Raw genomic sequence first — 57,671 nt, forward strand, 5'->3', positions numbered from 1 at the left:
ATTAGATTTGCAGGAAATAATTTAATGGTGGATAAGTTATATCAGAACATCAATATTTCAGTAAATTCAGAATTATTTCTGAAGGATCCTGAATCCAGTGAGCTGGGGAAAAAGATCGTAGGTCAGGGAATTTTGCTTATCGACCAGATTGGTTTCGAGAAGTTTACCTTCAAGAAACTTGGAGCGAAGATTAAATCGAATGAAAGTTCTATTTATCGATATTTTGAAAATAAACACAAGTTCCTGGTTTATATCACAAACTGGTTCTGGGGCTGGAAAGAGTTTCAGCTTACGCTGTCCACTTATGGGATCTCAGATCGCAACATGAAATTACTGAAAGCTATCGAGGTCGTTACACATCCCGTGGTTCAGGACTTCAGGTTTCAGCACATCAATGAGGTTGCCCTAAACCATATTATTATCAATGAGTCTTCCAAATCCTATCTTACCAAGGAGGTAGAAACAGACAATAAGGAAGGCTATTTTTCTATTTACAAAAGACTGGTTACCAGGATAGCTGAAATGATTTCTGAAGTTTCTTCAGATTATCAATATTCCCTTAGCCTCTCCAGCATGATCCTGGATGGAGCCCTGCACCAGCATTTTTTAAAGGATCATATTCAGTCAATAACCGACTGCTCCGAAAAGAAAAGTGTTTCCAATTATTTTAAAGACCTCGTGATCAATACCCTAAAAATTGAACTCAATGGCTGAAGAAAAAATGACCGCCTGGCAGCGCTTCGTTGGCCTGCTTAAGCTCGATAAAAAAGATTTCCTGCAAATTCTGTATTATGCAATTTTTGCCGGACTGGTGAATCTTTCGGTACCACTTGGAATACAGGCAATCGTAAACCTTATACAGGGTGCCCGAATCACTACTTCGTGGATCATCCTGGTCATCCTGGTAACTATGGGAGTTGCTTTTGTGGGAGTGCTTCAGCTTATGCAGATAAGGATTCTGGAAAATATTCAGCAGAAAATATTTACAAGGGCGTCTTTTGAATTCACCTATAGATTTCCGAAGATAAAAATGTCTGAGCTCGAAAACTTTTACCCTCCTGAACTTGCAAACAGGTTTTTTGATGTAATCACGATCCAGAAAGGGATCGCCAAACTGGTGTTAGACTTTCCAGCGGCTATTTTGCAGATCGTCTTTGGATTGATCCTGCTTTCACTGTATCACCCTTTCTTTATTTTCTACGGAATCTTACTCGTATTGCTTATTTACCTGGTGTTCAGATTCACCGCGAAACGTGGACTTCATACCAGTATCAAAGAGTCCAAAATGAAGTATAAGATTGCACACTGGATTCAGGAAGTAGCCAGGACTTTGATCAGTTTTAAAGTTTCTGGAAAAACCAGGCACGCCATACAAAAGAATGATGCGCTGGTGACCAAATATCTCCATGAACGGGAGAGTCATTTCCAGGTACTAAAACTTCAGTTCATTCAAATGGTTGGTTTTAAGACGCTGGTTACAGCTGGTTTGTTGCTAATAGGAGGTTTCCTGGTGCTTAACCAGCAAATGAACATTGGCCAGTTCGTAGCAGCAGAGATCATCATATTATTGATCATAAGTTCGGTGGAGAAAATGATCATGGGACTTGAAAACTTTTACGATCTGCTTACTTCACTTGAAAAACTCGGCGAAGTGGTAGATAAAAAATTAGAAAGATCTGGAGGCGATACCTCGTTTTCTGAACATACCAATCTGGAAATCGAACTTAAAAATATTGGATTTAAAACACCAGAAGGTCAGGAAGTCCTGAAGGATATCAATTTAACGATCAAGCCGGGGGAAAAGATTTTGCTGAAAGGGCCTAACGGTTCAGGTAAATCGCTGTTGCTTAGAATCATTGCCGGACTTGTGGAGCCTACCCAAGGGAAAATCTATGTAAATGGTATTTCCCTTAAGAATATCGACTTAAACTATTATCACGGTCTTATGGGGCAATCACTCACAGAAGAATCTTTGTTTGAGGGCACCCTTTTCGAGAATCTTACCTTCGGCGATGATACGGTCACAAATTCAGAAATATTTGCAGTACTGGATAAAACCGGATTAAAAGAATTTGTGCGACAGCAACCCGATGGTTTGGAAACTCTTATCTATCCAGAAGGACTTAAATTACCTCATACCATCGCCAAGAAGATCATCCTGGCCAGGACGTTATTGCGAAATCCAAGGTTGTTGATTTTGAACGAGCCATTGCACCAGGTAGATTATGAAGAGGAAAAACGAATCGTTGATCATCTCATGTCTGAAGATCAGCAATGGTCCATCATTGTAGCCAGTGGTGAGGAGGTCTGGCAGAATCGTTGTAACCGTCATATCATTTTAAGAGATGGTAAACTTGAATCTAATCTTTAAGGACTATGCTTAACATCACTAGAAATTCATTGAACGAGCAGGTTGATCTACGGCAGTTTAAGGCTGGAAAGAAGGTTCTGCATACAAGACATTTTAAATACTTCAACAGATTCCTGAAATACTCGGCAATATTTGGAGTAATCGTACTATTTCTTCCCTGGACGCAGACGATATCAGGAAATGGTTCTGTAACCACTTTAAGTCCTGAACAGCGACCGCAGACCATACAATCGGTCATTCCAGGTAAGATCGAAAAATGGTTTGTAAACGAAGGAGATTATGTAGAGAAAGGAGATACGATCCTGCACATAACAGAGGTTAAGAATGAATATTTTGATCCATCGCTGGTAGAAAGAACAGGTGACCAGGTAGCTTCAAAGGCCGGTTCCCTGAAATCCTACGATCAAAAAATCTCTGCTTTAGGTACACAGTTACAGGCGCTGGCTCAGGAAAGGGAGCTTAAGTTGGAACAGGCGAGAAACAAGCTGGAACAGGCCAAACTGAAAGCAAAAAGTGACAGTATCGATTTTGAAGCGGCAAAAACCAATCTGAGTATTGCCGAAACTCAGTTTGATCGTACAAAGACCCTCCAGGAGGAAGGATTGAAAGCGATGACAGATGTGGAGGAAAAACGACTGAAACTTCAGGAAACTCAGGCAAAACTCATTTCGCAGGAAAACAAGCTTATGGCCAGTAGAAATGAGATCATCAATGCCCGCATTGAAATTAACCGAACAGCAGCGGAGTACAGTGATAAAATTTCCAAGATCCAGAGTGATCGCTCTTCTGCGGAATCTCAGAAATTCGATGCCCAGGCTGAAGTAAGTAAACTGCAGAATGCCTATACCAATTACGAAATGCGTCAGGATCTTTATTATGTACGAGCTCCTCAGAACGGTTATATCAACAAGGCTATAAAAGCCGGGATTGGTGAAACTTTTAAAGAAGGAGAGCAGTTGGTGAATATTATGCCTTCAGATTATGACCTGGCTGTTGAAACTTTTGTAAAGCCTCTGGACCTACCGCTTTTACACAAAGGAGAAGAGGTTAGGGTACAGTTTGACGGTTGGCCGGCAATCGTTTTTAGTGGTTGGCCAAATGTATCTTATGGTACTTACGGAGCAAAGGTTGTGGCTATAGAGAATTTTATTAGTCCGAATGGAAAATACAGAGTACTGCTGGCACCAGACGAGAACGATCACGAATGGCCCGATGCCTTGAGAGTTGGATCTGGTGCGAACACGCTGGCATTGCTGGAGGACGTGCCTATCTGGTATGAATTATGGCGACATTTAAATGGCTTCCCGCCAAATTATTATACACCGGAAAATCAAACTGAAACTGAGAAAAAGAAATGAGTTTAAAAAAGTTACTTTTTTCAGCTTTCCTTTTACTGCCGCTGCTTCAATTTGGGCAAACTCAGGACAGTGTGGTACTTAATTTTGAGGATTACCTGCAAATGGTAAAAACCTACCATCCGGTGGTACGACAGGCCAGGCTAATAACAGATCTCGGTGACGCCGAATTACTGAAAGCCAGAAATGGGTTTGATCCAAAGATTGAAGCAAATTATGACAGGAAGGATTACAAGGATACCCGGTATTTTGACCTTTTCAATGCTGCCTTCAAGATTCCAACCTGGTATGGTGTAGAGCTGAAGGCAAAATTTGAACAAAACGAAGGATTTTATTTGAATCCCCAAAATACGGTGCCAGACGACGGACTGTTTGCGGCTGGAATTTCTGTACCCATAGGCCAGGGTTTGTTTATCAATGAACGTATGGCTGCCTTAAAACAAGCCAAAGCATACCAGCAGCAGTCGGTCGCAGACCAGCAACTCGCGGTGAATGAGATCCTGTATGATGCTTCCATAGCCTATTTTGACTGGATTAGTGCCTATCGCGAACTTAAGTTATACAACAATTTTATTGAGAATGCGCAGTTTCGTTACGATGGTATTCTTGCCAGCTATGAAGTAGGGGACAAGCCGGCTATTGATACCCTGGAAGCCGATATACAGATACAGGACCGGAAGTTAAGCCTGGAACAGGCGCGACTTATGTTTTTCAAAGCCTCTCAAAAACTGGCTACTTTCCTGTGGGCTGAAAATAATACTCCGCTGGTGATTCGTGAACGGGTGTATCCCGAAGCTGCCTTATTCGAAAACAGCGCAATTCCAGCCGAGTTCTTGAGTGATACTGAAATTGAGAACCATCCAAAGATTCGATCATTAGCATACAAGGTGGAAATTCTGGAGTTCGACAGAAGGCTGAAAGCAAACAAACTGCTTCCAAAACTTGACCTGGAATACAATTACCTAAGCGGCGATCCGGATATTTTAAGAAGTTTCGTGAATGAGAATTATAAAATAGGCGTAAACTTCAGTATTCCCTTATTTCTTCGGAAGGAACGCGGAGATCTGCAAAAATCAAGGATCAAACTTCAGGATGCTGAATTAGAGTTGTATAGCGAACAGCTCAATCTTCAGAATAAGATCAGGGCGCTGAAAGAACAGTTTTTATCTTACCAGCAACAGGTATTAATGATCAACCAACTGGTAGAAAATTATGAAATCATGCTGAATGCTGAAGAACGTAAATTACAACTTGGAGAAAGTTCAGTATTTCTGGTCAATACCCGGGAAAAGAGTTTAATAAGTGCACGATTAAAACAAATTAGTGTACAGGAAAAACTCTGGAATACACGTGCTGAATTAAGCCAGGTTCTTGCCATCCTGGAATAATTTAACCTTTTGCAATGTCTTTTTCCCCGGATTTAAATACGGTGTAGGTAAGTGTCTATTGTATCTTTGCAGGCGGAAAAATGACCATGCAAAAATCTTTCTGTCTATTCCTGCTAACCTTATTCAGCTGGAGCATGCTTGCCCCGGTATTTCCAGTTTTTGAATATTTTATCAATTACGATTATATCGTTGAAGTGCTTTGTATCAATAAGAATGAGCCAGAACTGGAATGTGACGGTAAGTGTTATTTAAAGGATCAGCTTTCAGCGAATTCTATCATTAAAAATGATACTTCAGAAAATCAACTGGTCGATTACCGATTCAAACCTGTACCACTTTTTTTCCAGGACACAGGCAAAATCCATCTGAGCTCAAGTTTCAACCAGCAATCAAAATTGCTTGTTTTCTATACTTCAGTTTCTACGGAATATTTAGCAGAAATCCCGTCTCGACCTCCACGATTTTCACTGCTTTTCGTGTAAATAGTAAGTGAATTTTTAAAATCAAAAAATGAATAAATTTTTAATCCCTTTTTTAGGGTCAATATTGCTGTGCTCCAATATGATGGTAGCGCAAGATAAATGGAGTAGTAACCGGGCAGATGGGCATGCTCCAATAAGTATCATGGGTGATCATACTCATCACAAAGGTGAATTCATGGTGTCATACCGGTACATGCCTATGTGGATGGATGGATTGATTGAAGGTAATGATGCAATCGAGAATAGGAAGGCGTTTGATAATTATATGGCAGTTCCTCAGGACATGCGCATGGATATGCATATGCTAGGTGCGATGTATGCTGTTTGCAACCGGGTGATCCTTGCAGGAATACTTAATTATATTGATAATGATATGGATCTACGCTCCAGAATGGGTATGAATTTCACAACAGAATCATCTGGGTTTGGAGATATTGCTGTTAATGCTCTCATCAACTTTTATGATAAGGACAGGCAGAAAATACATGCCAATCTAGGAGTAAGCATACCTACCGGAGATTTGGAACAGTCTGGGGATACCCCGACGATGCAAAACGCGAGACTTGCCTATCCCATGCAGTTAGGTAGCGGTACACTGGATCCATCTATAGGCGTTACTTATCTGGGTTAAACAGATCGTTTTTCGTGGGGTGTACAGCCAAAGTATAAATTCAGAATAGGTGAAAATTCTCAGGATTATACATTAGGAAATCGATTTGATGTAGTTGGCTGGACCGCCTATAGTCTGTCACAAAAATGGAGCGTTTCAGGGAGCGTGAGTTATTTCGATCAGCAGGAAATCGATGGTGTGGATGGTAAGATGAACCCTATGATGATGCCGTTGTTCGATACAGCAAATTCAGGGAGAAGTCAGTTGGATCTCGGGATTGGTAGTAACTTCTACGTGCCTGCTGGCAGACTGAAGAATCTAAGACTGGGAGTTGAAGTTAAACTGCCTTTATACCAGGATGTAAATGGTATTCAAATGCAGAATCAGTTGGCAGGAACAATCGGGCTCCAGTATTTAATCAGTTCTTATAAAAAGTAATTCCATCATATATACTGAAATAAAAAAAAGCCGCTCTGCAGAGCGGCTTTTTTATTATAAAAATTTCCTGGTACTCTTTTTATATGCTGAATACTCCGGATATTTCAGTAGTAATAACCGCTCTTCATAATTTGATTTGAAATAGAGTACTATGAATAGCAAAATAGTAATGATCAATCTGAATTCAGATTCAGAAAAAATTCCGAAGCTGAAGGCCAGCAGAATGATAGAGGTATAAATTGGATGCCTGGAAAATGAGAATGCACCACCGGTTATCAATTTCCCCTTATTTACGGGTGTTGGGAACACAGACAATGTATGTTTAAGTTGATATAATGTAACTACCGCCAAAACAATTCCGAAGATACCGGGAACTAATGCTAACATTCTAATCCAGCCCGGCAGCTCTATTTCCATAAAATCCACTGGTATCCAATACGTAATGAATAACACTAGCTGCAGGCCTACGAATAAATAATCTCTTACCGGCAGATTTTCCGGTCGTTTCATATCAAAAAGTATAACTCAAGATGGTATCCCATAGATGCCTGTGCAAGTCACTGCCCGATCGCGGCAGCATGATAAAATGATAGCCAGAGGTGATATTCAGGCCCTTTGCAATCACAATTTGCGGGCCTACAAATACCCAGTTCTGGTCCACAGTATCGGGCAAAATTCCTGAATCAAAATTCAGAAATAGTTCATCGTAAGCGACCAGTGAGATACCAGGGTTTTTTAAGACGGGCAGGCTGGCTGTTAATCGATATCTCAGTCGCGTACGGTAATTACGACCGTCTATGAGTTGCTTGTTCTCCCGTTCCACGATGGCATCAATAAATCGTTCCTCAACTCTCATTCGATGATTAAAGTTCATAGAACCAATACGGTGACTGAGCGCTACCTGTTGCCAGATATTGTGTTCATAAAAATCGGGTTTCGCGATATTGATATTTTGATCATTGTGCAGGTAACTATAACCGGCGGCAAAACTTACGATACTATCGAGGCGAAAATCTACCGAAGGCCGAATCACCGTTTGTTCATGGTATTTAAGAAAGGATGTGGTACGATGATGGTATTCCAGGCGTACATGCCAGTTTTCATTGAGGTTTTTGGTTACAAAAGCCGCATTCCAGCTACCATGTTCCTGTCTATCCTGTGCGTTTGCAGAGTAGGATAAGCTTATCAAAGCGAATACAATGAGGGCGTAGTTGATACTTCTCATGAGTTTTATTTAAAGATCATAATTTGAAATTCCTGCTTTTAACTCGTAGATCTTAGTGAATCCATTACGAGATAACAATCTCGCGGCTTTCATGCTCCTAATTCCCGACTGGCAGTATAAAAAGACATGTTCAGATTTTGACCAGGGCAGGACTGCCTTCAGAAAAGAATTTCTATGGATCAGGTTCTGGTTTATCGCACCAGGAATTGAACCGGTGTCGAATTCTTTTTTCGTGCGCACGTCCAGTAACCTTCCTGAATTCTTTGAAATGGCTTTTTTAAATTCATCGGGATTCAACCTGATGATATTTGTGTTTGCATGTTGCTGACTTCGGAAAAGCCTCCGGAAAAAATTCATATTTTTTGATAAAAGTAAGTTAGATAAACAAGCTGCCATGTAACATGAGTTGCTTCTTTATCTTTGTTCCGAAAATAAGCTTCCAATGCAAGAATCACAAATATTAAAGCACATACAACACATGGATATCTACCTGCTCGACCAGATCATGAAGCAGCGTTATCATAAAAATGACAGGATTCTGGATGCAGGTTGTGGTGAAGGCAGAAATTTAAGATGGTTCTACAATTTTGATTATGACATTTGGGGAGTGGACATGGACACAGAAAGGTTAAAACAGGCAAGGCAGAATTATCCAGACATCAAACAAGGTTTGATACAGGCAGAACTTTCAGATTTACCATTTCCAGCTGCTCATTTTGAGCATATTGTTTGCAGTGCAGTACTTCACTTTGCTGAAGGTGAACAACATTTCTATACCATGTTTTCAGAATTAATAAGAGTTCTGAAGCCTGGTGGCACAATCCTGATAAGAACAGCATCCAACATTGGCCTGCCAGAAAGAAATCCAGACCTGACCGATGCAGTAAGCAACAGGAAAGCTAGCTATTACCTGAGCAGGCAGATAATTGACAGGCATAAGCTTCGCCTGCTGGAACCTGTGAAAACTACCAATGTTCAGGATATGAGATGCATGACCACCCTGGTTCTCCAAAAATAAAGGCGATCGAAATGATCGCCAATTATATGATTTTTGCCAGCTATAGCGTGGAAGGACAAACGTAATTGGTAGTAGGAATACCTGCTTCCCTGATGGCCTTAAAACCACCCTGAACATCTACAAGATTATGAATTCCCCTGCTTTTAAGAATGGAAGCAGCGATCATACTGCGATAGCCACCGGCGCAATGAATGTAAAATGTTTGCTCTGCCGGATAATCCGAAAGATGTTTGTTTATTTCTGAAAGTGAAGTGTGCACCGCCTGCGGCAAATGTTCAGACTGGTATTCACCCGGTTTTCGAACATCAAAAATTGCTACTTCTTCTGCGATGGGCTTCAGCTCATTTGCCGTGATTGTTGCCACCGTATCGGTTTCTTTGGAAGCCTTCACCCAGGAACTGAAACCGCCTTCCAGATAACCTATACCATTGTCGAACCCAACTCGTGAAAGCCTGGTAATCGCTTCTTCAATTCTGTGCTCATCACCTACCAGCAAAATGGGCTGCGAGATATCCTTGATCAATTCGCCTACCCATGGAGCAAAACTGCCGTCAAGGCCTATAAATACAGAACCCGGGATATGTGATTTCGCAAACTCTGCCGGTTTTCTTATATCCAGTATTAAAGCCCCGGTTTCATTAGCGGCAGCCTCAAAAGCATCAGGATCGAGAGCCTGTAATCCCTTAGCCATTACCTTATCGATACTTTCATAACCTTCCATGTTCAGTTTTACATTCATTGGAAAGTAGGCGGGTGGAGGTAACAAACCATCTGTAACTTCTTCAATAAATTCAGCTTTGGTCATATCTGCTCTTAAAGCATAATTCATTTTCTTTTGATTCCCCAGGGTATCTACCGTTTCTTTCATCATATTCTTTCCACAGGCAGAACCAGCACCATGAGCCGGATAGACAATCACTTCATCTGGCAGGGGCATGATCTTTTCTCGAAGACTGTCAAATAGAGTTCCTGCCAGTTCTTCCTGGGTCATGCTCGCCGATTTCTGAGCCAGGTCTGGACGGCCAACGTCTCCCAGGAAAAGAGTATCGCCAGTAAAGATCGCGTGATCCCTGCCGTGCTCATCCCTGAGTAAATAGGTCGTGCTTTCCATGGTATGACCGGGAGTGTGCAGCACCTGGATCGTTAATTTTCCGAGTTTAAACTCCTGAAGATCTTTTGCGATGATCGCTTCAAATTCGGGATTGGCGTTGGGACCAAATATAATGGGTGCGTTCGTCTTTTCTGAAAGACTTATATGTCCAGAAACAAAATCGGCATGAAAATGTGTTTCAAATATATACCTGAGCCTTGCGACGGCTTCGCTGATTCTATCCAGGTATGGCTGCACTTCCCGAAGCGGATCGATAATAGCGACTTCTCCTTGACTTTCAATATAGTAGGCACCCTGAGCCAGGCATCCTGTATAAATTTGTTCGATTTTCATGATTTCTAGGATTTGATACCGCAAAGATAGAATTGCAAATGGAAAGCGAAAGTAACATTGATCACCAATTACATACAACTTCTTAAAGCAAGCAATTAACACAGAGATAATCCAGAGACCGGTTTGTTAAAATAGCTGAAACACCCATGCCAGATTGAGAAGTTATATTCCCATAAATAAATCTATGAAAACACAGCAACTTTTCGATACCCTGTTAAGCTGGTTTAGACCAGGGCAAAAAACTCATGTTTTTTATGTTGAAAAGCGATTGAAGTTCGGGAAATATCATGTACTACACCGGGATCATTGTGAGGTTTTACCAGATGTGAACGGCAGGCTGGAAGTTGGAAGAGGCAGCGATATGGAATTGATGCTAACGCAGGCGAATAAGCACTACCAGCATGTACAGCTTTGCCAGCAATGCTGTAAAATCGAGAAACCAGAATCTATTGCATAAAAAAAGCAGCCCTGAAGAGGCTGCTTTTTTGTAAATCTCAATAAAATTAGAAGATATAACGTAAACCTACCTGAGCCTGCCATCTTGAGTCAAGACTAAAGTCATTGGCAAAGGTTCTGGTCTGTCCACCGAATGTATAAACAGGTGTGTTGGTATCATCTACGAATACTCCAAGAGGTTGATCATTGATAGGTCTTTCAATCACACCCCAGTCTGAGCTAATCAGGTTTCCGAAGTTAAGGATATCGATACTAAACTGGATTGTATTGGTTTTTTCACCAACCTTGAAGTTATAATCCTGAAGTAACTTAACATCCCAGCGTCCTCTCCAAGGGCTCAAAATATCGTACTTTCCAGCATAGTCACCTCGATTATCATTCAGGTAATCATCCTGCTGAATAAACCTTTCAAATGCTTCTCTTTGTGCCGCCTGCTCTTCTACATTTCCAGTAAACTGGTATTGCTGAAGTTCAGACTGAGTAGGAATATATATAAGGTCGTTTAAAACAGATCCATCATTGTTGATGTCTCCTGAATACGTGTACGAGAATCTTCCTCCCTGGGCATATTCGTAAAAAGCACCAATAGAGGTTCTCCATCTGTCATCTTTTCCGTAGAAGAACTGCTTGTTCAACTGTCCAACGATACGATGTTTATCACCATATCTTGAAGGTGTGCTTACCGCTCTGTTCACATTTCCAATCGCTGGATTCCTGTCATAGGCATCACTGGAGATCTCGGCATCCAGGGAACTTGCATCCTCAGATTTCAGATAGTTATAGGCAATACTCGCAAAGAAATCTTTTTCAAAGTTCTTGCTTAATTTCACAGACCAGTTAAAGGAATATCCAACATCTGTATTGGTAAATACATACGCATTGGTCACACCACCAAACTCGTTCACGGCACGATCACTGGTCTGGTAAACCGGACGGTTGTCTACACCATTCAAAGTTCCTGTTGGAACTGAAAGACCGTAGTTTCTTACCATTTGAGCATTCAGATCTTTGGTATAAATTAGGTCTGTGGTAGCCACAAGTCCGTTTTCAAACTTGTAATCTGCTCCCAGACTGTTTCTCCATACCTGCGGGAACTGGAAGTCTGGTGCAGTTGTCTGATAGAAATAAAACGCAGGGTTTGCTACCTGATTTCCAATCCATACGAATGGCAGTCTACCGGTGAAGATCCCGGATCCACCTCGAAGCTGTAACTGGTTATTACCCATTACATCCCAGTTAAAACCAACTCTTGGAGACCATAGCAGTTTATCTGAAGGTAGGTCAAGACTATTCAGGTTAAGCGCATTTCCATCCTCGTTATAGTAAGTGATTCCCGGTTGATAATCTCCATTTGGAAAAGTTCCACCGGCAAGACGATCGATATTCTCCTGGATCTTTTCTTCAGTATCAAAGTAAAGAGGTTTGTCCACTCTTAATCCATAAGTAAACGTAAAGTCATCAGTGATTTTCCACTTGTCCTGGGCGTATAGTGCGAACTGGCCAACATTAGTTTCAGCAAGCGCCCAGTTATCTGCAGCATTTCTACTATCGAAAGTATTCTGAGCATTTTGAAGTGCAGCCCCAATAGTACCATTGTTAACAGCTTCTTCAAAAGAAGTTCCCGGGTTGTTCGGGTCTATTCGCACGCTGGTAAATGCATCGAAGAAAGTGCTTACAGGTCCTGTTCCTAAAGTCGCGTCCCCGTTATAATCGTAGGCACCAAGGTTAAATGAGTTGTCAAATTCAAATTTTTCAAAACTTGCACCAAAAGTGAAGGTATGATTACCTTTTACTATATTCAGGTTGTTGGTAATCTGGTAAACATTTTGATCCAGCCTGTTGTTAATCGAAAAAGGTTCATGTCCCGCTACGATATATCGTACACCATCCTGCTGAATATTGATAGGAGGTGCGGGAGCAGAAAATGGATCACGACTATCATCAAAGTTTGTATAGCCAGCCTGGAATTTGTTGGAAATATTGTTACCGAAGTTGGAGTTCAATTCGATCAACCAGGAATCGATCTTATTATTGATCCTGTATCCAGAGTTTCTGAACTGCAGGGTTGTAAGATCTGGACCTCTTCGGCCAATTGCTTCAGGGTTGGCAGGCAGGTCTCTGGATGCATCCAGAAAGTTATAGATAACCGCCATTCGGTGGTTCTGGCTTATGTTCCAGTCTAATTTCAGCAATCCTTTGGTAGATTCAGTATCAAAAGTATAACCCTCGTAAGGACCGGTCTCATAACCAAGGCTGGATAACTGGTTGGAAACGAAATCAAGATCTTCCGCAGAAACCCTGGAAACATTAGATCCGGTTAAACCTGGTCTTCCGGCTACGAAATTAGATCCCAGATCCTGACGTTCGTCTCTTTCAAAATTGGCGAAAACGAACAATTTATCTTTGATAATTGGAGCTCCAATACTTACTCCGTACTGTGCCTGTTTAAGGTCTGGTACGATGATATCATCACCACCAACCTTATCGCCAGTCATATCCTCATTACGGTAAAAACCGTAAACAGTACCTTCGATCTCGTTTGTACCACTCTTAGTCACAGCATTCACCGAAGCTCCGGTAAATCCAGCCTGGGTCACATCGTAAGGAGCAGTGGATACCTGGATCTGGTCTATAGCATCCAGTGAAACTGGCTGTGCATTCGTTTGACCTCCAGGGGTTGCAGCATCCAGACCAAATGGATTATTAAAGATAGATCCATCAAGACTGAAGTTGTTGAACTGGTCATTACGACCACCAAAAGAACCGTTGCTCGAGGCAGTAGGCTCCAATCTGTAGAAATCTGATGCTGAGCGTGAGATCGTAGGAAGCGTTTTTAGTTCTTTCCTGCCAATGTTAGTTTCAGCTCCGGTACGATCACTGTTAATAATCTGGTTTCTACTTGCGGTAATAATCACGGCATCAAGCTGAGTAGCATCGGCTACCATGTTCACATCTACATTGAAAGTCTGACCAAGATTAAGGTTGACATCCTCCAGGATTGAAGTTTTAAATCCTACAAAACTGGCAGAAATAGTATAGGGACCACCAACTCTAAGGTTTAACAGGATAAAGTCTCCATCAAAGTTTGTTACGGCACCATACTGGGTACCTGTTGGGGTATGAACCGCAGTGATGTTCGCGCCGGGAAGCGGAGTTCCCTGATCATCGACTACGTTTCCACTAATTTCTGCAGTGGTCACCTGTGCGTTCATTCCAGGAATTGACAATAAGGCTACTGTTAGCAGCAGTAATAATCTTCTCATGTGTTAGTTTGTGTTGTGTTAAAAATTTCTAAATTTTTTGCAAAAATAGTCCAAAATCCAAGTTCTACAAGTGTTTTTAGATTTTTAGAATGATGTTTTTCAATGATATGTGATGCCAGGAGAAGATCTTATTTTAGCAGAGGGGTAGTTGGGGTGTCATCCAGGAAAGCGCTCAGATTTAATTTTTCACTTCGCTGAAAAATTCCTGTAACTTTTGAGGATCCAGCTTTGCTGATGTTCTAACACCACTGCAAAGATCAATTCCATAAGGGGTAACTGCCTTGATAGCCTTCTGAACATTCCCAGCCTTAAGACCACCGGCCAGATAAACCGGAATGTTTAATTTTTCAACGATCTGCCGACTTATTTCCCAGTTATGAGTTCGCCCGGTTCCTCCCAGCTCTTTTATTGCAAGACCAGGATTACCGCTATCCAGTAATATAGCATCTACAAAGCTAGAGACACTATCTGCTTCCTGAATAGATTCCTGACCGGTCACATGAATCACCTGAACTATTTTGACCTGAGGTAAACGCTCTCTGATTTTTTGATATTCTGAAATTTCTATTTGATCTACCAGCTGTATGACTGAAGTCTGGACTTTCTGATGATGAGCTATAATTCCCTGAGCAGATGTATCGCTGGTAAGCAGAAATGTTTGGATAGAAGAAGGCAACTGTTTAACTATTTCAGCAATAAGCTGATCGTCAATGATGCCGGGACCACTAGGCATGGGGCCAACGAATCCAAGCGCATCTGCCCCTGCATCTATCGCCAGTTTTGCTTCTTCAATACTGCCAATGCAGCATATTTTGACTTTGGGAAGATCGCTCAAAGTTTAATTTTTAGTTTGCTACTAAAATAAAAATATATCGCAGAAGTTCAGATTGGGAAAGTGTTTAAACAAAAAAAAGCAGCCATTTCTGGCTGCTTTAGATTCTCCAATGCTACTTGCGAATTAAGCGTTCCACTTGAAAGGTTCAAAACCTTTATCGATTGGAGTTTCAGCGATATGATTGGTGTAGTTGCTAATCACTTTTTGAGAAAGTCCAAGTACGATATCCAGTAACTGTCTTTGAGAATACCCGGCATCATAAAATTCCTGGATCTCAGATTTCGATATATTTCCACGATTTTTAGTGAGCGCCAGGGTAGTATTTCTAAGAACTTCCAGCTTTTCTGAAGGTAGTTCAGTCTTATCACGTAGAGCATTGCTTATGGAATCATCCACTTTCATCGCTTTGGCAATCGCTGTATGCGCCGGTACACAATAGTGGCATTCATGTTCCACGTTGATGGTTTGCCATACAACGGTTAGTTCATCCTTATCAAAAGATGAGTTGGAAAATAATTCGTGTAATTGCTGGTAAGCGTCCAGTAATTGTGGTGAACCAGCAAGCACTGCGTGAAGGTTAGGTATATAACCATAGGCCTTTTCAGATTTTTCAAGCAAAGCTTTTCCTCCTTCAGGAGCAGATTCTTTGGTGTGTACAGTTAAAATGTCTGTGTTCTTTTCAGTATTCATAATTTTCAATTTTTAATTATTAGTTGACCGTAGCTAAACGACCGTTTAGTTTTAATTTAAATTTTTTTAGATATTTCTGAAGATATGTTCTATATAATGTTTCAGTTGATCTTCAGTAAATATTCTGGTAGCAGAGGAGAGGCCAAACATGGAGATCAACAGGTAGTCAGCCTGCTCTTCGATTTTCTGAGAATCGTGCACCCCTTCAAGTTGTAGCTTCTCTGCAAACACCTGCTTGATCTCTTCAGTAAAACCTTTGAGCGTCTGCGGAATCTGTTCCTCACTGTCCATTCCAATTTCGTTAGCCGTATTGGTCACCAGACAACCCTTGCCATTCTTAGTATCTCTTGTGAATTCCACGAAATCATAAAAATACTGCTTGATTGCTGGCATACCTTCACGCGCATTGACCAGTTTATTGATGAGTACGAACAACCTGGACTTATAACAGTCCAGGCTTTTCAAGAACAATCCGTCCTTGTTACCAAAACTAGAGTAAATGGAGAATTTATTGATACCCATTTCTTTCTCGAGCATCTGCATGGAAGTGTTAGCATAACCATTCTTCCAGAATAGATTCATCGCCTTTTCTACCACCTCTTGCTCGTTATATTTTTTGGTTCTTGCCATATTTCTGGTACAAAACTAACCAACCGTTTAGTTTATACCAAATCCTTTAAGAAAAGCTTATTATTTGCTCTTTAAGTTCATATTTAACATGGCGAGGTAACTACTCAAGTTGATGCCGAATAGAATGAATTTTAAAATTTATTTTGAAGGGTAGATCTTTTCGAAATACTCGCAAATGATGATCATATCTTCCTGAAAAACGGCTCCCGACTCTTCCATTTCCCTTCTGTAATAGGCTTCATGAACTTCTTTCCAGTATTTCAGCGATTTGTCTCCTTCACCCTCGGTTCGGGCAAATTCGGGAGTTACTTTAGCAAAGGGTACCTTTTCTATTCTGGTTGTTTTAATAATGGCCTGGGGATATCCTTCCCAATTGGTAACGATGGATATATCACCAGCTTTTGGCAGTTCTTCACCATGATGCCGGAACCACCAAAGCGAAGTAGCAGTTGCTTTTTTGATGTCTTGTAAGACCAGTTCTGCACATTCATTCGCGTCCTTTTCGTTATCGCAAAAGTAGTAGTAGGGTGGGACATCTGCACGGGAATATTCTGGGTTTTCACACAGGAACTGTTTCCAGAATTTTTCAATGGCAGTTTTCATTTATGAACCAATTATTAAATAATTTACTCAGCCAGGCACACTTCTGAAATATTGAACTCCGTCGCGAATCTTATTCAGGCCTGCGCAATTCCCAGGTTCTTAAACTTATTGGTGTGTTACGAAGACAATCTTCAAATTGTTCGTTTCCAGAAAATGAAGCTTTTTCCAGCATTTTATATTCGCAACTTAACTGGAAGGATTCTTCTTCAAAAATCCAGGGATCAATAAAAATCTCTTCATGCTCGTTCCTGTAGATCGTATATTTTTTATTCTGAATGCTCGTATTTATTTCAAGTTCGCGACCTTTTGCCGGTACTCCATTCTGGCATAGTATGAGGGAACAGCGGTCTGCAAATACCATAATCTGGTAAAGGGCGTGAACTTCCTGGTCACTAAGTTTATAGACTTTCATGAGCTCTTTCATTTCCAGGCCCATTTCCTGCATAAAGCGATCTATCATTTTGCTTTCTGCAGAAAGATCCTTATACAGAAATTCCAGGTGCTTCATCACCAGGATGGTCACCCAGCTGGACTTTAACCTTGACTGCTCCAGTAATCTTCGGCTTCTTTTTATGATCTCATGAATATTTCTGTCCTCATCAAGAAAATCCTGCGGTGTTCCAATATTCGTGAGGTAATCCTTTTCCCTGAAGTTCAACTGCCGATCATCATGTTCTATGATCGCGGTGAGCGTAGCCACCCAGTTTCTCCCTTTGATTTCGGGTTTTAGATGATCTGCGATCTTTCCTGCAAGCAAGCCATGAGCAGAGTGTGAAAAGATTTCCCAGCCTTCAGCATTAGAGTTTACGATCATACTTTATTTTTTTTCTCTTACTGCGGTTGGTGTCATCCCATATTTTTCTTTGAATATCTTTGAAAAATGACTTCGGCTGTTCAAACCAATTTCATAAACTATCTCTTTAATAGTCTTATCGGTTTTCAGCAATAAAAGCATGGCGGTTTCCATCCTTTTGCGCTGTATATATTCATGTACTGAACAATTGAACAATACCTGGAAGCCTTCCTGAAGTTTGCTTTCAGTAATATCTACAGATTTTGCCAGCGAACTAATATTTCCAATTTCAGCAATATTCTGGTCTATCTGGAGAATGACCAGTTTCACTTTGTCGAGATCTTTTTGACGAATCACACTCTGGCTATCTTCCGGCTGGGCATCATCACGGTAAAGCATTAAAATGAATGTAAGCAGTTCCAGCGCCTTGGCACCATAATAACTTACCCGTTCCAGACCTGGTGTTGTAAAGTCCCTTAATTCCTGGATCAAATATGACATCTTAAGACTGTACTGGGTATGATGATAAAGAGTACGCATGGCATTGGTATCTGCAAAGATCCCGTGATAAATATCATCCATCTCTTCCAACGGGAAAGTTAGCTGGTCTACAAATTTCTGCCGGTCTACATCAAGCATGACCACAGAAATAGGTATATCCCCCGGAAACATGATCTTATTACCACTTCCACTATTAGCACCAATAATTACAGATTGATTTTTTTCGATATGGTGCACGATATCTTCATCCCTGAAACTGTGGTCCAGGCGGCCTTCAGTGACATAAACAAACTTGAAAGGATGAATTAGGTCTCCATGAAAATCCAGGCAGGTATCTTCATTTAATCTTGTTTCAAACCTAAAGATGCCTACACCGTTAGGAAAATTGATACCAGATATTTTCCCTTCACCGTATTCATTAGAAAACTCTATATAAGCTTCACCATATTCTTCGGTATACCTGGTTTCAAAAGCTGAAGCCAATTCCTTTAATATCGATTTGGCTGAAGTTTCAGCGATCTTTACTGTCTGCATTTCTTGATGTTTGATTTTCGGAATACTAAAATATTAACAACTGTTTGTTCCTTAAGGATTCTGAAGTTAAACCTTTCCTAATAAGAAGAATATCGTCAAGGTCAAATGTAAAACCGCACACTTTCAAAAGCTACTTCCCTCAAATTCGTAAAAAACAGTAGGGATTTTGAAATTATCTATAAACTTTTTTGTGCTCGGCCTTATTCTTATTTCAGGGATGCTGGTATCTTATGTTGTGGCGGGTTTTGAAATATCAGCGATCATTTTTCTTGGATTGCTGAGCCTGTTGATGATCGTTGAATCTATCGTACGAATAGGATTTTGCAGGCGGCAGAATAATCTGGGATCAAAAACCTCTCAACTTCAAAATTCTCCCAAAGTATCTATTCATATCGCCATCTGTAACGAACCTTCAGAACTGGTGATCAAAACCATTCGTGCGGCACTTCAGCTTCAATATAAGAATTACGAAATCATTGTACTGGATAACAATACTTCAGATAAAAAGTTATGGAAGCCTGTTCAGCAATTTTGCAACAGATATCCTGAGATAGTAACCTTTAAGCATTTCGATAAACTTGAGGGTTACAAGGCTGGGGCACTCAACCAGTGTTTAAAACTGATGCATCCTGATACCTCTTATATTTTTACGGTGGATGCAGATTATATCCTAAGGCCAGACAGTCTTAATAAAGCAGTCCAGGCGATAGATGGTACAGATGCAGCAGTCGTGCAATTTCCACAACATTATTCACTGAAGCATGAGCGCCATGGAATATTCAATGAGCTTGAACATTTTTTTAGTGGATATGCGGTGGCAGGAAACCGTAGTCATTCCACTTTGCCTACCGGAACCCTTAGTATGGTAAGAGTGGCATCGCTACTTTCTGTTTCAGGCTGGCCTACAGATTCGCTGACAGAGGACGCACATCTGGGAATTAAATTTCTCACTGAAAAGTTTACCACCTATTTTTCGAACGAAATTTTAGGTCAGGGAGTGATGCCTGGAAGTTTGGCAGATCTTCGCAAACAAAGACATCGTTGGGTTTATGGAAACACGCAGTGTTTTTTAAAGTTTTGCCGCGTACGTGTGAAGGATCAATGCAGGCTTTCGGTTCTTATGCAATTGTCTGCCTGGGTCAATGTACTGTCTTTTCCAATTGTCTTCAGCATCCTGTATATACTGGCCGAGCTGTTAACGAATAGGCAGATCTCAGACCTGATACCCATGTTGATACTGAGTCAGTTCAGCATCTATATATTTGGAAAATTGTTATTGTTTTTGTCGAATTCCAAAAATACTTTTCATTATAACCTAAAGGCTTTTCTGGTTCATATTGCACTTAGCTTTGAAATGGCATTCTCACCAATCATGGCACTACTTGGAATGCCTGCAAGTTTTGTGACCACCAGCAAATTTGCTTCGGTTTCCAGTCTTAAACATATTCCATTAAGAATTCCGATCCTGTTGATCACTTTGACTCTCCTGTTATTTGCGGTTGGAAAGACCGGGATCGCTATGTACAGTCTTCAGGTTAGTCTGCTCTTTCTTTTATCAGGAATTTATCTCTATTCTGAATTTGCACCTAAAACCATTAACCAACTTAAAATAATACCAGATGAAAATAGCCATTCTCGCGCATAATAAGTTTCCAATTGCCGAACCATATGCCGGAGGATTGGAGATGATCACTCACCAGCTGGTTCAATCGCTCATGGAGCGAGGTCATGAAGTGCATTTATATGCATTATCTGGCTCAGACCCTCAGTTTGATGTGACTTCTCTGGACATAGTTCAGGTAGCCAACAATGAGCTAACCGAGTTTAAAATGGATGAACTCATGTACAGGAACGTCCTGGAAGTCATCGAATCCATAGATTATGATGTGGTACACAACCATAGTATGCATGAATTGCCGATCATTTGGGGTGCTACTAGCAGGCATAAATTTCTAACTTCCTTTCATACACCTGTTTTTGACAGTATTCACGCAGGTCTTACGAATATCTTCGGAAGGGATCATCAGGAAAGATTTAGCGTGGTAAGTGGAAAGTTAGGTAAAACCTATCAACATTTGCTTCCGCAGCAAGAGGTTGTATATAATGGAATCGATACTGCTGCATGGAACTTTTCAGGATTTGCAGAAAAAGATAAAGTCTGCTGGATAGGCAGAATTTGTAAGGAGAAAGCCCCACATCTGGCAATAGATTACGCGTTAAAGGCGAATAAAAAAATAGTCCTCGCCGGCCCATTGAGCAATACAGAGTATTTCCAGGAATATGTAGCACCCAGATTGCAACAGGACGGAGTGGAATACCTGGGACATTTAAAACATAAAGCTTTAAACAGACTTATTGGTTCTTCTGAAGCTACCTTATTTACCAGTGTGTGGGATGAACCATACGGTCTTGTAATTGCTGAATCCCTCGCCTGTGGAACTCCGGTGATTTCTTTCAATGTTGGTGCAGCACCGGAAATTCTGACGGAAGAAACAGGTTTTCTCGTAGAGCTGCAAGATGAAAAATCGTTCGTGAGTGCTATAAAATACTGTACAAAACTTAACAGGAAGGATTGCCGCGAGCGAGCGATAAAATTTTGTGATAAAACACAAATGGTAGATGCCTATGAAGCTATTTACAAGGAAATGATTGCAGATAAACTTAAAAAAATTGCGGTATGATAGGATATTATGCACACCAGCATGGAAACGGTCATCTCAATTTTGCGCGTCTTTTTGCAGAAATCTTTCAGGATAAGATGTGCACATTTAGCAGCCTTGAACGGCCCGCGACTTTGAAAGGTGGTTTTGTGCAACTCGCAGATGAAAATCCGGATGGTACTGCAAATCCAGAAAATCAGGTAGCGGTACCCGATTATCTGCATTACAGTCCAGTGGGACAGCAATCGATCCAGTATAGAAGCGTACAGATACTCAAAGAAGTGCTGGAGCGAAGTCTCAAGCTTATGATCGTGGATGTAAGCGTGGAGATAGCTGCCTTAATGCGCGCATCTTCCATTCCTTATGCCTACGTCAAACTTCCCGGTCACAGAGATGACCCTGCTCATGTGCAGGCTTTCCAGGGGGCGGTCTTTGTTCTTGCGTATTATCCTGAACAATTTGAAAGTAAGAGAACGCCGGAATGGCTTCGAAAAAAGACCATTTACCTTGGCTTTATGACAGATCGAAAAATTGAAGTTCAATCGAAAGCTTCAGAAGTTGTGAAAAATATCCTGGTTATAAGTGGAGGAGGAGGCAATGATCGACTTTTAAAGGCGCTGCCGGTGCTTCCGAAGCGTTTTCCTTCCGCAGAGATCAAGATGATCGGGATGCCAGAAGCAAGTTTCAAGCACACCAGACTTAAGAATTGCGGTTACATTCAGGATTTCCGGCAATTGCTGGAACAGGCAGATCTGGTCGTTGCCAATTGCGGACTCAACTCCGTAACCGAAATCCTTCAGGCTAGAAAAGCCTTTGTAGCAATACCTGAGGAACGACCTTACGAAGAACAGGAGACCACCGCAGCCCGCTTGTACGAACATAGATTAGCAGTAGATCTTCACTCTCTATTTAATCTGGATGATTCAGAAATAATGGAGCAGAATCAATGGGTCGTTGATGATGAATTGCGAGCTCTTAAAAAACTGAAATCAAATCTAATTGGTAATTATCATCGACTACCGGTGATTCCAGAATTATTTTTCAATCAACAACTTGAACAACATGCAGAATAAGGCTAAATTTTCAGTGATCACCATTGTGAAAGGCAGGGAGGCGCATTTGCACAATCTCCTGAATGGTGTGGTAAATAGTAGTCTGCAGCCAGATGAGATCATCATTGTTGCCATAGACGATATACCAGATCTTTCAGCTTTTGGCGAGTTACCTATTAATATTGTCCAGATAAGTTCACAGGGTGCAAATCTGCCAATTGCAGAGGCCAGAAACCGGGGAGCGCTTGAAGCCAGATTTGATCATCTTATATTCCTGGATGTGGATTGCATTCCTCATCCCGAATTTTTTAGTGAAATGATTGGCCAGGGCCAGAAGCATACAACTTTGATCATGGGTAATCCATATTACCTGGAACGTACGCTTCCGAAGAAATTTAAATTACAGACACTGGAAGAGTTGAGCGCTGCTCATCCTGCAAGACCCGTAGTTTCAGAATTAACAGAAGCAGACGATTACATGCTATTTTGGAGCCTGGCATTCTATATGCCGAAGCGGTTATTCCATATCCTGGAAGGTTTCGATGCTCAGTTTACCGGTTATGGCGCTGAAGATACCGATATGGCGATGAAGATGATCAAACTCAAGGATACATTTCCTTTAATGCTATCGCCTGCCCGGGTCTACCACCAGCAGCATGCGGTACACTCGCCGCCGGTACACCAGGTGGAAGCGATTGTGATCAATGCCCGCATTTTCTATGAGAAATGGGAACGATGGGTCATGGAAAACTGGCTGGAGCAATTCCGGGAGCTTGGTCTTATTGAATGGCAGGAAGATGGAAATAGCATCGAAATTTTAAAGCAACCACAACAGGATTTGATAGCGCAGTGCTATCAGCCTGAAGCTGCTTATATGTAGAACTAAAAATTGATGATGATGAGAACGAAAGAGAAATTTGAACACTGGATCCTGGAAGAGGATCATCCATGTATCATGGCGCAAACAGTTTTTAGCCAGGAACATGTAAAGACGAAGCAATACGGCAAACTGGGAGATCCTCTGCAAACCAAAAAGTTGCTTAATGATCTTGAGAAATACATAGCCGAATATGATTTCGATACAAACGATTTTAGATCTTTTATCGCTGTCTTTCCTGAATCTACGATAGCTACGGAAGATGAATTTGAAAAATTGTTATGGAAGCAACTGTCTGAAATAGAGCAGATGGATAAGGAAGATTGGGATCCTTCGGTTAGTAAAGACCCTGAGGATGATAACTTTAGCTTCAGCATTGCCGGAAGATCTTTCTATATTGTAGGTATGCATCCAAATAGTTCAAGACAGGCCCGGCGCAGTCCGTTTCCAGCCATAGCCTTCAATTTGCACGCTCAGTTTGAGAAATTGCGGGAAATGGGAGTTTATGAAAAAGTTCGGGATAAAATACGAGACAGGGATAGAAACTTACAGGGGAGTATGAACCCGATGCTGGAGGACTTTGGTTCTTCAAGTGAAGCAAAACAATATAGCGGAAAGGCGACCGGGAAAGACTGGGTTTGTCCATTTCACAATTAAACTGGAATTATGAGAAATTTTTTTAGCGAAAACAGGAAAGCGATTTATGGCGGAATTGTAGCTACCATTTTTACAGGGTTAGGCATATTTCTACTAGGTCAACTCTCTGGTTATGAAGCTAAAGAACTTATAGAATCTTCCCATAGTGGTTTGAACATGCTTTGCAATACAATTACATTAGCTTCAGCTACGATACTCACCCTGTTACTTACCTTGCTGGGGATTAGCACGGGAACAGAATCAAAACTGAAAAGTGAGCATTACTACCAGGTTCTTGACATTGCAAAGCTGGATACTGTTCTAATCGTGAGCGCTATCGTGATGTTTCAGTTATTCAACATTCAGATCACTGAGGCCGATAATGTTCCTTTAAACTGGTATTCCTCCATTTACTGGGTAAGTTTGATCTTCACATCGATCCTGAGTGGTATGATGATCACGGTGGTGCTGATGCTTTATACAACCATTACTGCCATCATCCACATTGTAGGGCTAAAGAACGATCATCGATTATTAACCAGGGATGAGGAAGAAGAGCAAAAGCAAGAGATGAAAAACGAAAAAGAAAAGATGTCGAACGAAAACTGATGTTATGAACGCAACTGCCAAACACCTAAACACAATAAACTCAATCCTGTCCAAGAAAAATCTAAGCAGGAAAGAATTCGAATTTTTAAATAGTATTGATACTGAGCATGTAAAAAGTATTTCAGTTACCACAGATGGAGGTTTTGATCCTGAATCTGGAGATTTTCATAAAGAAGATCGGCCTTTGAATTACAAAATCCGTCTCAAATATACCGAGGCGGGGAATCTTCGGTTTAAATGTTTACATGCGGAAAAAGCATAAAAAAAAAGCAGATCAACAGGATCTGCTTTTTTTTTGCTTTATACTAAAGTCTGATTCTATAAATACTGAATTCCATATTTGAAATATCTCCGGAAACCTCATTGATCCTGGAATTTGTATAATACAAGTAGCCATCATGAATACTAAAAGTATCAGCCCAGCGAATTTTATCACCCTGTGCCAGCACTTCACTGGTTCCCTTCTTTAGATCATATCTCATAATAGCGTTATTCTCAAGATCTGCCATATAGAGCATGCTATCTTTTAGGATCATCCCATCTGGTGCGGTAGTTTTACGAATCACCTTTACAGAATTTTCGATCTCTATCTTACTGCCTTCCCGAAGGATTTTTGTTGGTACAGCATACAGCGTGTAACCGGTAAGGGTGTGATAATATAACATTCCCTCGGTCTCATCCAGGGCGATACCATCTGAGTGAATGGTGTTGGTGTACTTCTCGCCATTGATGGTTAATTCATTGGTTTCAGACATGGTGGAAGCATGATCGGTCAGGGCTCGTTTACTCTTTCCAGTCGTCATGTCGATGATGACCAGGCCGGCATGATTAGAGTCGGTAAGGTAAATATGATCATTAAGGCGATCGATTCTCAGGTCATTGATGTACGAATCCCTGTAAAAACTCTCTTTTCCTAACTCGTATATATGTTTCAGCTGGTTAGAATTCATATCAAAAACAAATATCCGGGGATTATTGATGACTCCTTGAAATTGAGGGTTTCTGGTATCCAGAACAAATAGCTCATCTTCAGAAGCAATCACAGATTGCACCGCAACAAAAACAGAATCCATATCTTTCATACCAGGCTTCCAGGAATTCCATTTTTTGTCCGGGTACGCTAAAGCATTGCTGTCTTTTCCAATTTCCACCACCGCGTGTTTTACATTCTCGCGCCATCTTGGGAAATTCGCGAAAATTCTGCCAGATTCACTAAGACTGATCCCGGTAACCTGCTGTCCCTTAAAGGCTGTTACTTTTTCTATGGCAGACTGTGCTACCAGAGGTGCCTGGCTACTAACATTCTGAAAAAGAATGATGAATGCTAAGAGTATTAATTTCTTCATGATGTAGAACTTAAATTAAAAAAGAACTGATCGACGATCAGTTCTTTTTCTGTTAAAAGGTTATTTAGGCTTTTACTGCATTTAGAATTTCGGTATCACCAGAAAGAATTTCAAAGGTTTGGTTCTTTCTTACATCATCTTCCAGTACGGCAACCAGAGTGCGGGCAACGTCTGCCCTGGAAATTTCGCCCATTTCTGAAAGTTTTTCTTTCAGTTTGATTTTTCCTGATGCATCATTGTTGGTTAGTGAACCTGGGCGTACAATGGTATAGTCGATACCGCTGCTTCTTAAATATTCATCAGCGTTTTGTTTTGCCTTTAAATACTCATGCAGATCTTCACTAATAGAAGGATCATCTGCGCCCATGGAACTCAACATTACAAATTTCGATGCTCCGGAACTCTTAGCTGCATCTGTGAGTTTTTTAGCTCCTTCCTGATCTACTCCAATCACGTTCTTCCCACCAGATCCAGCTGCAAATATCACTTTATGGGCATTCTGAGTGGTATGACCCAGATCCTTCTCCAGGTCACCCAGGATCGTTTTTACGTTCTGTGATTTAAATTCCTTTTGCTGTTCCTCTTTGCGAACCATGGCGATAGGCTCATATTCTGAAGAGTTTTTCAAAAGATCCACAATAATTTTTCCTGTAGTTCCGGTTGCTCCGGCAACTAATACATTTTTTTCTTTACTCATAACAATAATTTTAATTTTTGGTTCTCAGTGTTCTGTTTAATTATTTTCGAAAGTTTCAGCCAGGCTTACGATTACTTTTCCCTGGGCTCTGCCTGTAGCCAGATATTCGAAGGCATCCACAGCTTTATTGAAGGAATAAACCAGGTCAATAACTGGTCTAATGGTTCGGTCTTCTACCATCGTTTTGATTTCCTGAAGTTGAGCGGCGTTTGGCTGCATCCAGGTTAAAGTGTACTGAGCAGATTTTTCCTGAATAAGTTTGCTGAGCTTTTCTGGCATCTCATAGTTGGTCATACCCATTTGCTTAGCCGTTTTTTCATCTGGTGGTCCAACGATACTCGTAACTTTTCCACCATCTTTAATGATTTCGAAAGCATCAAATGTATATTGATCACCCAGTGTGTCGAAGACGATATCAAGGTTGTTCGCAACTTCCTTATAATCTTCGTTCTTGTAGTCTATCACTCTATCTGCACCTAATGCTTTTACCCATTCCACATTGGTGTCACTTGTGGTAGTATTAACAATGGCACCAATGGATTTGGCGTACTGGATGGCGAAACTTCCCACACCACCAGAACCTGCATGGATAAGAATGCGATCGTCTTTCTTGATGTCTGCTTTTTGCAGCGCCTGCATGGCGGTAAGTCCGGCAAGCGGTAGAGAGGAAGCTTTCTCGAAAGTCACGTTTTCAGGCTTATGTGCGATCACATTAGCATCTACGGCTACAAACTCAGCTACTGTTCCCATATAATCCTGGGGTACACGACCGTAGACCTCATCACCAACTTTAAAATTTTTCACCTTTTTCCCAATTTCGACAATTTCACCACTCATGTCATAGCCAATTCCGGTGGGAAGATCCAGCTTCAACATGTCTTTTAGATGACCCTGAACAAGCTTATAATCGATTGGGTTTAAGGCGGCAGCTTTTACCGCTACAAGAACATCATTGTCAGAAATTTCAGGTTTGCTGGTTTCAGCAAATTCAAGACCTTCCTTAATTTCTCCGTATTTCTTTATTTGTAATGCTTTCATAATTTTATTTTTTTGAATTTATGTTCATTTCCTTTTCATTATTCAAAATCTCTATCCAGGAGTCGAGTGTTTTCTTCAGCAATAGAACATCTGTAACCTCCACATCCTCATGAAGAAGCTTTCCCAGTAAATCTTCTGGGATGCTTTTGGCTTCCTCTTTAAATGAAAGGCCTTTGCTGGTCAAACTAACCATAACCGTTCTCTCATCTTCTGAAGAACGGGTACGTACCACCAGGTCATTCTTCTGCATACGCTGAATGAGAGGGGACAACGTATTGGTATTTAGTAACAATTTCTTACCAATCTCGTTTACAGTTTGAGCATCCTTCTCCCATAGTACAAGCAAGACGAGATATTGAGGATAGGTGAGACCCATCGTATCCAGGTATGGCTTATAGGCTCTGGTAATTAATCGCGATACTGAATACAGTGGAAAACAGATTTGATTTTCCAGTTTGAGATCTTCGTATTTTTCCATTACGCTTCTTTTTTAGAATTTCTCCAGGCGGTCCATGCGCCGGTAGACCATAATACCCATATAATAAGGACTGGCTGAAAAAACAATCTTATCAATCTTGCTCTATCTGAATCCAGAACACCAAAAGCATCTGTACCATTTACATACTGCGCAATATTTCCAGGGAAGATCAAAACAAAGAAAATAGCCAGGAACCATCCTATTTTTACACGCTGACTTTTCCAGAATAGTAAGGCAAGTCCCAGTATCATTTCAACGATCCCGGAGAGTATGACCACGAGATCTTTACTCATGGGGATCCAATCTGGAACCTGCGCCTGGAAGTCCACCCGGTTAAATGTTAAGTGACTGAATCCTGCATAGATCATAAAGACCGATAGTAATATTCGGAAGATATTCTGCAGTGTGGTAGTTTCTATATAATTCTTCATTGCATTTAATTTAGCACGATTATATCGTGCGCGATGCAAATTTAAGCTGAACGAAACGTTGTCGAGGTAGACTTACGAAAAGTTTAACTTCTCGCGAAAATATAGATGCCTGTTAGCAAATGTTAATGAACTCCGATCAGCTTCTTTTTACATCGTCCAGCAGCCAGTTGTTCACAGACCTGTTATCTTGTGAATGGATTACCACAATATTCCCGGTTGTTTCAAAAACCACTGCTTTTACATCTTCCAGTTCTATGATGTTTGATTCTCTTAATTTCGAGCGTAGATCGGTGACCGTAACCCTGGCTTTTTTAAGATTATCATGAAGGATATTATTTCCATCCATTAATAGCAGCGGAGAATTATCTATAGCTTCTCTGAAAAAATCCCATCTGCGCAAATAGGCTGCGACCAACTGAAATAGGTAAATAAAGAAGAGACCTATCATGCCTTCAGGAAGCGTTACAGAATCTGAAAGTACCGTGGTGGCCAGCATCGAACCTACCGCAACGGTCATTGCAAAGTCAAAACTGGACATTTTTGAAAAGCTTCTTTTTCCGAAGATCCTGGTATATATGATGATTGAAATATAAATTCCCAGACAGGAAATGACAATTGCTAAAGCAGAATTCAGAGTTAAATCAAACCATTTTTCCATAGAAAAGAATTTTAATAATCTTGAGTTCGTAACATGATTAAATAAAAAAGCCGCTGATAAGAATCAGCGGCTTGATCTTGGATGCCTTATACAGGTATGGACATTGCTTCTTTCTGCCTGCTCCAGTTTCTGTGAGCAGCAATTTGTTCAATAAATTTTTCAGGAGTTTTACCAACCAATACAGCGGCATCGTCCTTAAACTTTTTCAGGTAGGTGTTTTCAATTTTATCCATTACCTCCTTATCCAGCGCAATAGCCTTGCAATGCTTCAATGTTTCATTAATGAACTTAGCAGTTTTAGGAGCTTTGTTTAAAGCTTCCAGACTTTTCGCGCCTCCTGGAACATAGATAGCGTCAAACAGAACACTTTCTGTAGTTAATAAAGCTGCGTCTACCTTATGACTTTTGCCCTGATCACACTTTACCGTACCTCCGTGCGGAGCAAGTAACTGAACCATGGCACCCTTATCTTCCAGGGCTTTCTTCATCTTTCCAGCGGCTTCACCGTTAAATCCATCGCCTACAAGGAAACCGATCTGGCGGGTGGCGATACTATCAGATTTCAAATGCGTTAAACTCAGTGCTTCAGATTTATCGAGGTAATTCTTTTTCTTTGGTGGCTGGTGCTTTTCAACATCAGCATCTGCTCCAATTGCCTGGTTTACCGGACCATCAACTTTACCCGGGATTTCCATACCCAATCCTTCAGCAACTCTTGTCGCAAGATCCTCATCGATCTGGTTGATGATGTATAGCATACGCTCCTTGATATGATCATAAGTACATTTACCAATTTCGAAAGTATAAGCATCTGCAACATGATCCTTCTCCCAGTCGGTTAAACTTCTATAGAACATTGCCGGTTGTGAGTAATGATCATTAAAGCTTTCGCTTCTGGCTCTTACCTTTCTGGCATCGATACGTTCCTCGTAAGATGTAAACCCACCTTCAGCCATTTTTGCCAGGTGCGGGCAACCTCCTCCAATAGAATTAGGGAAATAAGCGGTTTTTCCTTTATTGATGGTCATTCTCATGTGCGCGTCACGCTGATTGTTATGCGTTTCGTTCACCGGGCGGTTGATTGGTAGCTCATGAAAGTTAGGACTGCCCAGTCTTGATAACTGTGTATCTGTATAAGAGAATAACCTGCCTTGTAGAAGTGGATCGTTAGAAAAGTCTATTCCGGGAACGATATGACCTGGGTGAAAAGCAACCTGTTCAGTTTCCGCAAAGAAGTTATCTGGGTTACGATTTAGGGTCATCTTACCAATACGTTGTACCGGCACCATTTCTTCAGGGATCAGTTTTGTTGGATCAAGGATGTCAAATTCGAACTTATGTTCATCTTCTTCAGGAATGATCTGGAGTCCAAGTTCCCATTCAGGAAAGTGTCCCGCATCGATCGCATCCCATAGATCTCTTCTATGGAAGTCGGTATCTGCTCCATGAATTTTAACCGCTTCGTCCCAGGTTACAGAATGTGTACCTAAAAGTGGCTTCCAGTGAAATTTGACGAAATGTGATTTTCCTTCAGCGTTAACCAATCTGAAGGTGTGAATACCGAACCCTTCCATCATTCGTAAACTTCTTGGAATGGCACGATCACTCATTACCCAGATATGGTTGTGCAGGGTTTCCGTAGTATGGGAGACGAAGTCGTAGAATGTATCGTGGGCAGATGCAGCCTGTGGAATCTCACGGTCCGGCTCAGGTTTTACGGCATGTATGAGATCAGGAAACTTCATGGAGTCCTGGATAAAAAATACCGGCATATTATTCCCTACCAGATCAAAAATTCCTTCTTCAGTATAAAATTTCACCGCGAATCCACGAACATCTCTTGCCAGGTCTGCCGAACCTTTAGAACCTGCAACGGTAGAGAATCTTACGAAAACAGGGGTTTTTCTGTTGGTATCAGTAAAAATTGGAGCTTTGGTATATGTTTCCATGCTCTCATAAAGCTCAAAATACCCATGAGCACCGCTACCTCTTGCATGTACGATCCTTTCCGGAATTCTTTCGTGGTCAAAATGGGTAATCTTCTCTCTTAATATAAAATCCTCCAGTAAGGTGGCACCTCTTTCTCCGGCCTTCAGGGAATTATTGGTATCGTTCACTTTGACTCCCTGGTTGGTGGTCATAGTTTTACCCTCAGCATTTTTAGTGTTTTTACTGAGGTCCTGGGACTTTTTATCCTTCTCTTTCTCGCTCATCTTTATTAATTTATTAATATGGTTGAATTAAAATTAACAACAAAAAAAGAGACGAGTGTGCGATATTGACATCGCTACATGCGTTTATGGAGTTTTTCACATAGTTATAACAACGTGAAGGTAATTTTTGGAAATGCTTAACAGAGTATGGCGTTCAACGTGACATCATGATAAAAATGCTCTTTCTAAAACCAGTGCAGGTCTAAACTGAAATACTTAATTGGGTTTTGACAGAGAGAAATTAAAGGTGGTTCCCTGATTAAGAACACTTTTTACTGAAATTTCACCGTTCATGGTATCTACAAGTTTCTGGACAGTGCTAAGGCCAATCCCATGGCCGCGCTCTCCCGGAGTTCCATCTACTTCTATAACCGTAAAAAGGTCAAAGATCTGGTCTAGTTTTTCTTCAGGAATGCCAATGCCATTATCTGTCACAGAAAAATAGTAGAAGTTATTTTCTTCGCTGCAATCTATCTCGATCACAATCTCTTCAGCGGTGTTGTATTTAAGGCTATTGCTTATAAGATTCATCATGATTTGGCCTAATCCGGCTCTGTTCCCACGAATTTTTAAGTTTTCCTCCGGAAGCCTAATGTCGCAATTAGCATCTATATGCAGCAGGTCAATGGTATCTTCCAATAGATCATTCAGAAAAAATTCTTTGACTTCTGAAGCTTTTGTGCCAACTTCAGAATAGTATTCCAGCAACCCGGTGATATACTCACTCAGCTTAAGTCCTGAATTTTTAATATAATCCAGATATTCTTTCCCTTTTTCATCCAGAACACTGGCATATTTCGCCTTAACAATATCTGAGGTGATAATCATGTTGGCCAGGGGCATTTTAAGATCATGGCTTACATTCCCTGCAAATTCCCGCAGAATTTTATTATTCTCGAGCTGTCGGCTCTGAACTTTCTTAAGCCTGCTATTCTGCAGGTGGTAATCATATAAAATCTCTACCTGCTTACCCAGGGCGATCAGGGATCTCTTTTGATGTATATTAAGTTTTTTCGGGGTTTTATTGATAACACAAAGTGTTCCCAGCGGCAAACCTTTGTTGTCTAGAATAGGAACCCCGGCATAGGATCTAAAATGCGTTTCTTCATTCAGCACAAGCGGATTGTCTGCAAAGCGGCTATCTTCCAAGGCGTTGTCCACCTCAAAAACCTTGTTGGGTTCCAGGATGGCATGTCCGCAAAAGGATACATCGCGGCCGGTTTGATCTGCACCAAGACCTTTTTTGGATTTGAACCACTGTATCTCCTTATCCAGAATGGTAAGCAGTGCTACCGAAGTACCACAGATTTCACTGGCCAGTGTCGTAATGTTATCATATGATTCCTGCGGAAGGGAGTCAAGAAGTCCTAGTTGTCTAACACTTCGTAATCTCAGATCTTCGTTTTCTGGTATTTCAGGCTCTTTCATATAATGTAAATATATCGTTGATGGCGGTAATTGCTGGTTTTAAGGTTTTCAAAAGTACATTTCCTAAATGCTTCGCGCAAATATGACTATTTCTTTGGTTTGCCAATTAAGCAATTTAATAATCTCTAGATGAACAGATTCCCTTTTTATTTTAATCTGAAAGCTATAAGCATACAGATTGGTTGATGAGCTTTGAGATTCTCTATATCTTTAATTTTTCAAAAATATAGACAGCTCTATGCAGATCACCAATGCTTACCAGAATAACCTTAAGAACCTTAGCCTTGAGATCCCTGAAAATAAATTGATAGTTCTTACGGGACTTTCAGGTTCTGGCAAGTCATCCCTGGCCATGGGGGTTATTGGAAACGAAGGTTACCGGTATTTCCTGGAAAGTTTACCTGCATATAATCAGCAGAACGCAAATCTCATTCCCACTGCGGAAGTCGATGATATCAAAGATCTTCCTCCGGTAATAAAAGTAGAGCAGTCTAAACGGTTTCAGTCCATTAATACCACTTTTGGAACTCTTTCTGAAATTACCTCCATTTTTAGAATACTTTTCGCCCGTTACTCTGCGAATAAACCCATGAGTAAATCGCTGTTCTCATTCAATCATCCTAAAGGAGCCTGCCAGACCTGCCGCGGAATTGGGGAAGCGGAATACATCGACATCGAAAAACTGGTAGGTGATGAAAATAAGACTTTAAGAGAGGGAGCGATTACCACAACTTTGCCCGGTGGTTATATAGTGTATTCACAGATCACTGTCGAAGAACTGGATAAGGTATGCCATGCTCATGGTTTCAGCGTTGATATACCCTGGAAAGAACTTAGCGATGAGCAGAAGGATGTCGTACTGAATGGGAGCGATCGACTAAAGGTTTTCTACGGAAAACACACGCTGGAATCGAGGTTACGCTGGGAAGGTTTTAAGGCAAAACCAAGAGAAGAAGGCTATTATAAGGGAATGTTACCCATTATGCAGGATATTTTAAAAAGAGACCGGAACAAGAATATTCTGAGGTTCGCCAGTTCCAGTCTTTGTCCCGCCTGTCATGGCGCCAGGATCAAACCAGATCATCTCAAATTTAAATGGCAGGACAGGAATTTTGCCGAATGGATGGATCTGCCGCTGGCTGAATTAAATAAAATTTTACAAGACCTGAATCTAAAGGCTGGCGAACAGGATCTTGTCCATAAGATCAAGGTGCAACTTGGAGATCTGGTACAGCTGGGAATGGGTAATTACTGTCTAAGCACCCCAAGTTCCAAGATATCCTCTGGAGATGCCCAACGTGTAAAACTTATCAAGCAGGTAAACAGCAACCTGCAGGGCATACTTTATATTTTTGATGAACCATCCATTGGACTGGCAGAAAATTTTCAGAAACACCTACGTCATATATTGCAAAGATTGATCGCCAGGGGAAATACGGTCATGGTCGTGGAGCATGATCTTGCATTTATTCGTTCTGCCGATTGGATCATAGAATTGGGGCCTGGCGCTGGTATTCATGGTGGTGAAATTCTCTTTAACGGTCCAATGGAAGAATTTCTGAATTCTGAATCCCTTTCCACTCCCACGCTGGAGGAAATAAAAGCTTCAGAAAAGGATGCTATAGAAATAGTAAAAAAGCCTACCGCTGCATTAAATATAAACGCAGGCGAACTAACGGTCATCTCCCGTATGAATGAGACGATCGAAAAACAGCTTCAGGAAATTTCCGAAGAAAAGGATTTGAAATTGATCACTGTGAGTGACCAGCCTATTGGCAAAACTCCGCGTTCGAATCCAGCTACCTATACCGGCCTGGCCGATAAGATTCGGGATCTGCTGGCAAAATCCCAGGACGCAAAAACCCGGAAGCTGGCGAAAGGATCCTTTTCATTTAATAATAAAGCTGGCAGATGTGAGGAATGTGAGGGAGCCGGGGTGATCACACTTTCCATGAACGTGATGGGAACGATAAACCAGGTTTGTCCGGTTTGTAAGGGTAAGCGCTTTAAGAAACAAGTGCTGGAGGTTAGATGGAATGGGAAGAATATCGCAGATATTTACGATCTCAGCATTCGGGAGGCCATCGAATTTTTCGAAGCAGAAAGCAAAATACTCACTATTTTAAGGCTGATGCAGGACCTCGGACTGGATTATTTGAAATTAGGACAACCTTCGAATACTTTATCTGGAGGTGAAGCCCAGCGCATCAAACTGACCAAGCATTTTGCCAAACCTTCTAAAGACAATATTTTAATACTTGAAGAGCCCAGTATTGGACTGCACCAGCGTAATGTGGGACAATTAATCACTGCTTTGCATAAGCTAAAAGAGCAAACGGCAGGTATCGTTTGTATTGAAAATCATGAGCTTTTTAAACAACATGCAGACGCATTTTTCAATAATTCAGAAGATATTCTTGAAACATCTATTCCGGCTCCAGAATTCCAGCGAACAGACGAGATAAGGATTCTTGGAGCTCGTACACACTACTTAAAGAATCTTGACCTTGTTTTGCAGAAGAGTGCATTGATCACGGTAACAGGAATCTCGGGATCTGGAAAATCTTCATTGCTTATAGACACTCTGCATGCGTATGGAATGCAGGAAATGACAAGGCAATTTTCAGCCTATCAACAGTCCAGGGTTGGAGTGAATTTTCAAATGGAAGTCGAACAAATCGATGGATTAACGCCTAGTATTTGTGTGACCCGAAAAGTTCCTAACTTCACGAACAGGTCTGATCTTGCCAAGCAAACAGGAATTGATAAGCTGTTACGATTTGCATTTTCCCGTAAGGCAGAATTTGAGGGAGAAGAACTTTCTGCCAGTCATTTTTCCAATAATCATGAACTGGGAAAATGCCAGATTTGTGAGGGCCTGGGCGAGGAACTGCTTCCAGACATTACGAAACTGGCGCCCGATACCAGCTTGAGTGTTTCAGAAGGAGTTTTCGAGCATAACAAAGCGCTGTCTTACTATGGGCAGAGAGACAGCCAGTATATGGCCATTCTGGAAGAAGTAGGTAAGGAATATGGCTTTGACCTCAGTACTGCGTTCGAAGAATTTTCCGAAGAACAGAAGATGATCATCTTTGAAGGAACCGGAGAGAAGGTGTGGGCAGCCCACTGGAAGTTCAAAACCAAAACCAGGGAAGGAATCCAGCAGATCAGGATGAAATGGGAGGGACTGAATAATTACCTGAAACAGGAATATTACAAGACCAGGAAAAATAAATTTATCGAGAATCTAACCGCGCTTTTCTCAACAGAAATTTGTAGTAATTGCCTTGGAAGCGGATTGAAACCAGAGCGATTGAATTTCAGTATCGGTGGTCTCTCTATTCAGGAGATAAAAAATCTGGATTTCTGCGGAATCGATGACTGGATGCAAAAAGCAGATAATTATGAGCAAATTGATCGGGATTTAATTGAAAAAATCGGCCCATTCTTAGTAAATACGATCCACCGGGCCAGGCAGTTGCATATAGATCACCTTCAATTAAACCGAAGATCTCAAAGTTTATCTGGTGGAGAAAACCAGCGAGTAGCTTTGATCACACAGTTAAACAGTCCGTTGAAGGGCATCACCTACCTACTGGACGAGCCTTCCGCAGGTCTTTCAGAACATAACATTCCAGATCTTATTGCGATTCTAAAGGAACTGGTCGCCAAAGGAAATACTGTTATTGTCATCGAACATCATAAAAAGATCATCAAAGCGGCGACTGAGCTTATTGAGATTGGTCCATTGGCTGGTAAAAATGGCGGACAAATAACTTTCCAGGGAACTCCTGCAGATTTTTTAAAGCAGGAAAGCACCCATGCATACTTCAAAAAACAGGAGGAGGCTTTTGAATTTACTTCTGAAGAAAAGGATTACATCAAGATTAGGCATTTATCTCGTTATACTTTACAACGTGATGTTCTGGAAATCCCGGTAGGAGGGATCACGGCCTTAAGCGGAAAGAGTGGAATAGGCAAAACCACTCTGGTGAAGGATATCATTATACCCTCGATCCGACATCGAAAACCATTTTTTTGTAAGGATATTTCATTCCCTGAGAATTATACGAATGCCCATTATTTCGAGGCGAAAAAGTTAAGAGCACATGCCGCCACTTTGCTCGTTTCTTACCTGGATACGCTGAAGGAGCTTGGGAAAATCTTCGCAGAGGATTCAAAACTGAAACCAAAGGATTTTTCTTATAAAACGAAAACGAGTCAGTGTTCTGATTGTAATGGAAAAGGTTATCAGGAAACGAGTCTTGATGTTACCGCCAATGCCGTGGAAACCTGTGTCACCTGCAAGGGACAGCGCTACACGCAGGAAATCCTGCATCATACAAAGCATCAAATGAATATCGCCGAGGTGCTTGCCTTAGATTTGCATGGCTTTAAAACATGGCTCGAGGACCATAAGAAACTTGAAAAATTATGGCTGGTTCTAGAAAGACTTCAGAAAATAGGGCTGGGACATTTAAGACTGGATCAACCCATACAAAGTTTGTCTTCTGGTGAAAAGCAGCGGTTATTGTTGCTGAACTGGCTGTTACAGGGAAGCGAGGATATGTTGTTTATTCTTGATGAACCCAGTACCGGCTTGCATTATGCAGATATCGACCTGTTATTCGGGATTCTGAAAGATCTTAGTATCAAAAATGATATTTTAGTCATAGACCATAATCAATATCTTCTGGAGAAGATAGGAGTTGGAGTAGAGCTGAAGTAAGGTCACTAGAAAATAAAAACCCGGTATGTAATCCTGATACATACCGGGTCTGTTTATAATTGAGTTGATGGTTTTATTTGATATCTTCAACAAATAGGGAAAAGACTTTTTTATGCATTTCAAGGTCAAGTTTGGGTGAAACCGAGACCCGCGCGATATAATCCTTGTCATCTTCCTTGGTAGTTCCCTGGGTTGAGGTTGCCGGAATGGTCCAGTAACAACCTTTTAACTGACCGTAACTTACACAATATTTACTTTCTTCAGGAATGCTGGTGATCATCATATTGATAAGTTTTTGGTTCAGGTCCCTTTTGTAGGACTCGCGATCTGCAGCGGTCTCTCCTTTTGTAGGAAGATCAAGAGAAAAAACAGAAGGTGTAAAACCTGCCTTGGCTAACTCTTCTGAAACAAAATTGATCTTTGCTTCGGGAAGTTCAGCTTTAATAAAATTCACGAATTCACGGGTATTTTTATAGGCGTCTGCAATTCTTTGATTCATGGACGGTAATTGTTCTGCCAGGATTTCTACCTGCAGGGAAGTTGCTTCGTTATCGCAGATTTTTAGATGCCTGTTGATCTTTTCCATTAATGCAGCCGCTTTTTGATTGGCAACGGCATAACCGGCAGTACATTTTCCACCACTCGGAAATTTGGATCCGCTTACATAAGATATGACTCTGATTCCAGATAAAATACCATCCTCCCCACAAAACTGTACATTCGGGCAGAAAGTCTGGTCCAGAATGAACACCGGATCAACCGCAGCATTTCCATTGGCATTGGTACGACTTTTAGCCAGTACTTCCTGTAATTTTTCAAGGTCAGGAACTTCCACGCGGGGGTTTGTTGGAATTTCAGCAATGATAAGTGGTACGGCATTTTCATGCGCGGCCTGATCCAGTACCTTGTCGGTACTCTGCACCATGTCATTATCGCCATCTACGGGAAGGTCCATGATCTCAACATTATCCAGGCAGGCGGCGACACGGCGAGCCTGATCGTTCGTGCCCCCATAGCAATTTGGCGGAACGATGATTCGAATATCTTTTCCAGGATGTCTGGTCATTGCATCATCAATAAGCCCCATCATAATCGCGTACTGCATGGAAAGACCGCAAGAGCCTACCAGGACCTTTGAACCGGTCGCGGTGATCTTTTGAACTTCATCAACTACTTTCTTAAGATTGTCATCCTTAAAATTTTTATTCTCTTCGGAAGAAGGCTTCACCAGCTGTTGCAATAGCGTATGGGTATCTGCCGGCGTCATCGATATGGTTTCCCTTCTTCGTACATGCTGAATTTCAGAAATATAAGAAGCGTTCTTCTCACCATTTACGACTATTACACTTCCCAAATCCTGCTGAAGGCTCAGTAAAAAGTCAATGTTCTTTTCTATTTTTAAATTCTTCAGATTAGCACTGGAAGTAATATAAATGCTACTTCCTTCGAAATCAGGGATACTATCACCCTCCTCGACCTTCAGCAATTCAAATTCAAAATTATAAACGCTTCGGAAGAGATCAAAATCGAATGCTTCCGGAAGGTTTTCAGAAAATATGATTCGAGTTTTACTTTTTTCGAATAGGTTTTTCCGTAGTACAGCCAGCAGGGGAGTGGTTCTGGAAGAAAAGGCAATAATATGATCAGCTCTTAGATCATTTAATTTGCCCACATACCATTCCAGAATGGAAGATAGTGGATGTCCCAGTCTTATATAATCATAAGCAGTAGGTAGTTCTGCTAATTTTTCGGCGCTATGGTCATTCTTTGCAACCAGCGTCTCGAATTTATCAAGGAATTCTGTTTTCGCCTGCTCTTCGTTATAAATATCCAGCCGGTGTGTGGTTAATTTTACCCAGTCCTGCGGAATATTTGGGAGCATGTTTTCTATATATTCGGTCACTTTAGACTTATCCATTTTCTGTAATTTTTGAAAGTCGGAATATAGTTTAATTGACCTGTTTTAAGAAAAAATACGATCGTAATTCTCTATTTGCTTATCGATATACGCTAATTGATTCAACATATAAGTTGATCCAATCTTTAAGAAGCTTTAAGTAAAAAAGGAGGATGCTTGTAGACTTGGGAAGTGAAAATTTAGATAAGCGGCAACTGTAATAAAATTATAATTTATGACCCTACTCATAAAATATAATTAGATGTTAGATCTCGTATAGCAGCTACCGCCATCTAATTTTTGGTAAACTTATAACTTAAGATTAGTAAAGAATCATTGAATTAGTAAACGTAGCTGTTTTTTGAGTGAACGTTACAAATCCAGTTTCAGGCTTACTTCTGTACCCAGGCCAGGTTCAGATTTTACGCTCAATGCTTCTTCAATATCATAGCCTAAAAGCGCCAGTCTTTCTTTTACCAGACTTAAGCCTTTGGAATTATGCAGTGAATTATTTCCAGTGGCTGAAAATCCCGAACCATTATCAATGATCCTGCAACATAAAGATTGTTCAGTCAGTTTTGTAAAAGTTATTTGCAGGGTTGGATTGATGCTTTCCACGGTGAAGGCGTGAACGAAGACATTTTCTACGAATGTTTGCAGGATCATGGTAGGAACTTCTGTGTCATAGGTGTCGATAGCCGGATCCACTTTAAAATTTACGCTAACCGCATGGTTCATTCTGGTATTTTCCACCCGAATGTAGGATTCCAGATATTCGATCTCCTCTACCAGCAGAATCGTTGGTTTGGTACAATGATCCAGGTTAAGCCTTATGAGTTTCGCAAAATCTCCCAGGAAAATTGTGGCATTGTCAATATCACTATCCATAATATAATTTTGAATGGAGTTCATGGCGTTGAAGATAAAATGCGGATTCATTTGAGCGAGTAAGGCTTCCATTTTAGTTTCTTCAACTCTTCGCTGAATTGCCCGTTTTTGTTTTTCAAAACGTTTGTTCTTAGCGAGTTCATACGTATAGATGGCATAAACAATCACCAGTAACGCCAGGAAAATACTGGTAAGAAACCACCAGGTTTTCCAGAATGGCGGCTTAATCCTGAAGTTGAGAAGGTCTTGCGTATAAGTATGCCCCGTGCTGGAATCAAGTACACGAACCTGCACCTGGTAGTGTTTTGCAGGCAGGTATGGCAAAAGAATTTCAGAATTTGAGCTGGCCGTACTCCATTCTTCGTTCTCATTCAGCCTGTATTGATATTTTAATTTTTTAGGGTATGGATGAGCGTTCGTAGAGAAATTGATGAGTACGGTATTTTCATCAAAATCGAGATCAAGTTCCTTTATGTTCGCTTCTGAAAGGTCGATGTGCATGTTGTTAATGAGCAGCTGTTCCAGATTGATCTTAGAGACCCTATTGGAAGAAGCCAGGATATCATCCATGTTCAGTTTGAAAATCCCATCTTCACTACCAATCTGTAGTTCATTTTTTTCGATACTACTCGCGAAAAACGGCTGCTTTAAACCTTGTTCTTCATCCAGAAATATAAAGCGATCATCATTGACCAGGGTAAGCCCACGTTCTGTACCAATGATCAAAGTATTGCCGTAAGTATTGAGGAAAGAGATGGTATTTCCCTGGATGCTGGCCCGGGGAATTTTTCTTAAAACCTCGAAAGAACCAGGCTCATCCCTAACGATAAAAACATCGCCGAATTCACTGGAAATCGCCAGGTCATCCCGGTATGCAACGATATGCCGGAGATTTTCTTCTTCCCAGATACCGGCCATAAGAAAGGACTGGAAATCTCCCTTTTCATACAGATACAGACCAGAGAAAACTGAAGTAAAATAGGTTTTATCGCGTATTCGAAGACTACTCACTACCATGGTTGGAGTATTCTGCCGGCGTTGTGGAAAGTGTTTGTAGGATAAACTATCCAGGTTATCGTACACTCTTACGCCACCATAAGGGTTGGTTTCAATTAATTTTCCATTAGCAGTAAAATTGATCTCTTCTGTGTGCAAAGGCGAGTAGCTATGAAATTTTCCTTCAGCAGTAATGACGAATAAGCCAATATTGGAATTGATCCAGTAGTGATCATTCATTAATTTAATGTCATAGAACCTGATGCTGCTTGCCGTTGTGTTATGGTCCAGTTCATAAAAATCATCTTTATGTTCTGGTAGCGGCCTTGTATTGGTCTTGAGAAAATTTTGCTGCCAATGCTTGAAATCTGATAATTGAATAAAAAACTGGTTGTTTGCAGTTTTGATTTGAACGCCCTGATCAAGTAGATATGCTGTTTTTCCAGCTATCTCCGCAAAACCCTTGATATTTCGGTCAGGCTGTTCTTCAAATTTCACCAGTGGTTTAAGCTGAATTTCGTAGACCCCTGAAGTCAAGCTACCTATATACAACCTTTCAAAGGCATCGTCGTAGACTAGAGAATACATATCATTTCCCTGTATTCCGAAGGAATTTGTAAGGTCCGAAAAATTATCGCTTAGTTCGAAAATCCCACCATTACTGTCATATATTCCCCAACCAGCTGCGTAGATGATCGAATCATTTGTTTTTACATAGTCCCATAGAATCGAACTGCCATGTTGTTCCAAAGCCTTATTGCCTGGTTTTGTATATTCTGAAATTTCAGTTTTTGTAAAATAATTTTTATTGCTGCTGTAAACGGTATCACCATCAACAAAAGCAGCGTAGATGAACTGTCGGTCGTCTACCAGTTCCAGTTTTAGCGATTCTTCCGAAGAAACTTTAAAGAGTCCGTTTCTGTATGTGGGAACATAGAGTTCATTATCAAATTCAAAAAATCCGGAAACTCTTAGCAAACTGTCAGCTCCCTGATCTTTCCAGGACTGTATCTCAAATGTATCCAAGTGGATCCTGGAGACCCCATCACTTGTTCCCACGTAAACAAAATTTTCATATGGAAAAAGATGCACGATCTCATCATGTACGAGTCCATCCAGAGTGGAAATAACCTGGAAATGATCTCCATCAAATATGGTAATCCCACCTCCATAGCTTCCCAGCCAGATCCTGTGATACTTATCTTCGGTGATCGCCCAACAGCTGTTGAGCGCTAAACCATCTTCTTCAAAATAGCTTTGAAAGTTATTGTTCTGTTTGCTTACGACTCCATTCTCGGTTCCTATCCAGAGTTTATTACTACTATCCAGAAATAGTGCCCGGACAGCATTGTTAGGCAATTCATTGGCTGCTGAAAAGTTTCGGGAGGGAAAGTTTTGTGCGCAGAGCAATTGCACACAAAAGAACAGGCATAAAAAGATTCTACTGGTTTTGTAAAATAGCATTGATGAATTCCTCTTCTTTTCGGTGAGAAACGGGCAGCTTCTCTCCGTTCGTTAACTCAACCTCTTTATTTGCTTTGTGATATCGCACTACAAAATTAAGGTTGATCACATAACTTTTATGTATTCTCAGAAATGCTGAAGGGAGGATTTCTTCTACAAACTTAAGGGTTTTTGTGGCAGTTTTTACACTTCCATCAATACCTTTAATACTGCAATAATTACTTTCTGCCTTGCAGTAAAGGATCTGGTTGGAATGAATAAGCTCAAATCCTTCCTGGGTTGGAAAAGCGAGTTTCGCGACATTCTGGTCGTTTACATTCAGATTTTCGAGCAGCAACGTGAGCTTATCTTTCGTGGATAATCTCCTTTTGCGTTCCTCAAAACGTTTGATGGCGTCGCCAAGATCTATATGATTAATTGGTTTCAAGATATAATCCAGGGCGCTTTGCCTTATGGCCTGGACTGCAAACCGGTTATGTGCGGTAGTGAAAATGACCTCAAAATTGATACGGTCAAACTGCTTGAATAGTTCAAAACCACTTTTTTCAGGCATTTGTATATCCAGAAACACCAGTTCAGGTTCGTAGTTGTTGATCGCGATCACTCCGGAGTCTACAGAATGACATTTTGCGACAATATTGAATTTGCTGGGAAAATATCTTAAGAGGGTTTTCTCAAGTACATTCTGAGCACTAAGCTCATCGTCGATAATGACTACTTTGATCATGCCATAAACTTACATATTTGCAGAGATATGACCATATTCTAAAAGCTGATAAATATTTAAATTCTTATACAGCTCATAAATAGCAAAGGCCACTAAGTATGATAGTGACCTTTTGCGTTAAAAAACAAAATTATTTACAAAGGCTGGTTCCATTAGAAAGCTCCAATAAAATGGCTCCCCTGGGTATTCACCAGTTCAGCACCTTTGGTAACTTCTCCAGTCTCGGTATCTACAATATAGATGTTTCCATTTTCTCCAACAGGCGCCTGAGTAAGATAAATTTCAGTACCATCTACTGCAAATCCCTGGTATTGGAAGAGGTAGAAGTTAGGGTCGTATGGAATTGCATCGATCTTCTGCGCTGTTCTTGAATTCAGGTCTATTAATGCAAAGTATCCCTGAGCTCCGGCAACACCTTCAGCTGAACCGGCATGTCGATATGCCAGCACGGCTTTACCATTGGAGGCTGGTCTCCAGGCCAGGATATATGCATCTTCTACGCCCAGAGCTTCATCAAGATTAAATATATAAGAGTCATCATACTCGTTATCTGAATCAATTTTTAAGATATGCGAACCTTGAGGATCATTCTGGTTTGCCTGGTAGACACTTCCGTTATACTCAAAAGCGTTAATACTACGATAGCCATTGGTATTTCCCAGTCCTACGCCAGAGATGATAACTTCCGGGTTCAACAGTGAAGGATAATCAAGAACAATAGATCTGGAGGCTAGAATTTCACCGTTGTTATCATTCTCTCCAGTTTCTGGATCTACCTTACTAAGTCTCGCACCAATATAAATTTTATCACCCGCTGCATTCAAAGCAGGCATATCGATTCTTGAGATATAATATCCTGCGGCTTCTTCTTCCACAGAAAGTGGAACACTGTGTTCCTGAAATTCCTTAATTGCTGAATTTTGCAAATCAAGGGTTACAATTCCCATTGTTGCTTCAGTACGAACATAAAAGTCATCTGATGAATCTTCTGGAGTACCATTATCACTAAATTCATTTTCGGTATTTACATAAACTGCAGCACCAGTCTGGTCTCCATCGAAAAGTTTGATCCATCTGGGCGCAGATCCTACGTAAGGTGCTATACTGATCTCAGAACCTGTTTGTTCAAAATTCTGACCACCTAGCACATTATACTTAGTATAATTTCCTCCAGTATCACCGGCATAGCTAATATTGAAAATAGTACTTCCGTCTTCTGAAGCCTGCAAACGAGCAGTTCGGTTGGAAGGCACGATGAATCCATTCTCAAAGGGTTCTATTGAGAATTCCGGATTCCTCGCATCTTCGCTGGAAACAGAATAGATCAGAGTTCCTCCATTTCCATCACCAGGCTCTTCGCCCATTTTTGCTGCAGCAACTGTGATCCAGCGGCTTTCTGTACCTGGTTCAGGAATTACATCATCAGAACTATCGTCGCTACTACAGGAGGACAAAAGTAAGAAGATGGCGACTGCACTAAAAAGTGACTTAAATTGAAAATAATTGCGATTCATATGAAAGTTAATTTTGGTTAGAATTTATTTAATGAATAGTTTAATTTTAAGTAGAATGCTCTTCCCGGTTTTTGAACAGATAGATTGTCAAATACAGCTTCATCTAAAATGTTCTTTACATCAAAGCTTAATACGATGTTTTTGCCAGGAAATGAATAACTCAAACCCAGATCATGGGTAAGCTGTTGTGGTACTTTAAAGAAGTCATCTCCAACAGTATTGGAACCCTGAGGTACCAAATAGGAAAATGCATCTGTGAAATACATATTGTAGAAAAGATCCAATCTCGATTTCTTCTGAAGTAGATCTTTTATGGTATACCTGGCATTACCACTCATTGTAAAAAATGGCGTATTTGGCACATCGATTTCAGCTCCTCTGTTTTCAACTTTAAGGTCAAAACGGGAAACATTGAAATTGAGGTCCAGGTTCTTATCATAGGTGTAATTAAACTGTGCATCAAAACCTTTAGAAGTTCCGCTGCCCTGGTTTACGTATAAGATCAATTCATCATCAACATTCAGGGAAGTTTCAATAGGCAAACCAATTCTATCCCTGATATTCCGCAGAAAGAAATTAGTGGTAAGTCCTAACCTGTGTCTCTGGTAGTTAAAGGCGCCTAATCTTAAACCGATATTGAAATTATTACTCTGTTCCGGATTGATGGCTGAGTTCGCTACCACATTATCCCCATCATTCCCAAAAATTTCAGTTTCGTCTGGAAGTCTAACGGCTTTTTCCGCAGAGGTGAGCAGCATTACTTCTGAAGTTATAGCGTATGACAGGGCAAATCCATAGCCTTCATATTCTTTGTTACTACTTACAGTTTCGTTCACAATTCTTCTGTTACCTGAAATATCTGTTTCAAAAGCCGGGTCTGTACTAATAGTTTTCTGCTGGTAATATTTCCCGAAAATGCTAGTCTTCAGTTGATCATCTAAAGCATTCAATTCGTACGTAAGAGAGACTATATTTTTGCGCAAATCCCGGGTGCCTACAAAACTATTTTCAAATTCTGAATCCAGGGCATCACTATCTTCCCGATCTACAGAACTATACAGGTGGTTGATTAATATTGTATGATTTTTTGCAATGGAGTAGGAGAGTCCGGTTCTCAGGGAGGCCACTTTTCTCTCAATCTTTGCAAGCGTTGGACCACCTTCCTGCTGGGAACCCCAGGTGTATTGATATTCATTACCTCTGAAATCTATGGCGCGGTCACCGGTCCAGCTGTAAGCCCAGACAAGCGTATCTGTGAGCTGGCGATCCCGTTTTCCATAATAGGCATTGACAGTAGCGTCCAGTCCATTTATTAGTACATCCGCTTTTTGATATTTCAAATTTGCCAAAGCTGCCTGGGATTCGAAAAACCGGTCTTTATACGGTGTAATGGTCATAAATGCTCCATGCTGAACTTCTTTATAATCACTGGACCCGTTAAAGCCAACGAAAAACTGATCTGCCCAGGAAACATTCGTGTAGCCTAATTGCACGATACCACCTGTAGAACGATAGGCATCATTAAACCTTCTGGCAGTAATGGGTGTTTGAACTCCGCCAAGACCTGTGACCACCACACTTCTGCCCGATACCTCGTAGTCATTATCTGAGTAATTATGGAAACCTGAAGCTTTTACGGTGAATCCGCTATCGTCGAAGCGGTACAATCCATTCATCGAAGCCTGGAAGGTATTAAATGAGCCATAAGACACAGAAGCATTTAAACTGGTGTTCATAGACTGATTTAGAACGATATTAATGGCTCCACCCAACGCATCGTCAGACAGATGTCCCGGAACCACTCCCTTGTAGACTTCAATTTGCTGAATAAGTGATGGTGGAATACTGTTTAAATTGAAGGATGAGCCAAAAGTGGAAATGGGGATTCCATCAATAAAAATACGGACAGCACTTCCAGACAAACCGTTGAGGCTGAATTGAACATCAGATCCTAAACCGCCGTTTTGTCTGAGCTTAACGCCAACTGTGTTATTAAGCAACTCTGTCGTTTGAATATTTCTCTGGCTGGCTTCTTCGGTATTGATGATATTGATAGCAAATCCTATTTTCTCCAATCTTGTTTTTTTGGATTCTCCCTGAATGGCCACTTCTTCAAGTTCATAATCCCCTTCATTCTTTAGCTGAATATCGAACCTTACCTGCGTAGAGTCTATGATTACCTGATGAAAACTTACCGTTTGGTTCGTACTTACCTCAAGCAGGTACGTTCCCATAGGTATGTTTTTAAAAGTGTACGTCCCATTCCCGTTAGTATGGGTAATCCGACTATAATTAGATCGGCTTAATTTGAGTTCGGCATTGGCTACGATATAATTGTTGGCATCTGTGATTTCGCCTTCCAGTTGAGACTGGCCATAAGTTACCATGGGGATTATAAGCAGGAGTATTAAAATCGTTCGGATCATTGTAGTAGTAATTCCGGACAAATTTATATCTATTTAGACTAAATCCAAATAAAAATAATCTCTAGAATGAATTATTTTATAACCGATTTATATACAGATATTTGAAGTAGAAAATTAAAAACAAGGTGAGATGTAATACTTTAAAGGCTTTGATCTTGGAGTAGGTCTTGATCAAGAGAATAACCAATAGAGGGATTAGAAATCTTATGTTGAGAAGGAAATTGGCAGATGCATAGTTGGTCTTAATATCCAAAGGTTTTTCTGAGGATCTTAGCTAGAGAGTTAACCAGAAAAGATTCAGAGGATATAATTTAATCAGTCATTTTGAACCAATGTTTGCTATAAATCAAAATGCCCGATCACTTTCGCAACCAGGCATTTCTGTTTGCAAGAAATTTTTCTAATCGTCTTTAACGTCGTACCTGTCCAGCATCATCACTTTATTCCACGCTTTCACAAAATCACGTACAAAGCGTTCCCTGCCATCTTCAGAACTGTAGACTTCGGCAATATTTCTTAGCTGCGCGTTGGATCTAAAAATCAGGTCACAACGGGTTGCGGTATATTTCACAGTTCCGTTTTCGCGATCTTTTAAATCAAAGATCATTTCCTTGTCATTTTGTGGTACCCATTCGTAATCCATGCTTAGCAGCACTTTAAAGAAATCGTTGGTTAGAACACCTGGTCGATCTGTAAACAAACCGTGACTGGAACGATCATAATTTTGCTCCAGCACTCTCAAACCTGCTGTAAGCACGGTCCATTCCGGAGCACTCAATGTAAGCAGCTGTGCTCTGTCCAGAAATATTCTTTCTGGTGGTACGTTGTAACCAACCTTATCGTTATGATAATTTTTGAATCCGTCTGAAACCGGTTTTAACCAGTCAAAACTTTCCTCATCGGTTTGTTCCTGGGTTGCATCGTTACGACCGGGTGTAAAAGGAACTTCGAGTTCATGACCGGCATCTTTTGCAGCTTTTTCAATCGCAGCACATCCACCAAGTACAATTAGATCTGCCAGCGAAACCTTTTCATTCCCACTCTGGCTGCCATCGAAGTTGGATTTCAAGGTTCTGTAAGTTTCAAGAACTCTGTTCAGTTCATCTGGCCTGTTAAGATCCCAATTGTTCTGAGGTTCCAGCGAAATATGGGCTCCATTGGCACCGCCACGTTTATCACTATTACGGTAGATAGCTGCGGAAGACCATGCTGCAGAAACCAAAGCAGACACACTTAAACCAGTGTCAAGGATCTTTCGTTTTAAAGCAGCTATATCACTACTATCAATGAGGTCATAATCTATCTTCGGGATAGGATCCTGCCAAAGCAAATCTTCTTGCGGGACTTCCGGTCCAAGATATCGATCTTTCGGCCCCATGTCTCTATGGGTTAATTTATACCAGGCTCTTGAAAAAGCATCGGTAAAATAGTCAAAATCATTCAGGAATTTTTCGCATACCTTTCGATACTCTGGATCTACCTTTAAAGCGATATCTGAAGTCATCATCATCAAAAGATTCATTTTCCCTTCTTCATGCGCATCTGGTGTTTTTGGCGCATGTTCATCTACCGGTGTCCATTGTATGGCGCCGGCAGGACTTTCAGTCTTTTTCCATTCAAATTTGAACAGGTTCGTCAAATAATCATTATCCCAGGTTGTAGGATCTGGTGTCCAGGAGCCTTCTATCCCGTTGGTCATGGTATATTTTCCAAAACCGGTACCTTCAGGATTCTGCCAACCCATTCCCATGGCCTGCAAAGGAGCAGCTTCTGGCGCCGGACCAATTTTATCTGCGCTAACCATCCCGTGGCTTTTTCCGAAGGCATGTCCACCCGCGATAAGAGCAACGGTTTCCTCATCGTTCATGGCCATACGCTTAAACGATTCTCTAATTGCCATAGCCGAATCCCTAGGTTCTCCATTTCCACCGGGTCCTTCCGGGTTTACGTAAATTAAAGCTTGGTGCGTAGCTGCCATTGGATTTTCCAGATCGCGATCAGGATCTGATGGTTCCCCTTTCCAACGAAGGTTCTGGGATACCATTTGTTCAGGATGCCCATCATAATACTCTCCAACATTGGATTCCTTAAATTCCTTTCCATTCCAGAATTCCAATCCCCAGTAAGTACTACGATCTGGTTCCCAGGCATCGCGCCTTCCACCGGCATAACCAAAAGTGGGAAAATTCATGATTTCGAGAGCACAGTTCCCGGTTAAAACGATAAGATCTGCCCAGGAGAGAGAAGCTCCATATTTTTGCTTGATGGGCCAGATATGTCTTCTGGATTTATCAATATTCCCGTTATCCCACCAGGAATTAATAGGGCCAAAGCGCTGCATGGCCTGTCCAGCACCTCCACGACCATCGGCAATGCGGTATGTACCTGCAGAGTGCCAGGCCATTCGTATCATCTGTGGGCCATAGTTATTATAGTCTGCAGGCCACCAGTCTTTCGATTCTACCAGTAATTGCTTGATTTCATTTTTAAGCTTTTCAAGGTCAATTTTATTGAAGGCTTCTTTGTAATCGAAATCGCTTAAAGGATTCGCAACTGCTGGTTCCTGGTGTAAAAGTTCTACCTGTAGTCGGTTAGGCCATCAGTCATCAAGTTGTGGTTTTGAACCAATAGCTCCGCCAACACTGGTACCTCTAAAAGGACATTTTGCTAGATTGTCTGGATTGACCATGTCTTTCATACTGAATGTTTTGAAGTTTTGAAATGAATTAAAATAAAACGTCAATATTTTTCTTCTGAAGTTCATTCTGAACATGCCAAACCTGTAAAATGGAATAGATAAGATGTTATTCTCAACATTTTTAAAGCAAAGGGAGGTAAAAGGAAAATGGTGGACGTAATTAATTTTTAGTTTATGAGCAGAATTTAGAAAGATGTGGTAACAATTTGGGAACTGCTGCGTTAAACTTTTTTTAAAAATTATATGCTGCGTCGCCCTGAAAGTGAAGAATTCGCAATAGCCAAGCTTAGTATTGCCATATTAGAAGAATTGCCGATAGCTTTCTGGTCTTGCTGAATCAGCCTTAGAAAGAAACTGAAGAAGTTTCGTTTTGCCAGTATGGGATTATATTTTCATAGTGGAGATGATGGTTGCAAAAAGTATGAAGACATTCAGATTAGTTGCAGGTCTTTCATGATCGAGATGAGATGAGGATTTGTATTTGCCCTGAATTCATCACGAAGTTCTTTCAGTCTTTTTTCGATCGCACTTTTACTACTAGGCCTGATATTCCTGTTCTTTAGTTCCATTTGAATCTGGTCCTGCGTATAACCATTGGCCAGATACTTTACAATGCTGATCTCGAAATCGTTCAGGGTAAGAACATTGTTCTGGTTCATAATTCTTTCTATTGATGGTGAATTATAATTTTCTCCTTTATTCAGCTTCAGGATCGCTTCTTTCAATTCTTGTAAGCCATTCCTGTCCTTGCAAACATACGCATCAATATGACCGCTCGCCCAGAGCTCCTTCACTGTTTGAGGATGATCTTCAATGGAATTCACAACAACTTTAAGGTTTGGGTCCAGCAATTTTACGGCTTCAATGAGTTCCCTGCCCGAAGAAATCTTTTCCTCACGATAATCTGGTTTAAAGGAAAGATCGCAGATCAAAAGATCATAAGGGTTATTCTCCATAATCGCTTTTTTGGCCAGCAACCAGGCTTTATCACAATATTGCGCATGATCTGCGTGGGCAATCTTCAGATCTTTCAGAACAAAAGAAACAGCATGATTGATGCTATCCATATCTTCAGCAACCAGAACCTTTTTAAACATAAAAGAGACAAATTAGGTGGGAATCTGGATAGAAATTTTCAATCCTTTATCCGGTTCAGTTTCAAAATTAAGTTTTCCTTTGATAGAAAGAATACGGTTTTCCATATTCCGCATGCCATTCCCGGTCTTTAAATTCTGGCTTGAAGTACCAATCCCATTGTCTGAATACTGAATCTGTAAGGAATTATGTTCTTCAGAAAATACGATGGCAACCAGCGTGGCTTTACTGTGCTTTTTCATATTGACCATAATTTCCTGAAGTACACGATACAGAATAATCTTTTTTTCAGTACCCAGGTTGTACCAGTTCACCTGTTCTTCACCTTTTAAGATCAATCTCGCCTCTGCCGGCAGGCCGGAACTGAGTGTGGAAAGAAGGTGAGGCAGGTAATCTTCACCTACAGGAATGTTGCTGTTTTCCCTGGAAATATTACGTGTGCGGTTATAAATGTGTTCCAGTTTATCCATAAGTTCGTTTGGCGCAATCGTGTTCATCCCGCTCATGACATGGTACACATCATTTGCCAGTTCATCATGGATCTTTTTGGAAATCCTGGATTCTGTACGATGCGCTTCTCTTATTTTTTCCCTGCTGTGTCTTTGCCTCAGGTAATAAAATCCAAACCCTCCGCTAACTAAAACCAGCAAACCTCCAAGAGATAGTATGATGACCTGGTCCTGCAGTTGCTCCTTCTCTATAGTTTGCAGTGCGGTTCGATTTTCCAGTTGCTGGATCTCCTTCTGTTTCTGTTCTTCATCATAAGTGATCTTAGCGAACATATTTTTTGCCTGAGCATTTTCCAAACGTATGCTATCGCTAAGCTGAATATAGCTTGCTGAAAGTTCTTTGACCGCTTCCAATGGCGATAGCTGTATCAATTTTTCGATCGCATTTAATTGAGACGTTTTACTATTGAGTTGGCTCGCAGTGATAAGCAGGCTATCTGCATAGAGTTTTGAAATATTCTCATCCTTATTCCGGTAATAATTCGCCAGATGATCATAACTGGCCAGAAGGCCGTTTTTGCCATTATTTAAAAGCCTTATATTCCTGGCTTCTAACAGATCATCTTCCACATTTACGGTTGAATCCTGCAACCACCTGGTGTAAGCCAGATTATCTAAGAACCTGGCTTTAGAGAGAATATTCGTTGAATCAGATCTACGAAGGATGCTTTCAAAAACAGCTATGGCTTCATCGTAATTCTTTTGATCCTGGAGGGAAAGTGCAATATTGTTCAGATTACTTAAGCTGTCTTTGATATTAGCAGCAAATGCAAGAGCGTTTCTCCATTCACGTATGGCATCACTTTGGAAACCCTGGTTACGATATGCTGTCGCAATAATGTTGTAAGCGGTACTAAAGTAAGTGGAGTCAATGGGATCCAGCAGTCTGAGGGCTTCAGCAGCAGTTTGTTGAGCTCCGGTATAATCTGTTAATCTGCTTTGTGCATTCGCCATCTCTATTGTTCTTTGCCCGGCCCTGGAAGAATCTCCATCAGCAAGGTGTAACTCCCTGGAGATAAAAGCATTTCTAAAATATTCTTTATAATTATTTATAGACCGATGAATAATGGCTTTGCGGTAGAAACCCATGGCTTCAAAATGCATATTTCCATAGATCCTGGATTGATTGATCATTCTTGAGGAATAGACCAGAGAGCTGTCATAATACCTTAATTGATTATAGCTATAAATAACGCCATCAAAAAGCTTTAGATGCACCGTATCATTATCGATCCTGGAAGAGTACAGACCATATTTAAAATTAGCAAGCATTTCTGCTGGCAACTTTGATTTTAATCCTTGCTGAAAATAATATTCTCCGCTGCTAGGTTTAATTTCTTCTGAACTGTTTTCCGAAGCCTGGGCACAAGCGATCAGGCTTAGACAGATACAGAGGTAGCTCAGGAAATACTTTGAGATTTGCATTTAGCGAAAATATATAAAAACTGAGGAACCCAGAATACTTAATTGGAAAGTTTGAAAACTAGCAAAGAATGCAAGCCAATCCAGCTTTTGCAGACGAATTCCGAAGATTTTATCAGGGGATATGGTGTCACGGGACAGAACAAATTCTGAAGTTGATAAATCACAATACAATTCTAACTGTTTCTAATGTAAATCATCACTTATACTTCGGCATTTTTAATTTTTTAAAATTCCAATCTTGTGATATTTTGCGCGACAATTTCAGAATATATTAGTTCAATTATCGATCTCATTATTCCTAAACAAAGTAGGGGAGAGCTCTCGTTGTTTACTTCTGGTTAAATATTTCCGAAGCACACCTCCAGAAACCCTGTTCACATCAAATTCTATCACAAAAGCGTTCTTATCCACTTCATGCAAAATTCTATAGGCCTTTTTGGTATCTATCCTGTTTACAACCGTATGGATAATCTTTAGATCCTACTTTCCTCCCTGACTTCCGTATCCTTTACTACCGTTATAGATCGTTAATCCCTGGCCTATATTCTTAAGCAAAGCGATCTGCATTTCTTTAGATTTTTCGGTAACGATCATGAGTCCAACATAATCTTCGAAACCTTCCAGGATAAGGTCTATGGTTTTTGCAGTAATAATATAGGTTAGTACAGAATACATGGCAACTTCGATCGAGAATAGTAAACTAGCCAGTAAAAAAAGCACCACGTTGAACCAGAAAATGATAAGACCAATGGAAATTCCTGTTTTTTCATTGAGGAAAATTCCCAGGATCTCGCTCCCGTCCAGAACAGACCCGTTTTTTATGGCGAGGCCAATTCCTGCACCCAGAAATAAACCGCCAAATATTGAGATAAGCAATTTATCTTCTGTAATGGATTGAAAGTTCTCGAAAGAATGATGAGGGAAAGTACAAGTACTGAGATATTGACCGTATGACAGTTTTTCGTGAGATGGTAAACCAGCCTATTACAAAGAACGGTATGCTAATGACTGGCAGAATAATTGATATTTCTATCCACGTGATTTTGCTTAGAAGAATTGAAATTCCGGTTACTCCGCCATCCAGAAAGCCGTTGGGAAGCAAAAAAGCTTTTAGTCCAAGGCTGGCTAGAAAAACTGCGAGTGCCAGCTGACCAATTTCCCAAACCAAATTTGCCTGTAAAAATCTTTTTATCATACAGTACAGTTCTTACTGAAATGAACTTCTCAGTTACCTTTTTCTGCTGATTTTATCTTATCTATTTCCTTCAGAATTTCGTTGGCTTCATGCATTTTATCGTCACTCAGTTTTCTATTACTGGTGGATAAGCGATGAGCTTCCTCAAGAAGTTGTTTGTACTTTAAATTCAATTTTTCAACTTCAGATTTCTTTTTAAATAAACCGAACATAACTTTTTCTTTAAATATAGTTTAAAGTATTTATTATAAATCTTTTATGAGTGGTTGTTTTGGCAGCGCTAGCCTCAGGATAGACATACTAAAAGTGGTTGACAGCCGATGATTTTATGTTTAAAGTATGCAGATAAGCAACGATCTATAAAATGCTAATATTTCAGTTTCGTGAGATAACACTTAATTTTTTCGCCTCTTACGGCCGGTTTACCAGGTTCTTCAGCACATTCGCATAATTTCGTGCTTCCGTAGTCATTTAATTTCTCATGAGCATCGGAGCGAGCCCAAATAGATACCAGTGCATTTTGATCAGGATTTTCTTCACAGTCGCCATCTATTTCAAAGGCATGTATGGTATTTTCATAAAAGTAGACCAGTGGATCTCGATCATAGGATGAGGTGGTCCACATTTTGAATTCGTTAGGCATTCCTGTATCAAATTCTACTATCCTTTCCTTTTCATTTTCAGAAATGCTGGTAACCTTTTCATTATGATCCCGAACAGCGAAGGTTTTGAATTGATTCATACATGCAGGCTCTCGCATCGTATAATACAATTCTGAAGTGGCGTGATGATGGTATGGATACAAAGTGTTTACGGCCTGCACGGTCATTCCAACTTCAGCACCAACTTCCTCTCCATTGATCTTTTCAATCCGTAATAAACCCCAATGTCCAAAAATCTCAGCATAGGCATAACCACCTCTTACTTTCGCATTATTTCTCTGGTTTCTTTCACTTTCTTCAGCATACATGGGAAACCAACCTGCAGAAGCCCAGAGATTTGGTAGCGCTCGTGCACTAACGTCAAAAGGAAAATTACGAGGCGTCTTCACCTGATCACCCGTGACCATTATATTAAAATTTTCAGAGAACAAAAGCCCCGCCTTTTTAACTTCAGGATCACTTACTTTTGAATCGAAAAATTCCTGAAACGTCATTCTGTTCAACCACTGAGCGACTTCTGATCTTGCTTCCAGTTCACCACCGGGACTATAGAGCCAGTCCACATTTCCTCTTGCCGCGAAGCATGCTTTCGCCGCATCAGGATTGTGCAGTATCTGGTAAATATTCTTAACCATGAGTTGCATGTCACGGCGATCCATAATGCATAACTTGCTTATCCCATCAACAGTTTCATAAGTCGCGACATCTGAATTCTGACATTTGCTGCCTTCAGGAGAGGTAGTTAACGCCACCGCGTAAGCCTCGAGATACTGTAAAGATTCTTTCCATAGAATGTCAATATACTTTTGTTCCTCTTCTGAATATACTTCAGATTCTTCAAGGCATTCGAACTTCGCATTCTTCAGTTCGTCTGGATCAATAAAATCAGGAATTTTCTGAGCGTAGCTGAAGTTATAGGCTGTCAATGCAATCATGACGCTAAGTAAATATTTCATATCAATGATTTTAAATTATTCCATGTTTGATACTGCATTTAAAACTAGCCTGGGACCAGATTGATGATTTTCTTTTCCGAATTTGTAACAATAGATTTGTTAAGTCATTCTTATCCAATATACATATGAGATCACAAATCTCTTTTTCGATAGATGCACATTCCATTTACACAACTCACAGGCTTTCGTTCCGAAATCTATTATTACTACAGCTTCCTGCTTCAGCAATAAACAGCAAACTGTAATTTTACTGTTGTAGGCTGCCACGGCAAATTCTTATTTCTATACCACTTTTTCAATCCGAACCTTTACAGACTTACTAATGGGCGTATTACTGCGTTCTGCAAAATGATTAAAAGGCACCAGAGGATTAGTTTCCGGGAAATAGGCCGCCGTGTTTCCTGCAGGTATCTTGTAAGGCAGTACTTTAAATTTATAAGCAGTTCTTTTCTTACCATCGTAAGTGCTGCTTAGATTGACAATTTCAAATTTTTTCAAATTGCGTTTTTGCATGTCCTGCTCGTTCATAAAAATTACCCGCCGTTCGTTGTATACTCCGCGATACCTGTCATCAAGGCCATAAATGGTGGTGTTGAACTGGTCGTGACTTCTAATGGTCATTAGCATCAATTCATCTTCTTCCAGATCATGGTCGGGCAACTTATTCAGGGTAATCTGCGCCTTTCCATTCGGGAGCATGCTAAAATCTCTTCTGCGGGCGTTGTTGGGCAGATAATAGCCAAAACCCTTGGAACGTTCGCTGGTCTTTTCAAATCCTTTGGCTACAAGATCTATCTTCTCTCTGATAAGTTCGTAATCTTCTCCCATGTCTTTCCAGGCTACAGCATGATCACCTTTAAAATAGGTATGCGCAAGATTACCTATAATTTCCGGTTCACTCATGATGTTGCTGGATGCAGGTTTAAGGACTCCCTTGGACTGCCTTATTCTACCCATACTGCTTTCCATCGTAAGAAACCTGGTGTTTCCATTCTTTTCATCTTTTTCTGAACGTCCAAAAGTGGGAAGGATCAGCGCTTTTTTACCGGTTACCAGATGAGAGCGATTCAGTTTCGTGCTTATTTGAACTGTCATACTGCAGTTATTGAGTGCCTCGGCCGTATAATCTGTATCTGAAGCCGCCATCAGAAAATTACCTCCCAGAGCAAAAAAGACTTTTGCTTTGCCGGAATGCATGGCCTGCATGGACTCCACCACATCGATGCCTTTCTTGGTAGGTGGATCAAAGTTCATAAATTTTTTGATACGCTTATTCAGATCTTCATCTACAAAGTGCATGATGCCTACACTCCTGTCACCCTGCACATTGCTATGTCCTCGCACGGGACAGGTACCAGCGTTGTCTTTTCCAATCGCTCCTTTTAAAAGAAGCAGGTTTACATATTCCCGAATGGTTTCCACACCATTTTTATGCTGAGTAAGTCCCATTGCCCAGCAAACGATGATCTTCGTTTTCTTCGCCAGGACGTCTACAGCCTCGTTGATCTTTTCGCTGGAAACTCCGGTGAGAGCAAGTAACTCTTCTTCGTCAAACGACTTGAGATCCTCGATAAGTTCTGAATATCCCTGGGTATATTCTTTCAAAAATTCATGATCGAATACAGAGTCATCCAGCGCATCTTTATCAGCAAGACGTTTCAGAATAAGTTTTACCAGGGGAATATCCTGGTTGATATTTACCGCCAGGTGCAGGTTGGCAATATCTTCCCC

At 40.8% G+C, this 57,671-nt stretch carries 49 protein-coding genes and 1 pseudogene (1 of these 50 only partly in view); 17 read left to right on the forward strand and 33 right to left on the reverse strand.

Annotation, left to right across the window (positions count from 1 at the left end; translation table 11 throughout):
- Positions 1 to 24 precede the first annotated feature (24 nt).
- From G529_RS0112105 to G529_RS16250, 7 genes are all read left to right on the forward strand, one after another.
- Positions 25 to 714, forward strand: a complete 690-nt coding sequence (locus G529_RS0112105) for a TetR/AcrR family transcriptional regulator (protein ID WP_340139886.1) — start codon at positions 25 to 27, stop codon at positions 712 to 714.
- Positions 707 to 2,371: a peptidase domain-containing ABC transporter gene (locus G529_RS0112110; RefSeq protein ID WP_026915786.1), complete on the forward strand. Its 1,665-nt coding sequence runs from the start codon at positions 707 to 709 to the stop codon at positions 2,369 to 2,371. Before G529_RS0112105 ends, G529_RS0112110 begins: the two co-directional genes overlap by 8 nt.
- Before the next feature lie 5 nt (positions 2,372 to 2,376).
- Positions 2,377 to 3,729: an HlyD family secretion protein gene (locus tag G529_RS0112115; RefSeq protein WP_026915787.1), complete on the forward strand. Its 1,353-nt coding sequence runs from the start codon at positions 2,377 to 2,379 to the stop codon at positions 3,727 to 3,729.
- The gene (locus tag G529_RS0112120; protein ID WP_051201430.1) at positions 3,726 to 5,114 is read left to right on the forward strand and encodes a TolC family protein; all 1,389 of its coding nucleotides are present in this window, start codon (positions 3,726 to 3,728) and stop codon (positions 5,112 to 5,114) included. Before G529_RS0112115 ends, G529_RS0112120 begins: the two co-directional genes overlap by 4 nt.
- An 86-nt stretch (positions 5,115 to 5,200) precedes the next feature.
- A complete protein-coding gene (locus G529_RS15840; RefSeq protein ID WP_157514630.1) occupies positions 5,201 to 5,596 on the forward strand; it encodes a hypothetical protein in 396 nt (131 codons plus the stop codon).
- A 28-nt stretch (positions 5,597 to 5,624) separates the two neighbouring features.
- Entirely contained in the window at positions 5,625 to 6,227 is a 603-nt protein-coding gene (locus tag G529_RS16245; protein ID WP_157514632.1) for a transporter, read from the forward strand.
- A gap of 144 nt (positions 6,228 to 6,371) precedes the next feature.
- Positions 6,372 to 6,644 carry a hypothetical protein gene (locus tag G529_RS16250; RefSeq protein ID WP_051201432.1) on the forward strand — a complete coding sequence of 91 codons (273 nt, stop codon included), beginning with the start codon at positions 6,372 to 6,374 and terminating at the stop codon, positions 6,642 to 6,644.
- Positions 6,645 to 6,698: 54 nt separating this feature from the next.
- On the opposite strand, the gene G529_RS0112135 is transcribed toward G529_RS16250, so the two are convergent.
- Genes G529_RS0112135 through G529_RS0112145 form a run of 3 tightly spaced genes read right to left on the reverse strand, consistent with a single transcriptional unit; the run spans position 6,699 to position 8,226 of the window.
- Positions 6,699 to 7,154, reverse strand: a complete 456-nt coding sequence (locus G529_RS0112135) for a methyltransferase family protein (protein ID WP_035695998.1) — start codon at positions 7,152 to 7,154, stop codon at positions 6,699 to 6,701.
- A gap of 1 nt (position 7,155) precedes the next feature.
- Entirely contained in the window at positions 7,156 to 7,869 is a 714-nt protein-coding gene (locus G529_RS15850; protein WP_051201433.1) for a DUF2490 domain-containing protein, read from the reverse strand.
- Positions 7,870 to 7,878: 9 nt separating this feature from the next.
- On the reverse strand, positions 7,879 to 8,226 hold the full coding sequence (locus tag G529_RS0112145) for a rhodanese-like domain-containing protein (protein ID WP_026915790.1): 348 nt from the start codon (positions 8,224 to 8,226) through the stop codon (positions 7,879 to 7,881).
- An 85-nt stretch (positions 8,227 to 8,311) separates the two neighbouring features.
- Here G529_RS0112145 and G529_RS0112150 point away from each other — a divergent pair, with 85 nt between their 5' ends.
- Positions 8,312 to 8,887 (forward strand): class I SAM-dependent methyltransferase, encoded by a 576-nt coding sequence (locus G529_RS0112150; RefSeq protein ID WP_026915791.1) that lies wholly within the window; start codon positions 8,312 to 8,314, stop codon positions 8,885 to 8,887.
- A gap of 40 nt (positions 8,888 to 8,927) precedes the next feature.
- Here G529_RS0112150 and G529_RS0112155 read toward each other — a convergent pair whose 3' ends face one another.
- Complete coding sequence (locus tag G529_RS0112155; RefSeq protein WP_026915792.1) at positions 8,928 to 10,331, reverse strand: MBL fold metallo-hydrolase; 1,404 nt, start codon at positions 10,329 to 10,331, stop codon at positions 8,928 to 8,930.
- Positions 10,332 to 10,515: 184 nt separating this feature from the next.
- Between G529_RS0112155 and G529_RS0112160 the strand changes: the two genes are divergently transcribed.
- Positions 10,516 to 10,788, forward strand: a complete 273-nt coding sequence (locus tag G529_RS0112160; protein ID WP_026915793.1) for a hypothetical protein — start codon at positions 10,516 to 10,518, stop codon at positions 10,786 to 10,788.
- A gap of 46 nt (positions 10,789 to 10,834) precedes the next feature.
- Here the strand turns inward: G529_RS0112160 and G529_RS0112165 are convergent, their stop codons facing one another.
- The 7 genes from G529_RS0112165 to G529_RS0112195 all read right to left on the reverse strand — a co-directional run bounded on the left by G529_RS0112165 (position 10,835) and on the right by G529_RS0112195 (position 18,636).
- Positions 10,835 to 14,050, reverse strand: a complete 3,216-nt coding sequence (locus tag G529_RS0112165; RefSeq protein WP_026915794.1) for a TonB-dependent receptor — start codon at positions 14,048 to 14,050, stop codon at positions 10,835 to 10,837.
- A gap of 178 nt (positions 14,051 to 14,228) precedes the next feature.
- Positions 14,229 to 14,885: a phosphoribosylanthranilate isomerase gene (locus G529_RS0112170; protein WP_026915795.1), complete on the reverse strand. Its 657-nt coding sequence runs from the start codon at positions 14,883 to 14,885 to the stop codon at positions 14,229 to 14,231.
- Positions 14,886 to 15,008: 123 nt separating this feature from the next.
- Complete coding sequence (locus tag G529_RS0112175) at positions 15,009 to 15,575, reverse strand: carboxymuconolactone decarboxylase family protein (protein WP_026915796.1); 567 nt, start codon at positions 15,573 to 15,575, stop codon at positions 15,009 to 15,011.
- A 66-nt stretch (positions 15,576 to 15,641) separates the two neighbouring features.
- Positions 15,642 to 16,205, reverse strand: coding sequence for a TetR/AcrR family transcriptional regulator (locus G529_RS0112180; RefSeq protein WP_026915797.1), 564 nt, complete (start codon positions 16,203 to 16,205; stop codon positions 15,642 to 15,644).
- A 138-nt stretch (positions 16,206 to 16,343) separates the two neighbouring features.
- The gene (locus G529_RS0112185; RefSeq protein ID WP_026915798.1) at positions 16,344 to 16,808 is read right to left on the reverse strand and encodes an ASCH domain-containing protein; all 465 of its coding nucleotides are present in this window, start codon (positions 16,806 to 16,808) and stop codon (positions 16,344 to 16,346) included.
- Between the two features lie 70 nt (positions 16,809 to 16,878).
- Positions 16,879 to 17,622: a DUF3891 family protein gene (locus G529_RS0112190; RefSeq protein ID WP_026915799.1), complete on the reverse strand. Its 744-nt coding sequence runs from the start codon at positions 17,620 to 17,622 to the stop codon at positions 16,879 to 16,881.
- Between the two features lie 3 nt (positions 17,623 to 17,625).
- Positions 17,626 to 18,636 (reverse strand): helix-turn-helix domain-containing protein, encoded by a 1,011-nt coding sequence (locus tag G529_RS0112195; protein ID WP_026915800.1) that lies wholly within the window; start codon positions 18,634 to 18,636, stop codon positions 17,626 to 17,628.
- Positions 18,637 to 18,802: 166 nt separating this feature from the next.
- Here G529_RS0112195 and G529_RS0112200 point away from each other — a divergent pair, with 166 nt between their 5' ends.
- The 7 genes from G529_RS0112200 to G529_RS0112230 are packed head-to-tail and all read left to right on the forward strand — an operon-like array spanning position 18,803 to position 24,732.
- Positions 18,803 to 20,281: a glycosyltransferase gene (locus tag G529_RS0112200; protein WP_157514634.1), complete on the forward strand. Its 1,479-nt coding sequence runs from the start codon at positions 18,803 to 18,805 to the stop codon at positions 20,279 to 20,281.
- Complete coding sequence (locus tag G529_RS0112205) at positions 20,256 to 21,317, forward strand: glycosyltransferase (RefSeq protein ID WP_026915802.1); 1,062 nt, start codon at positions 20,256 to 20,258, stop codon at positions 21,315 to 21,317. The genes G529_RS0112200 and G529_RS0112205 overlap by 26 nt, the downstream gene beginning before the upstream one ends.
- Complete coding sequence (locus tag G529_RS16255; RefSeq protein WP_026915803.1) at positions 21,314 to 22,369, forward strand: glycosyltransferase; 1,056 nt, start codon at positions 21,314 to 21,316, stop codon at positions 22,367 to 22,369. The genes G529_RS0112205 and G529_RS16255 overlap by 4 nt, the downstream gene beginning before the upstream one ends.
- Complete coding sequence (locus tag G529_RS15860; RefSeq protein ID WP_051201435.1) at positions 22,359 to 23,228, forward strand: glycosyltransferase family 2 protein; 870 nt, start codon at positions 22,359 to 22,361, stop codon at positions 23,226 to 23,228. The genes G529_RS16255 and G529_RS15860 overlap by 11 nt, the downstream gene beginning before the upstream one ends.
- 18 nt (positions 23,229 to 23,246) lie before the next feature.
- Entirely contained in the window at positions 23,247 to 23,882 is a 636-nt protein-coding gene (gene gntA / locus G529_RS0112220) for a guanitoxin biosynthesis heme-dependent pre-guanitoxin N-hydroxylase GntA (RefSeq protein ID WP_340139887.1), read from the forward strand.
- Positions 23,883 to 23,891: 9 nt separating this feature from the next.
- The gene (locus tag G529_RS0112225; protein ID WP_026915805.1) at positions 23,892 to 24,470 is read left to right on the forward strand and encodes a hypothetical protein; all 579 of its coding nucleotides are present in this window, start codon (positions 23,892 to 23,894) and stop codon (positions 24,468 to 24,470) included.
- 4 nt (positions 24,471 to 24,474) lie between these two features.
- A complete protein-coding gene (locus G529_RS0112230; protein WP_026915806.1) occupies positions 24,475 to 24,732 on the forward strand; it encodes a hypothetical protein in 258 nt (85 codons plus the stop codon).
- A gap of 43 nt (positions 24,733 to 24,775) precedes the next feature.
- Here G529_RS0112230 and G529_RS0112235 read toward each other — a convergent pair whose 3' ends face one another.
- The 8 genes from G529_RS0112235 to G529_RS0112270 all read right to left on the reverse strand — a co-directional run bounded on the left by G529_RS0112235 (position 24,776) and on the right by G529_RS0112270 (position 32,759).
- Positions 24,776 to 25,816, reverse strand: coding sequence for an L-dopachrome tautomerase-related protein (locus G529_RS0112235; RefSeq protein WP_026915807.1), 1,041 nt, complete (start codon positions 25,814 to 25,816; stop codon positions 24,776 to 24,778).
- A 64-nt stretch (positions 25,817 to 25,880) separates the two neighbouring features.
- Positions 25,881 to 26,513, reverse strand: coding sequence for an SDR family oxidoreductase (locus G529_RS0112240; protein WP_026915808.1), 633 nt, complete (start codon positions 26,511 to 26,513; stop codon positions 25,881 to 25,883).
- A gap of 36 nt (positions 26,514 to 26,549) precedes the next feature.
- A complete protein-coding gene (locus G529_RS0112245; RefSeq protein WP_026915809.1) occupies positions 26,550 to 27,551 on the reverse strand; it encodes an NADP-dependent oxidoreductase in 1,002 nt (333 codons plus the stop codon).
- Between the two features lie 4 nt (positions 27,552 to 27,555).
- The gene (locus G529_RS0112250; RefSeq protein WP_026915810.1) at positions 27,556 to 28,029 is read right to left on the reverse strand and encodes a MarR family winged helix-turn-helix transcriptional regulator; all 474 of its coding nucleotides are present in this window, start codon (positions 28,027 to 28,029) and stop codon (positions 27,556 to 27,558) included.
- Complete coding sequence (locus tag G529_RS0112255) at positions 28,029 to 28,460, reverse strand: DoxX family protein (protein ID WP_026915811.1); 432 nt, start codon at positions 28,458 to 28,460, stop codon at positions 28,029 to 28,031. The genes G529_RS0112250 and G529_RS0112255 overlap by 1 nt, the downstream gene beginning before the upstream one ends.
- A gap of 136 nt (positions 28,461 to 28,596) precedes the next feature.
- Positions 28,597 to 29,118: a DUF421 domain-containing protein gene (locus G529_RS0112260; protein WP_026915812.1), complete on the reverse strand. Its 522-nt coding sequence runs from the start codon at positions 29,116 to 29,118 to the stop codon at positions 28,597 to 28,599.
- Positions 29,119 to 29,204: 86 nt separating this feature from the next.
- Entirely contained in the window at positions 29,205 to 31,331 is a 2,127-nt protein-coding gene (locus tag G529_RS0112265) for a catalase (RefSeq protein ID WP_026915813.1), read from the reverse strand.
- Positions 31,332 to 31,547: 216 nt separating this feature from the next.
- Complete coding sequence (locus tag G529_RS0112270) at positions 31,548 to 32,759, reverse strand: sensor histidine kinase (protein WP_026915814.1); 1,212 nt, start codon at positions 32,757 to 32,759, stop codon at positions 31,548 to 31,550.
- 238 nt (positions 32,760 to 32,997) lie between these two features.
- Here G529_RS0112270 and G529_RS0112275 point away from each other — a divergent pair, with 238 nt between their 5' ends.
- A complete protein-coding gene (locus G529_RS0112275) occupies positions 32,998 to 37,488 on the forward strand; it encodes an AAA family ATPase (RefSeq protein WP_026915815.1) in 4,491 nt (1,496 codons plus the stop codon).
- 73 nt (positions 37,489 to 37,561) lie between these two features.
- Here G529_RS0112275 and G529_RS0112280 read toward each other — a convergent pair whose 3' ends face one another.
- From G529_RS0112280 to G529_RS0112335, 14 genes and pseudogenes are all read right to left on the reverse strand, one after another.
- The gene (locus tag G529_RS0112280; RefSeq protein ID WP_026915816.1) at positions 37,562 to 39,406 is read right to left on the reverse strand and encodes a PLP-dependent aminotransferase family protein; all 1,845 of its coding nucleotides are present in this window, start codon (positions 39,404 to 39,406) and stop codon (positions 37,562 to 37,564) included.
- Between the two features lie 351 nt (positions 39,407 to 39,757).
- A complete protein-coding gene (locus G529_RS0112285) occupies positions 39,758 to 42,733 on the reverse strand; it encodes a histidine kinase (protein ID WP_084509779.1) in 2,976 nt (991 codons plus the stop codon).
- A complete protein-coding gene (locus tag G529_RS0112290) occupies positions 42,711 to 43,460 on the reverse strand; it encodes a LytR/AlgR family response regulator transcription factor (protein ID WP_026915818.1) in 750 nt (249 codons plus the stop codon). The genes G529_RS0112285 and G529_RS0112290 overlap by 23 nt, the downstream gene beginning before the upstream one ends.
- Before the next feature lie 152 nt (positions 43,461 to 43,612).
- A complete protein-coding gene (locus tag G529_RS0112295; protein ID WP_026915819.1) occupies positions 43,613 to 44,974 on the reverse strand; it encodes a hypothetical protein in 1,362 nt (453 codons plus the stop codon).
- A 17-nt stretch (positions 44,975 to 44,991) separates the two neighbouring features.
- The gene (locus G529_RS0112300; RefSeq protein ID WP_035696001.1) at positions 44,992 to 47,400 is read right to left on the reverse strand and encodes a TonB-dependent receptor; all 2,409 of its coding nucleotides are present in this window, start codon (positions 47,398 to 47,400) and stop codon (positions 44,992 to 44,994) included.
- A gap of 400 nt (positions 47,401 to 47,800) precedes the next feature.
- Positions 47,801 to 49,987 (reverse strand): annotated as a pseudogene (katG, locus tag G529_RS15865) (catalase/peroxidase HPI); the annotation flags it as partial.
- Positions 49,988 to 50,529: 542 nt separating this feature from the next.
- Positions 50,530 to 51,195 carry a DNA-binding transcriptional response regulator gene (locus tag G529_RS0112310; RefSeq protein WP_026915821.1) on the reverse strand — a complete coding sequence of 222 codons (666 nt, stop codon included), beginning with the start codon at positions 51,193 to 51,195 and terminating at the stop codon, positions 50,530 to 50,532.
- Between the two features lie 12 nt (positions 51,196 to 51,207).
- Positions 51,208 to 53,127 carry a tetratricopeptide repeat-containing sensor histidine kinase gene (locus tag G529_RS0112315; RefSeq protein WP_026915822.1) on the reverse strand — a complete coding sequence of 640 codons (1,920 nt, stop codon included), beginning with the start codon at positions 53,125 to 53,127 and terminating at the stop codon, positions 51,208 to 51,210.
- 276 nt (positions 53,128 to 53,403) lie between these two features.
- Positions 53,404 to 53,547: a hypothetical protein gene (locus tag G529_RS16735; protein WP_245566922.1), complete on the reverse strand. Its 144-nt coding sequence runs from the start codon at positions 53,545 to 53,547 to the stop codon at positions 53,404 to 53,406.
- Between the two features lie 60 nt (positions 53,548 to 53,607).
- Positions 53,608 to 54,003 (reverse strand): YitT family protein, encoded by a 396-nt coding sequence (locus G529_RS16775; RefSeq protein ID WP_262489258.1) that lies wholly within the window; start codon positions 54,001 to 54,003, stop codon positions 53,608 to 53,610.
- A 1-nt stretch (position 54,004) separates the two neighbouring features.
- A complete protein-coding gene (locus G529_RS16780; RefSeq protein WP_262489259.1) occupies positions 54,005 to 54,322 on the reverse strand; it encodes a YitT family protein in 318 nt (105 codons plus the stop codon).
- Positions 54,323 to 54,351: 29 nt separating this feature from the next.
- Positions 54,352 to 54,534, reverse strand: coding sequence for a Lacal_2735 family protein (locus G529_RS0112325; protein ID WP_026915823.1), 183 nt, complete (start codon positions 54,532 to 54,534; stop codon positions 54,352 to 54,354).
- Between the two features lie 155 nt (positions 54,535 to 54,689).
- A complete protein-coding gene (dddY, locus tag G529_RS0112330) occupies positions 54,690 to 55,940 on the reverse strand; it encodes a dimethylsulfoniopropionate lyase DddY (protein ID WP_026915824.1) in 1,251 nt (416 codons plus the stop codon).
- Between the two features lie 282 nt (positions 55,941 to 56,222).
- A protein-coding gene (locus G529_RS0112335; RefSeq protein WP_026915825.1) for an FdhF/YdeP family oxidoreductase crosses the window boundary here: on the reverse strand, positions 56,223 to 57,671 show its 3' portion. 852 nt of this gene lie beyond the right edge of the window; only the last 1,449 of its 2,301 coding nucleotides appear in the window; its start codon lies off the right edge, out of view; its stop codon occupies positions 56,223 to 56,225.

It is taken from the genome of Christiangramia portivictoriae DSM 23547, assembly GCF_000423045.1.
Lineage (GTDB): Bacteria > Bacteroidota > Bacteroidia > Flavobacteriales > Flavobacteriaceae > Christiangramia > Christiangramia portivictoriae.

Coding starts and splice junctions, on each gene's coding strand:
- G529_RS0112325 (WP_026915823.1), bottom strand. CDS start 54,534: ATGTTCGGTTTATTTAAAAAGAAATCTGAAGTTGAAAAATTGAATTTA.
- G529_RS0112255 (WP_026915811.1), bottom strand. CDS start 28,460: ATGAAGAATTATATAGAAACTACCACACTGCAGAATATCTTCCGAATA.
- G529_RS15850 (WP_051201433.1), bottom strand. CDS start 7,869: ATGAGAAGTATCAACTACGCCCTCATTGTATTCGCTTTGATAAGCTTA.
- G529_RS0112285 (WP_084509779.1), bottom strand. CDS start 42,733: ATGCTATTTTACAAAACCAGTAGAATCTTTTTATGCCTGTTCTTTTGT.
- G529_RS0112275 (WP_026915815.1), top strand. CDS start 32,998: ATGCAGATCACCAATGCTTACCAGAATAACCTTAAGAACCTTAGCCTT.
- G529_RS16780 (WP_262489259.1), bottom strand. CDS start 54,322: ATGATAAAAAGATTTTTACAGGCAAATTTGGTTTGGGAAATTGGTCAG.
- G529_RS0112165 (WP_026915794.1), bottom strand. CDS start 14,050: ATGAGAAGATTATTACTGCTGCTAACAGTAGCCTTATTGTCAATTCCT.
- dddY (WP_026915824.1), bottom strand. CDS start 55,940: ATGAAATATTTACTTAGCGTCATGATTGCATTGACAGCCTATAACTTC.
- G529_RS0112260 (WP_026915812.1), bottom strand. CDS start 29,118: ATGGAAAAATGGTTTGATTTAACTCTGAATTCTGCTTTAGCAATTGTC.
- G529_RS0112145 (WP_026915790.1), bottom strand. CDS start 8,226: ATGAATTTTTTCCGGAGGCTTTTCCGAAGTCAGCAACATGCAAACACA.
- G529_RS0112135 (WP_035695998.1), bottom strand. CDS start 7,154: ATGAAACGACCGGAAAATCTGCCGGTAAGAGATTATTTATTCGTAGGC.
- G529_RS0112250 (WP_026915810.1), bottom strand. CDS start 28,029: ATGGAAAAATACGAAGATCTCAAACTGGAAAATCAAATCTGTTTTCCA.
- G529_RS0112160 (WP_026915793.1), top strand. CDS start 10,516: ATGAAAACACAGCAACTTTTCGATACCCTGTTAAGCTGGTTTAGACCA.
- G529_RS0112225 (WP_026915805.1), top strand. CDS start 23,892: ATGAGAAATTTTTTTAGCGAAAACAGGAAAGCGATTTATGGCGGAATT.
- G529_RS0112270 (WP_026915814.1), bottom strand. CDS start 32,759: ATGAAAGAGCCTGAAATACCAGAAAACGAAGATCTGAGATTACGAAGT.
- G529_RS0112190 (WP_026915799.1), bottom strand. CDS start 17,622: ATGATCGTAAACTCTAATGCTGAAGGCTGGGAAATCTTTTCACACTCT.
- G529_RS0112150 (WP_026915791.1), top strand. CDS start 8,312: ATGCAAGAATCACAAATATTAAAGCACATACAACACATGGATATCTAC.
- G529_RS15860 (WP_051201435.1), top strand. CDS start 22,359: ATGCAGAATAAGGCTAAATTTTCAGTGATCACCATTGTGAAAGGCAGG.
- gntA (WP_340139887.1), top strand. CDS start 23,247: ATGAGAACGAAAGAGAAATTTGAACACTGGATCCTGGAAGAGGATCAT.
- G529_RS0112175 (WP_026915796.1), bottom strand. CDS start 15,575: ATGAATACTGAAAAGAACACAGACATTTTAACTGTACACACCAAAGAA.
- G529_RS0112280 (WP_026915816.1), bottom strand. CDS start 39,406: ATGGATAAGTCTAAAGTGACCGAATATATAGAAAACATGCTCCCAAAT.
- G529_RS0112245 (WP_026915809.1), bottom strand. CDS start 27,551: ATGAAAGCATTACAAATAAAGAAATACGGAGAAATTAAGGAAGGTCTT.
- G529_RS0112185 (WP_026915798.1), bottom strand. CDS start 16,808: ATGAAAACTGCCATTGAAAAATTCTGGAAACAGTTCCTGTGTGAAAAC.
- G529_RS0112205 (WP_026915802.1), top strand. CDS start 20,256: ATGAAAATAGCCATTCTCGCGCATAATAAGTTTCCAATTGCCGAACCA.
- G529_RS0112195 (WP_026915800.1), bottom strand. CDS start 18,636: ATGCAGACAGTAAAGATCGCTGAAACTTCAGCCAAATCGATATTAAAG.
- G529_RS0112230 (WP_026915806.1), top strand. CDS start 24,475: ATGAACGCAACTGCCAAACACCTAAACACAATAAACTCAATCCTGTCC.
- G529_RS16245 (WP_157514632.1), top strand. CDS start 5,625: ATGAATAAATTTTTAATCCCTTTTTTAGGGTCAATATTGCTGTGCTCC.
- G529_RS0112180 (WP_026915797.1), bottom strand. CDS start 16,205: ATGGCAAGAACCAAAAAATATAACGAGCAAGAGGTGGTAGAAAAGGCG.
- G529_RS0112105 (WP_340139886.1), top strand. CDS start 25: ATGGTGGATAAGTTATATCAGAACATCAATATTTCAGTAAATTCAGAA.
- G529_RS0112265 (WP_026915813.1), bottom strand. CDS start 31,331: ATGAGCGAGAAAGAGAAGGATAAAAAGTCCCAGGACCTCAGTAAAAAC.
- G529_RS16255 (WP_026915803.1), top strand. CDS start 21,314: ATGATAGGATATTATGCACACCAGCATGGAAACGGTCATCTCAATTTT.
- G529_RS0112155 (WP_026915792.1), bottom strand. CDS start 10,331: ATGAAAATCGAACAAATTTATACAGGATGCCTGGCTCAGGGTGCCTAC.
- G529_RS0112300 (WP_035696001.1), bottom strand. CDS start 47,400: ATGATCCGAACGATTTTAATACTCCTGCTTATAATCCCCATGGTAACT.
- G529_RS15840 (WP_157514630.1), top strand. CDS start 5,201: ATGCAAAAATCTTTCTGTCTATTCCTGCTAACCTTATTCAGCTGGAGC.
- G529_RS0112235 (WP_026915807.1), bottom strand. CDS start 25,816: ATGAAGAAATTAATACTCTTAGCATTCATCATTCTTTTTCAGAATGTT.
- G529_RS0112240 (WP_026915808.1), bottom strand. CDS start 26,513: ATGAGTAAAGAAAAAAATGTATTAGTTGCCGGAGCAACCGGAACTACA.
- G529_RS0112115 (WP_026915787.1), top strand. CDS start 2,377: ATGCTTAACATCACTAGAAATTCATTGAACGAGCAGGTTGATCTACGG.
- G529_RS0112120 (WP_051201430.1), top strand. CDS start 3,726: ATGAGTTTAAAAAAGTTACTTTTTTCAGCTTTCCTTTTACTGCCGCTG.
- G529_RS0112295 (WP_026915819.1), bottom strand. CDS start 44,974: ATGAATCGCAATTATTTTCAATTTAAGTCACTTTTTAGTGCAGTCGCC.
- G529_RS0112110 (WP_026915786.1), top strand. CDS start 707: ATGGCTGAAGAAAAAATGACCGCCTGGCAGCGCTTCGTTGGCCTGCTT.
- G529_RS0112315 (WP_026915822.1), bottom strand. CDS start 53,127: ATGCAAATCTCAAAGTATTTCCTGAGCTACCTCTGTATCTGTCTAAGC.
- G529_RS0112290 (WP_026915818.1), bottom strand. CDS start 43,460: ATGATCAAAGTAGTCATTATCGACGATGAGCTTAGTGCTCAGAATGTA.
- G529_RS0112310 (WP_026915821.1), bottom strand. CDS start 51,195: ATGTTTAAAAAGGTTCTGGTTGCTGAAGATATGGATAGCATCAATCAT.